The organism is Mesorhizobium hunchu (assembly GCF_040081975.1).
GTDB classification, from domain to species: domain Bacteria; phylum Pseudomonadota; class Alphaproteobacteria; order Rhizobiales; family Rhizobiaceae; genus Mesorhizobium; species Mesorhizobium hunchu.
Map to the genome: position 1 here is coordinate 1 of NZ_JBEBMG010000015.1, position 57,671 is coordinate 57,671.

Annotated in this window: 40 protein-coding genes and 3 pseudogenes (1 of these 43 running past the window's edge); 29 read left to right on the forward strand and 14 right to left on the reverse strand. The window is 65.1% G+C overall.

Going from position 1 to position 57,671, the window contains the following annotated elements; all coding sequences use genetic code 11:
* A pseudogene (locus ABMA46_RS19565) lies at window positions 1-160 on the forward strand (IS110 family transposase); the annotation flags it as partial.
* Window positions 161-331: 171 nt separating this feature from the next.
* Here ABMA46_RS19565 and ABMA46_RS19570 read toward each other — a convergent pair.
* A complete protein-coding gene (locus ABMA46_RS19570) occupies window positions 332-625 on the reverse strand; it encodes a DUF3175 domain-containing protein (RefSeq protein WP_349001686.1) in 294 nt (97 codons plus the stop codon).
* A gap of 146 nt (window positions 626-771) precedes the next feature.
* On the opposite strand from ABMA46_RS19570, the gene ABMA46_RS19575 reads away from it, so the two are divergent.
* On the forward strand, window positions 772-2,001 hold the full coding sequence (locus tag ABMA46_RS19575) for an MFS transporter (protein WP_349001687.1): 1,230 nt from the start codon (window positions 772-774) through the stop codon (window positions 1,999-2,001).
* A gap of 6 nt (window positions 2,002-2,007) precedes the next feature.
* Here the strand turns inward: ABMA46_RS19575 and pbpC are convergent, their stop codons facing one another.
* Together pbpC and ABMA46_RS19585 are read right to left on the reverse strand one after the other, a co-directional pair.
* Window positions 2,008-4,095 (reverse strand): penicillin-binding protein 1C, encoded by a 2,088-nt coding sequence (gene pbpC, locus ABMA46_RS19580; protein ID WP_349001688.1) that lies wholly within the window; start codon window positions 4,093-4,095, stop codon window positions 2,008-2,010.
* A 249-nt stretch (window positions 4,096-4,344) separates the two neighbouring features.
* Window positions 4,345-9,813 carry an alpha-2-macroglobulin family protein gene (locus tag ABMA46_RS19585; RefSeq protein WP_349001689.1) on the reverse strand — a complete coding sequence of 1,823 codons (5,469 nt, stop codon included), beginning with the start codon at window positions 9,811-9,813 and terminating at the stop codon, window positions 4,345-4,347.
* A gap of 324 nt (window positions 9,814-10,137) precedes the next feature.
* On the opposite strand from ABMA46_RS19585, the gene ABMA46_RS19590 reads away from it, so the two are divergent.
* The 6 genes and pseudogenes from ABMA46_RS19590 to ABMA46_RS19615 all read left to right on the forward strand — a co-directional run.
* The gene (locus ABMA46_RS19590; protein ID WP_349001729.1) at window positions 10,138-12,021 is read left to right on the forward strand and encodes an autotransporter assembly complex protein TamA; all 1,884 of its coding nucleotides are present in this window, start codon (window positions 10,138-10,140) and stop codon (window positions 12,019-12,021) included.
* A gap of 1 nt (window position 12,022) precedes the next feature.
* A complete protein-coding gene (locus tag ABMA46_RS19595; RefSeq protein ID WP_349001690.1) occupies window positions 12,023-18,085 on the forward strand; it encodes a translocation/assembly module TamB domain-containing protein in 6,063 nt (2,020 codons plus the stop codon).
* A 254-nt stretch (window positions 18,086-18,339) separates the two neighbouring features.
* Entirely contained in the window at window positions 18,340-20,001 is a 1,662-nt protein-coding gene (locus ABMA46_RS19600; protein WP_349001691.1) for an ABC transporter substrate-binding protein, read from the forward strand.
* A gap of 162 nt (window positions 20,002-20,163) precedes the next feature.
* On the forward strand, window positions 20,164-21,198 hold the full coding sequence (locus ABMA46_RS19605) for an ABC transporter permease (RefSeq protein ID WP_349001692.1): 1,035 nt from the start codon (window positions 20,164-20,166) through the stop codon (window positions 21,196-21,198).
* A gap of 12 nt (window positions 21,199-21,210) precedes the next feature.
* Window positions 21,211-22,368: an ABC transporter permease gene (locus ABMA46_RS19610; protein WP_349001693.1), complete on the forward strand. Its 1,158-nt coding sequence runs from the start codon at window positions 21,211-21,213 to the stop codon at window positions 22,366-22,368.
* Between the two features lie 12 nt (window positions 22,369-22,380).
* A pseudogene (locus ABMA46_RS19615) lies at window positions 22,381-24,573 on the forward strand (dipeptide ABC transporter ATP-binding protein); the annotation flags it as partial.
* 670 nt (window positions 24,574-25,243) lie between these two features.
* Here the strand turns inward: ABMA46_RS19615 and ABMA46_RS19620 are convergent.
* A pseudogene (locus ABMA46_RS19620) lies at window positions 25,244-26,013 on the reverse strand (IS5 family transposase).
* A 382-nt stretch (window positions 26,014-26,395) separates the two neighbouring features.
* Here ABMA46_RS19620 and ABMA46_RS19625 point away from each other — a divergent pair.
* Window positions 26,396-28,024, forward strand: a complete 1,629-nt coding sequence (locus ABMA46_RS19625; protein ID WP_349001694.1) for a phosphoethanolamine transferase — start codon at window positions 26,396-26,398, stop codon at window positions 28,022-28,024.
* Window positions 28,025-28,080: 56 nt separating this feature from the next.
* On the opposite strand, the gene ABMA46_RS19630 is transcribed toward ABMA46_RS19625, so the two are convergent.
* Window positions 28,081-28,668: a transglycosylase SLT domain-containing protein gene (locus ABMA46_RS19630; protein WP_349001695.1), complete on the reverse strand. Its 588-nt coding sequence runs from the start codon at window positions 28,666-28,668 to the stop codon at window positions 28,081-28,083.
* Window positions 28,669-28,870: 202 nt separating this feature from the next.
* Here ABMA46_RS19630 and ABMA46_RS19635 point away from each other — a divergent pair, with 202 nt between their 5' ends.
* From ABMA46_RS19635 to ABMA46_RS19650, 4 genes are all read left to right on the forward strand, one after another.
* The gene (locus ABMA46_RS19635) at window positions 28,871-30,409 is read left to right on the forward strand and encodes a trimethylamine methyltransferase family protein (RefSeq protein WP_349001696.1); all 1,539 of its coding nucleotides are present in this window, start codon (window positions 28,871-28,873) and stop codon (window positions 30,407-30,409) included.
* A 278-nt stretch (window positions 30,410-30,687) separates the two neighbouring features.
* A complete protein-coding gene (locus tag ABMA46_RS19640) occupies window positions 30,688-33,141 on the forward strand; it encodes a GcvT family protein (RefSeq protein ID WP_349001697.1) in 2,454 nt (817 codons plus the stop codon).
* 63 nt (window positions 33,142-33,204) lie between these two features.
* On the forward strand, window positions 33,205-33,459 hold the full coding sequence (locus ABMA46_RS19645) for a type II toxin-antitoxin system VapB family antitoxin (protein ID WP_349001698.1): 255 nt from the start codon (window positions 33,205-33,207) through the stop codon (window positions 33,457-33,459).
* Complete coding sequence (locus ABMA46_RS19650; RefSeq protein WP_349001699.1) at window positions 33,459-33,848, forward strand: type II toxin-antitoxin system VapC family toxin; 390 nt, start codon at window positions 33,459-33,461, stop codon at window positions 33,846-33,848. The genes ABMA46_RS19645 and ABMA46_RS19650 overlap by 1 nt, the downstream gene beginning before the upstream one ends.
* 41 nt (window positions 33,849-33,889) lie before the next feature.
* Here ABMA46_RS19650 and ABMA46_RS19655 read toward each other — a convergent pair whose 3' ends face one another.
* Window positions 33,890-34,666, reverse strand: coding sequence for a VOC family protein (locus ABMA46_RS19655; protein ID WP_349001700.1), 777 nt, complete (start codon window positions 34,664-34,666; stop codon window positions 33,890-33,892).
* Window positions 34,667-34,891: 225 nt separating this feature from the next.
* On the opposite strand from ABMA46_RS19655, the gene ABMA46_RS19660 reads away from it, so the two are divergent.
* From ABMA46_RS19660 to ABMA46_RS19685, 6 genes are all read left to right on the forward strand, one after another.
* A complete protein-coding gene (locus ABMA46_RS19660; RefSeq protein ID WP_349001701.1) occupies window positions 34,892-36,247 on the forward strand; it encodes an NAD(P)-dependent oxidoreductase in 1,356 nt (451 codons plus the stop codon).
* Between the two features lie 7 nt (window positions 36,248-36,254).
* Complete coding sequence (locus ABMA46_RS19665; protein WP_484532549.1) at window positions 36,255-36,674, forward strand: GFA family protein; 420 nt, start codon at window positions 36,255-36,257, stop codon at window positions 36,672-36,674.
* A 112-nt stretch (window positions 36,675-36,786) separates the two neighbouring features.
* The gene (gene preA, locus ABMA46_RS19670; RefSeq protein WP_349001703.1) at window positions 36,787-38,100 is read left to right on the forward strand and encodes an NAD-dependent dihydropyrimidine dehydrogenase subunit PreA; all 1,314 of its coding nucleotides are present in this window, start codon (window positions 36,787-36,789) and stop codon (window positions 38,098-38,100) included.
* Between the two features lie 237 nt (window positions 38,101-38,337).
* Entirely contained in the window at window positions 38,338-38,853 is a 516-nt protein-coding gene (locus ABMA46_RS19675) for an RrF2 family transcriptional regulator (RefSeq protein WP_349001704.1), read from the forward strand.
* A 16-nt stretch (window positions 38,854-38,869) separates the two neighbouring features.
* Window positions 38,870-39,328 (forward strand): carboxymuconolactone decarboxylase family protein, encoded by a 459-nt coding sequence (locus ABMA46_RS19680; RefSeq protein WP_349001705.1) that lies wholly within the window; start codon window positions 38,870-38,872, stop codon window positions 39,326-39,328.
* A 136-nt stretch (window positions 39,329-39,464) separates the two neighbouring features.
* Window positions 39,465-39,839: a DoxX family membrane protein gene (locus ABMA46_RS19685; RefSeq protein ID WP_349001706.1), complete on the forward strand. Its 375-nt coding sequence runs from the start codon at window positions 39,465-39,467 to the stop codon at window positions 39,837-39,839.
* 58 nt (window positions 39,840-39,897) lie between these two features.
* On the opposite strand, the gene ABMA46_RS19690 is transcribed toward ABMA46_RS19685, so the two are convergent.
* The 3 genes from ABMA46_RS19690 to ABMA46_RS19700 all read right to left on the reverse strand — a co-directional run bounded on the left by ABMA46_RS19690 (window position 39,898) and on the right by ABMA46_RS19700 (window position 43,791).
* Window positions 39,898-41,955 (reverse strand): TRAP transporter permease, encoded by a 2,058-nt coding sequence (locus ABMA46_RS19690; protein WP_349001707.1) that lies wholly within the window; start codon window positions 41,953-41,955, stop codon window positions 39,898-39,900.
* An 85-nt stretch (window positions 41,956-42,040) separates the two neighbouring features.
* Window positions 42,041-43,030: a TAXI family TRAP transporter solute-binding subunit gene (locus ABMA46_RS19695; protein WP_349001708.1), complete on the reverse strand. Its 990-nt coding sequence runs from the start codon at window positions 43,028-43,030 to the stop codon at window positions 42,041-42,043.
* A 116-nt stretch (window positions 43,031-43,146) separates the two neighbouring features.
* Entirely contained in the window at window positions 43,147-43,791 is a 645-nt protein-coding gene (locus ABMA46_RS19700; protein ID WP_349001709.1) for a TetR family transcriptional regulator C-terminal domain-containing protein, read from the reverse strand.
* Between the two features lie 229 nt (window positions 43,792-44,020).
* Between ABMA46_RS19700 and aptA the strand changes: the two genes are divergently transcribed.
* From aptA to ABMA46_RS19750, 10 genes are all read left to right on the forward strand, one after another.
* Complete coding sequence (gene aptA, locus ABMA46_RS19705) at window positions 44,021-45,349, forward strand: omega-aminotransferase AptA (RefSeq protein WP_349001710.1); 1,329 nt, start codon at window positions 44,021-44,023, stop codon at window positions 45,347-45,349.
* Window positions 45,350-45,417: 68 nt separating this feature from the next.
* The gene (locus tag ABMA46_RS19710; RefSeq protein WP_349001711.1) at window positions 45,418-46,668 is read left to right on the forward strand and encodes a Zn-dependent hydrolase; all 1,251 of its coding nucleotides are present in this window, start codon (window positions 45,418-45,420) and stop codon (window positions 46,666-46,668) included.
* 91 nt (window positions 46,669-46,759) lie between these two features.
* A complete protein-coding gene (locus ABMA46_RS19715) occupies window positions 46,760-47,092 on the forward strand; it encodes an endonuclease domain-containing protein (RefSeq protein ID WP_349001730.1) in 333 nt (110 codons plus the stop codon).
* Between the two features lie 112 nt (window positions 47,093-47,204).
* A complete protein-coding gene (locus ABMA46_RS19720; protein WP_349001731.1) occupies window positions 47,205-47,633 on the forward strand; it encodes an endonuclease domain-containing protein in 429 nt (142 codons plus the stop codon).
* Window positions 47,634-47,637: 4 nt separating this feature from the next.
* Window positions 47,638-49,089, forward strand: a complete 1,452-nt coding sequence (gene hydA / locus ABMA46_RS19725; RefSeq protein WP_349001712.1) for a dihydropyrimidinase — start codon at window positions 47,638-47,640, stop codon at window positions 49,087-49,089.
* Window positions 49,090-49,135: 46 nt separating this feature from the next.
* Window positions 49,136-49,927, forward strand: a complete 792-nt coding sequence (locus ABMA46_RS19730; protein WP_349001713.1) for an ABC transporter ATP-binding protein — start codon at window positions 49,136-49,138, stop codon at window positions 49,925-49,927.
* 132 nt (window positions 49,928-50,059) lie between these two features.
* Window positions 50,060-50,524 (forward strand): endonuclease domain-containing protein, encoded by a 465-nt coding sequence (locus tag ABMA46_RS19735; RefSeq protein ID WP_349001714.1) that lies wholly within the window; start codon window positions 50,060-50,062, stop codon window positions 50,522-50,524.
* A complete protein-coding gene (locus tag ABMA46_RS19740) occupies window positions 50,525-51,403 on the forward strand; it encodes an ABC transporter permease (RefSeq protein WP_349001715.1) in 879 nt (292 codons plus the stop codon). It abuts the gene before it with no gap.
* A 220-nt stretch (window positions 51,404-51,623) separates the two neighbouring features.
* A complete protein-coding gene (locus ABMA46_RS19745) occupies window positions 51,624-52,778 on the forward strand; it encodes an ABC transporter permease (protein WP_349001716.1) in 1,155 nt (384 codons plus the stop codon).
* Between the two features lie 40 nt (window positions 52,779-52,818).
* A complete protein-coding gene (locus ABMA46_RS19750; RefSeq protein WP_349001717.1) occupies window positions 52,819-53,790 on the forward strand; it encodes an ABC transporter substrate-binding protein in 972 nt (323 codons plus the stop codon).
* A gap of 45 nt (window positions 53,791-53,835) precedes the next feature.
* Here the strand turns inward: ABMA46_RS19750 and ABMA46_RS19755 are convergent, their stop codons facing one another.
* The 5 genes from ABMA46_RS19755 to ABMA46_RS19775 all read right to left on the reverse strand — a co-directional run.
* Entirely contained in the window at window positions 53,836-54,117 is a 282-nt protein-coding gene (locus ABMA46_RS19755; protein WP_349001718.1) for a HigA family addiction module antitoxin, read from the reverse strand.
* Window positions 54,118-54,125: 8 nt separating this feature from the next.
* Complete coding sequence (locus tag ABMA46_RS19760) at window positions 54,126-54,407, reverse strand: type II toxin-antitoxin system RelE/ParE family toxin (protein ID WP_349001719.1); 282 nt, start codon at window positions 54,405-54,407, stop codon at window positions 54,126-54,128.
* A gap of 37 nt (window positions 54,408-54,444) precedes the next feature.
* Window positions 54,445-56,097 (reverse strand): thiamine pyrophosphate-binding protein, encoded by a 1,653-nt coding sequence (locus ABMA46_RS19765; protein WP_349001720.1) that lies wholly within the window; start codon window positions 56,095-56,097, stop codon window positions 54,445-54,447.
* A gap of 145 nt (window positions 56,098-56,242) precedes the next feature.
* Window positions 56,243-57,415, reverse strand: a complete 1,173-nt coding sequence (locus ABMA46_RS19770; RefSeq protein ID WP_349001721.1) for a CaiB/BaiF CoA transferase family protein — start codon at window positions 57,413-57,415, stop codon at window positions 56,243-56,245.
* 83 nt (window positions 57,416-57,498) lie between these two features.
* Window positions 57,499-57,671, reverse strand: the 3' portion of a protein-coding gene (locus tag ABMA46_RS19775) for an alpha/beta hydrolase (protein ID WP_349001722.1). It continues 757 nt past the right edge of the window; 173 of the gene's 930 nt are visible here — the last part of the coding sequence; the start codon falls outside the window, past its right edge — the gene reads right to left on this strand; its stop codon occupies window positions 57,499-57,501.

Genomic DNA, 57,671 nt, shown 5'->3' on the forward strand with positions numbered 1-57,671 from the left:
CCTCGTCGCCGCCAGGCGCAACCCCGTCCTCAAAGCCTTCCGCGACAGGCTGGTCATGGCCGGAAAGCCGAAAATGGTGGCCATCATCGCCGTCGCCCGAAAGCTCCTCACCATCCTCAACGCCATCATCCGGGACCAAAAGCCGTGGCAACCAACTTGATTTCCAAGACAGTCGCTCCCCACAAGGGGGAGGGGGACTGGGGCGCGGCAGCGCTACAGTATGCCAACGTTGGGGATTTCAGATGAAGCGGTTGTGTCGGCATCCCCCTCCCCCTTGTGGGGAGGGGCTAGGGGTGGGGGTGCTGGACAATGGAAATGATGCAGGTCTCCATCAATCCTGCCGCTCCCGCCCGAAAGCCACACGCAACTCGTCCTTCGCGTCTTCCAGGACTTTTTTCTGTTTGTCCGAAAGGTTCCTGCCGGCGCGGTTGATGTAGAAATTGAGCATCGACATGGCCGACTGGAACGGTTCCGCCTTGCGGCGGTGGCTGTGTTCGGCCGAGCGCTTGAGCGAAGCGGCGATCTCCTTCGGATCGCGCTTCTCGAAGACCTTATCCTCCAGGTCCAGCGCGTTGCTGTGCCCGGTCACGCCGGCGGACCATTTTTCCTTGTGTTCGGTAGCCATGAGGCTTTCCTTTCTCCCTCACGTCTCAATGAATGCGCGGCCGGACGGGTTCCTTAAAACGGCTGGAGCGACCGCTTTCCGCCGCTGGCGCTGACGCCAACCGTGCCGCGCACCGATAATGGCCTCTCACCACTGGAGCGGTTTTCATGGCGAAGGCGGACACCCTGGCTGCCGGCGCGTCGCCGATCGACGGCCCCTACGCCTGGCTGCGGCTCGGCATCTCGGTCGTCATGGCGACGATCGGCGGGGCCGGCATGTGGGCCGTGGTGGTCGTCCTGCCGCAGGTGCAGGCCGAATTCGGCGTCGATCGCGCCAACGCATCGCTGCCCTACACCGCGACCATGATCGGCTTCGCGGCTGGCAACGTGCTTGTCGGTCGCGCCATCGACCGGTTCGGCTACTGGCGCCCGGCGCTGATGACCTCGATCGGCCTTTCGGCGGGTTTTGTGCTTGCCTCGCTGACCCAATCGATCGTCCAGTTCGCGCTGGTGCAGGGTGTGCTGATCGGCGTCGGCTGCTCGGCCATCTTCGGGCCTCTGATCGCCGACATCTCCCACTGGTTCGACCGTCATCGCGGACTGGCGGTCACGGGCGCGGCATCCGGCAATTATTTCGCGGGCGCCTTCTGGCCGTCCGTCATGCCGCATTTCATGACCGAGTTCGGCTGGCGCTCCACCTATGCGGCCATCGGCATCGTGTGTCTCGTCACCATGGTTCCGCTCATCCTGCTGTTGCGCCGCCCGGCGCCCCGCATTGTGGAGGGGCAGACACCGTCCGCCAGGCGGGTCAGGCCCATCGCGCTGTCGCCCTCGGCGCTGCAGATGCTGCTGATTGTGGCGGGCGTCGGGTGCTGCGTGGCCATGTCGATGCCGCAGGTGCATATCGTCGCCTACTGCATGGATCTCGGCTTCGGCATGGCGCATGGCGCGGACATGCTGGCGATCATGCTGGCGGCGGGGGTGATCAGCCGTATCGGCTCCGGCTTCCTGGCCGACCGCATCGGCGCGGTGCAGACGCTGTTCATCGGCTCGGCGCTGCAATGCCTGTCGCTGGCGCTCTACATTCCCTTCGACGGACTGGCTTCGCTCTATGTCGTGTCGCTGGTGTTCGGTCTGTCGCAGGGCGGCATCGTGCCCTGCTACGCGATCATCGTGCGCGACTACATGCCGGCCAGCGAGGCCGGCCGGCGCGTCGGGCTGGTGATGATGGCGACGATCTTCGGCATGGCGCTCGGCGGCTGGATGTCGGGCTGGATCTACGACATGACCGGTTCCTACACGGCCGCTTTCCTCAACGGCATCGCATGGAACCTGCTCAATCTGGCCGTGATCGGATCGTTGCTGTGGCGGACGCGCCGCCCGCAGCTCGCCGCCTGAGCCACGCTATTCCACGAAGACCTTGACGCTGGCCGCACGGCCGGCGGCGTCGATGACGGTGAGCGTCGAATAGCCGGCGCCGTCCGGCTGCCAGGTGGCGGTGCGCGTGCGGTCCAACCCGACCAGCGGCTTGCCGTTGGCCAGCCAACGGAACGGCGCGCGGCCGCCTTGCAGTTTCAGCACCAGCGGGCTCTGCTGGTCGGTCGAGGCGGCGAGGTCGACACGCGCGCCGTCCGGCGGGAAGACGATACGCGGAGCGGATTCGGAAACGCCGGCCACCGATGGCCCGCCGACCGGACCGAAGCGGGCGAGCGTCACCGGCAGGTCCTCGGATCGGGGGCGCAGCACGCCGGCTGGCTGCGCCGGCAGCGGCACGGCGGCGAGACCGGAGCGGACGAAACCGTCAAACAATATGGGTGCGGCCGAGACATAGCCCGACAGGCCGGGCACCGCGCTGGCATCGGCGCGACCGACCCAGACTCCCAGCACATAGCGTCCGTCGTAGCCGACCGACCAGGCGTCGCGGTAACCGTAGGAAGTGCCGGTCTTGTAGGCGATGCCGCGCGGCGCGGCGCCCTGCGGCGGGCGCATCCCGCCCAGGATGTCGGCGATCTGCCAGTTGGCCGGGGCGTCGAGGATGGTGGCGGCAGCGTCGGTCACCGGTATCCTTTCCGTGCCGTCGCGCAGCGCGTGGACCTTTCCGCCGTTCGCCAGCCCCGTGTAGAGCTGGACGAGATCGCGCAGGGTGATGCCGACGCCGCCCAGGCCGATGGCCAGCCCCGGCGCTTCGTTGAGCGGAAGGGTCGGATTGACGCCGGCCTGGTGGAAGCGGGCGATCAGCCGTGCCGGGCCGACCGCGTCGAGCACCCGCACCGCCGGCACGTTGAGCGACAACTGCAAGGCCTGGCGGATGGTCACGTCGCCCTGGTAGCCCATGTCGAAGTTCCTCGGCCGGTAGCCGCCGAAGTCGGCCGGGCTGTCCTCGATCATCGTCTCCTGCGCGATCATGCCCTGCTCGAAGGCGAGCCCGTAGATGAAGGGTTTTAGCGTCGAGCCCGGCGAGCGCAGCACCCGCGTCATGTCGATCCAGCCGGAGCGGCGGGAATCGAAATAGTCGGCGGAACCGACCTCGCCCAGAATGTCGCCGGTGCGCGAATCCGCCAGCACCAGGGCGACCGACAGTTTCGGGCCGAGTTTCCGGGCAGCGTCGCGGGCAACGGCCTCCAGCCCCCGCTGGACGCTCTTCCTGATGGTGAGCTGCGGCGCTGTGCCGGGCGTCGCATTCCTCAGCGCCAGATCGGCGGCGTGGGCGGCGAGCGCGGGCAGGGCGCGCCGCGTTTGCGGCACCGGATCGAGCGCGGCGCGGGCGGCTTCGCGCTCCGACAGGTTCCCGGCCGAGACCATGCGTTGCAACACCCGGTCGCGCGCGGCCAGCGCGGTCTTGGGGTTGCGGTCCGGCCGACGCTTTTCCGGCAGTTGCGGCAGCGCCACCAGCATGGCCTCCTCGGAAACCGTCAGCCGTTTCGGCTCCTTGCCGAAATAGGCGAGCGAGGCGGCGCGCACGCCCTCCAGATTGCCGCCATAGGGCGCGAGTGTCAGGTAGCGCTCGAGGATTTCTCGCTTGGAGAGCCGCCGCTCGATCTGGATCGCGCGCAGCACCTGCTTGATCTTCGAGGCGAAGGAGCGGCTGTCGCGTGGCTCGATCAGGCGGGCCAGCTGCATGGAGAGCGTGGAGCCGCCCGACACGATGCGGTGGTTGGCGACGAGTTGCAGCGCGGCGCGGCCGATGGCGAGGACATCGACGCCGTGGTGGTCCCAGAAGCGCTTGTCCTCATAGGCGACCAGCATGTCGACGAAACCTTTGTCGACCTGGTCGAGCCTTGTATCGAGGCGCCAGTAGCCGTCCGGCGTGGCGAAGGCGCGCAGCAGCTGGCCATCGCGGTCGAGCACCTCTGCCGACGTCGCCGCCTGGGCGTCGAGCGGCGGCGGGTAGGCACGGTCGAGCTGCCAGAGGGCGGCGAGGAAGAGGGCGAGCAGGGTGGCGCCGGCCGCGGTGCCGATGGCGAGCTTGCGGAGGATTTTTCGGGAAGGCATGGCGCTGCGCCTCACCCTTGCTTGCTGGTCGTAGGCCTTAGGGCAACGACATATGTCGGCTCACCCCCACCCCTAACCCCTCCCCACAAGGGGGAGGGGGACTCTGCGGTAGTGCCATGAAACATCGACGTTGGCGATCTTGGGGCTCGCGGTAGCGTCAGCGTCTCCCTCCCCCTTGTGGGGAGGGGACAGGGGTGGGGGTGCATAGCCGTTGAACGTCCAGCCATCGGCTTGCCGGTGAGGACGCCGCTACGGCGCCTTCACCTCCATCATGCCGGTGGCGGTGCGGGCCGCGTATTGCGGGCGGTACATGTCCTGCACGCTCGCCGCCGGGTGGGCGTAGACGCCTGGCGTCACCGCCCGCACGACATAGGCCAGCATGATGTCGCGGCTGTCCTCGTTCGGGTTGAAGGCGGCGACGAAGCGGTCGTCGCGGAATTCGAGATGCGCCGCGTCGGTCTGCGCCAGCCACGAGAAATTGGCGAGCTGGGCGCTGGAGACGAGGCTCGGATTGTCGATCTCGAAACCGCCGGGCAGAAGGTCCGTGACCAGCACGCGCTGCGGCCAGTCGTTGTTCTCATGTACCTTGAGCACGACGACGAAGCGCTCGTTCTGGCTGACTTCCGAGACATTGGCCTCGGTGCCGTCGAGCCGGTAGTAGGTGCGCTCGATCGTATAGCCGTCGCCGCCGGCCGGCAGCGGCTGGGCCGGCGCCGCCACCGTGGTGACGACGGCCTGCAGGGCCTGGCTGCCATTGTTGGCGACCGTGACCGGGTTCGCCAGCAGCGCGTCGCCGCTCATCTGCTCCGACCACGCGCCGCTGTGCGGCTGGCCGTCGACAGTGAGCTTGATCGAGTCGTTGCCGTCCTTGAGCGCGCGCGCGGCCAGCAGCATCCACGCCTCGTCCTGCGTGCTCGTCCAGCGTTTGACCGCGCGTTCGTTCTCCACGAGCTTGATGAGGTCCGGCACAACGGAGGGGACGGGCCTGGACTCCGCCGCCAGCGCAAGCATGGCGGCGCCGTCACGCAGATCCGAGCCGTAATCGGAGCGATACCAGTCGTAGTTGGGCGTCTCGTTGGCGAGCTGGAGGGCAGCCTGGAAGGTCTGCTCGGAACGCTGCGCATCGCCGTAGAGCGCAAGCGCGGCACCGAGCTGGGCCACCGCCATCGGGCTGGTGAAGGCTTCGAGCTGCGTGTCGGCATAGTAGCGCAGGTCGCCGACGGAGGCCTTCTTGTTGCGGGCGAGCACGTAGAGCGCATAGGCGATGTCGCTGCCGCGGTCCTGCACGTCCTGGTCGTAGCCGAGCGAGTTCTGCAAGTTGTTCAGTGCTCGGTCGATCGCCTCGCGCGGCACCTCGTATTTCTGCTCGCGCGCCCTGGTCAGGAAGTCGGTGACGTAGGAATCGAGCCACAGGTCACCTGAGCCCGGCCCCCACAGGCCGAAGCTGCCGCCCGACGCCTGGTAGCTCAGCACCCGATAGACCGCTTCCTGGACCCGGTCGTGCAGGTTCGGATCGGAGGCGATGCCGTAGCCCTTCGCCATGTCGTTGACATAGAGAAGCGGCAGCGCGCGGCTGGTCGTCTGCTCGGCACAGCCATAGGGATAGCGGTCGAGCGACATGAGCAGCGACGGCACGTCGAAGGCCGCCGCCTGCGAAACGCCGACGCTGACGGAAGCGCCTTCCAGCAGGCTCGCCGCCAGAAGCTCCCTGTCGACGCGCAACGCGCCGCCATTGCCTTTCAGATCGACCACGAGGCGGGTGGTGATGGGCAGTTGCGACGGGCGGATCGGCAGCGCCAGCGTCTGTTCGATGTCCGGTCCGCCCTCGTGCGAGAGTCTTACGGTAATCGAGGAATCCCCTGCCGAGACGCCGATCAGCGGCACCGAGAAGGTCTGACGCTTGCCGGAGGCCAGCGTCAGTTTTTCGGGCACGCCGTCGCTGCCGACCGAGAGGCCGCCGGTGGCGTCGACCGACACGGCATAGTCGCCGTCCGGCGCGTCGGTGTTGGCGACGTCGACGCGCATGGTCGCCGAATCGCCGGGCGCCAGGAAACGCGGCAGGCCGGCCGTCAGCACGACGGGATCGCGCACGATCACGTCCTTCACCGCATGGCCGACGGCCTGCTTCGTCCAGGCCACGGCCATGACGCGGACGGTGCCGTTGAACTGCGGAATATCGAAATCGACGACAGCCTTGCCGTCGGCGTCGAGTTGCACCGGACCGGAGAAGAAGGCGACCAGCTTTTCGGTCGGCGGGCTGCCCTGGCTCTGCATGGCCGCGCCGTCGCCGCCGGTGCGCAGGCGCCCGGTCGCGCCGAGCGAGCCGTCGATCAGACGGCCGTAGAGGTCGCGCAGCTCGAGCCCCATCATGCGCTGGCCGAAGAACCAGTCCTCCGGGTTGGGCGGCTGGTAGTTGGTGAGGTTGAGGATGCCGACGTCGACGGCGGCGACCATGACATAGGCATTCTCACCCTGCTTCGCGCCGGCGACCGATACCGGGACCGACAGCGTCTGCCGGGGTTCGGTCTTTTCGGGCGGCGTCAGGGTCACGTCGAGCTGCTTCTCGCCGGGATCGACTTTAAGCCACTTCACGCCGATGGCGCGCGCCGGCATGCGCGTTTCCTGTCCATCGCCGGGGCGGAAGAGCGTCGCGGTGACATAGGCGCCGGCGCCCCAGTCGTCGCCGACCGGCACGTCCACCGTGCCGCCGTTCGCCGGAATGTCGGCGGTAAAGGTCTTGAGCAGCCTGTCGGCCCCGACGGTGACCAGAAGCTGGCCGGCATAATGCGGCGAGACCTTCAATCTGGCGACTTCGCCGGGCTGGTAGCTGTCCTTGTCCAGCGCGATCTCCAGTGCGTCGGGCGTCTCGGTCGAGGTGGCCGAGACATACCAGCCGCCGTCGAAGGCGTAGCTGGTGGCCGGGCCTTCCGGATCGGTCGTCTCGACCTGGAGGCGATAGCGACCCCAGTCCACCGGCAGCGAAAGCTCTGCCTCGCCGTTTTCATCGATGTCGACGGTGCCGTTGGCGATCGACTTGGTGAATTCGACCGGCTCGTAGTTCCACGAGCCGCCGCTGCGATACCATTGGTAATTGCGATCGATGCGCACCAGCGTCCACAGCGCGCCCTTCAGCGCCTCGCGCTTGCCGTCCGGATCGACGGCGATGAGCGAGAACTTCGCCGTGCCGCCCTGCGGCACCTCGTCGTCGGCGAAGTCGGGCCTGATGCCGATCATGTGGCCGGTCGGGCGGATGCCGATGTCGAGCGAGCGCTCGACGGCGCGGCCGCCGGTCTCGCGCATGCGCACGGTCACCTTGGCGTTGACCAGCTTGGTGGTGGAGGGGACCTGATCGAAGGCGACCGGAAAGCTCGCCTTGCCGTCGTCGCCGACTACCGGCAGGCCGGTCAGCGGGGTGACGCTGGGCTCGGCCGTCTGCTCGTCGTCGAGGCCGAAGGCGAAGCCCTTGAAGCGGTCCCAGTCGCGGGTCGCGGAAAGCGTCGTCTCGCCCTCCAGCGCGAGGCCAGCGGCAGGCGCGCCGTAGAGGAAGCGGCCATCGACGGTGACGTTGGCGGTCTCGCCCTGCGCGATCTCCTTCTTGTCCGAGGTCAGGTCGAACTCGATGCGATCGGGCACGAAGTCCTCGACCAGGAACATCTGACTGGCGACGGGAGACTGCTTCGGATCGGTGTAGATCGAAACGGTCCAGGTGCCGCGCATGGCGTTCGGCTCGAGCGGCAGGTCGACCGCGCGGCCGCCGGCATCGTTTCCGTCGGAGACCACGCGGCGCGCCTCGACGCCGTCGGGCCGCGTGAAGATGAAGGTAAGCGGCAGGTTCTCCACCGCGTCGGCGGCGCCGTCGCGGGCAAGGGCCGCGACATGCACGTCCTCGCCGGCGCGGTAGATGCCGCGCTCGGTCCAGGCGTAGACGTCGAGCGCGCCGGGCGCAGCGCGGCCCTCGACGCCACGGTCGGAGAGGTCGAAGCCGGCCTTGGTCATGTCGAGGAAGACGAAATCCTGGTCGCCCTTCTTCGCCATCAGGACGGCCGGCACCATGCCGCCCTCGCCGCGCGTCAGGCCGGGCTTGAAGGTGGCGCGGCCGTCGGCGTCGGTGGTGGCGGTGCCGAGGATCTCGTTGTTGCGGGCGAGCAGGGTGAGTTCCGCGCCCTCGATCGGCTTGGCGGTGCCGAGCGAGCGGGCGAAGACGTTGAGCCCGTCCTGGCCGGTATAGGTGGAGAGGCCGATGTCGGAGACGACGAACCACTGGGTGGCGCGGGAATTGTATTCCTCGCTGTGGTCGTCCACCGGCTGGGCGGTCAGCACATAGACGCCCGGCTTGCGCTCGGGCAGCGCCTCGTCGACGGGGAAGGAGGTGGTGACTTCCTTGTTGAGGTCGCCGGCGATGTCCATCTTGCCCTCCCAGACGGGCTCGCCCATCTGGTCGGTGATCGAGGAGATGTCGTAGCCGTCGAGCTGGTGGAGGAACTGGTAGCCGGACAGGAGCTGCGCCAGCGAGCGGTCGCCGATGCGGTAGAGCTTCATGTCGGCGACGTTCATGTTGACGCTGACCAGCGGGATGCCGCGGCGTGCGCCGGCCGGCAGCACGAAGCTGTCGCCGGTGAAGCGCGCGGACGGGGCGCGGTCCTGCACATAGATGGACAGTACCACCGGCGCGGAGATGACCTCGCCGATCGCCGCCGGCAGGCCGGGGCGGAAGGTCACCTGATAGTGCTGGCCGTGCTCCAGGCCCTCGACGCAGATCTGCCGATCCTTGGCCTCGATGCCCTTCGGCGCGCCGCCGTCGACGGTGACGAACTGGCTGTAGTCGACGCCGGTCTTGACCAGGTCCTCGGAGAACTGCGCGCAGATGCGCGGCGCGGAGGTGTCGGCATCGACAGTGTGGTCGACAATGCGGAAGCCTTTCCGCGCCTTGAGGTCTTCATAATCGGCGCGCACGGATGCCGAGTTCACCAGCGCGAGGCTCGCTTCATAGGCCTGGATGGCGGGACGGTAGGTGTCGCGGCGATCGAGGCCGCCGGCCAGCAGCGCCAGCACTTCGGCGCGGTTGGCGGCGGTGCGGGTCAATTTGTATGCGTTGAAGGCGGCGGAGGTGCCGTTGGCCTGCAGGGTCGCGGTTTCCGAGCCGCCGGACGGCTGGACGAGCAGGGTCTCATGGGCGAGCCTGGTCCACAATGCGCCGTCGTCGGGCAGGATCGAAACGGCCTGCTCGTATTTCTGCATGGCGGTGCGGTGGTCGCCGGCCAGCGCCGCCTGCTCGGCCGCGTCGACCAGCCCGTTCATGCCTTCGGTCGGCTTGGTGAAGCCGGGACCGAGGATGAAATTGCGGTATTGCTGGGCCTGGTCCGCCATCCATGAGGGGAAGAAGGCGAGGTCCGGCGGCGCGCCGATGTCGGGATCGCCATTGACCGGCACGACCTTGCCGGCGATGGCGCCGTTGAAGGTCTTCAGCGTGTTGAAATCCGATTTCAGGAAGCACCACTTGGCCTTCTTGTTGTAGGTAAAGGCGCGGCAGGAGGGATCGCCGAGACAGGTGGTGCCGCACTGATCGAGCGTCACGTTCTGCGTCGAGCGCAGGTCGAAGCCGAAATAATCAGAATTGTCGGTCGTGACGATTCGCCGGGCTTCGGCCGCCTGGGCGGCGCCGATGGACGCCAGCAGACAGAAAAGCAAAGAGACAAAACGTGCCGCGCGCATTGCCATGACACCCCTCCAGGACATTGCTCTCCCGGCATGTTCAAGCTCAGGTTGCGCTTGTCAATGCGGGGGCGGGCGGCTATCGCCCATTGTCGAGAGCCTCCGGCCCGTCGCCGGCGGCATTCGGCCTGCATTACGGGCGTTGGATCACACTTTCTTGCCATGGCATAAAAGGTGTGAGTTCCAAGCCCGGCTCAATTCAGACAATTGAATTGAGGCTCCTTTACGAGCGCTTCAGAAGTTGCGTTCAATTTTAGGCTTTGCAACCCTGGGTCCGGCGTGACGGTAAAGTTGGTGAGGAGTGTTGTCGGTCTTGTACCCAGGCGCATCGTGTTGCGCGCGCTGGCATGCGCACTGCTTTGCTCGTCGGTTCTCGTCGTTCAGAACCGCAGCGCGGCCGCTTTCGAGATTTTCGGCCTCAAGCTGTGGGGATCGGACGAGGACGAGGATGCCGATATCGCCAATCCGCTGCGCTATGCGGTGACGATCAACGTCGTGGGCGCCGACGACGATCTCGAGAAGAAGCTTGAAAACGTTTCCGGGTTGAAGGCCGACGAGGATCATCCGGTGTCGGGTTCGCTCGGCCTGCTCGCCAAGGCGCGTTCGGAGCGCGAGCAGCTTGTGGCCGCGCTCTACGGCGAGGCCCGCTACGACGGGGTGGTGACGGTCGAAATCCAGGGCAAGGACATCGACGCCCTGCCGCCGGATGCCGAGTTCACCGGACCACAACCCATTCCGGTCACGGTAACGATCGATCCCGGCCAGCGCTTCACGCTCGGCAATATCCAGTTGAAGGGCGACGCGGCTGGCCTGATGAGCGCCGACTACGGGCTCATCACCGGTGGCGACGCCAGTTCCGGCGCCATCCTGAAAGCAGAGGCGCTGATCGTGCGCGCGCTGAAGGACGAGGGCAGGCCGCTTGCCAAGGTGACGGACCGCGAGGTCGTGGCCGATCATAAGAGCCTGACCGCCGACGTGACGCTGACCGTGGCGGCAGGGCCGATCGCGGGTTATGGCGACACCAGCGTCGACGGCACGGAAGCCGTCGACCGCGATTTCACCCGCTACATGACCGGGTTGAAGCCAGGTGAGCAGTATTCGCCCGACGAGATCGACGAGGCGCGCGACCGGCTGTTGGGCCTCGAGGTCTTCAACAGCGTGACCGTGAAGGAAGCGGACAAGCTCGACCCGCAAGGCAACATTCCCATCAATGTCGAGGTGAGCGAGCGCAAGTTCCGCTATTTCGGGCTCGGCGCGACCGCCTCGAACACCGACGGCCTCGGCTTCGAGGGTTATTGGGGCCACCGCAACCTGTTCGGCCATGCCGAGAAGCTGAAATTCGACGGCTCCATCAGCGGCATCGGCGCCCAGGACATCTCGAAGCTGAACTACAATGCCGGCGTCATGTTCGAGAAACCCGGCGTCGTCGGGCCGGCGTCGAAATTCTACGCCAACCTCAAGACGGTGTTCGAGCACCCAGACGCCTACGACCGTTTTTCGGTCAGAGGCGAAACCGGCCTGTCCTACGAGTTGAGCAAATACCAGACGGTTTCGGCCGGGGTCGCGCTCGAATATTCAAAGATAGAGGACAACCTCGATCCCGATCCGCAGAAATACCTGATCGCCTCGCTGCCGCTGCAATATGTCTGGGACAATCGCGACGACAAGCTGAACCCGACCAAGGGTTTCCGGTTCCTGGGCTATGCGGAGCCAAGCTACGACCTTCTGGGAGGCGCCGTATTCCTCAAGCTGAAGGGCGAGGGGTCGGTCTACCAGACGCTCGACGACGCCGGCCGCTTCGTCGCCGCCGGGCGGCTGGCGATGGGGTCCATCCTCGGCGCCTCACTGCAGGAGGTTCCGGCGGACCGCCGCTTCTATGCCGGCGGTGGCGGATCGGTGCGCGGCTATGCCTATCAGGGCATCGGGCCGAAAGACTCCGACGATGATCCGATCGGCGGCCTGTCCTGGTTCGAGACCTCCGCCGAATTGCGTTACCAGGTGACCGATTCCATCGGCATCGTGCCCTTCGTCGATGCCGGAACGGTCTCGGTAAAACAGTTCCCCGATTTCTCGGACGTGAAGGTGGGCGCGGGCGTCGGCCTGCGCTACATCACGCCGTTCGGGCCGTTGCGCATCGATGCGGCGGTGCCGCTCAATCCGGATCGCGGCGATCCGAGTTTCGGCATCTATGCCGGCATCGGGCAGGCGTTCTGACATGAAGACGTTCAAGCGCTTCCTCCGCTATTTCCTCTATGCGCTGGTCGTCGTGCTGGCGGCGGCCGTCGGCGCGCTTGTCGTGCTGACGACGACCGAGCGCGGCCGCGACAATCTGGCCGGCATGATCTCGACGCTGGCCTCCTCCGACGACAGCAAGGTGACGATCGCCAAGATCGACGGCATCTGGTCGGGCCGGCTCAGGGTCGGCAGCGTGACCCTCGCGGACGGTCAGGGGCCGTGGCTGGCGTTGCGGGACGTGGCGGTGGACTGGTCGCCGCTGGCGCTGCTTTCGAAGACGTTCCGTGCCGACCGGGTCGCGGTGCAGCGCATCGAAATGGCGCGGCTGCCGCAGTCGTCCGGCAAGACCGATGCTGGCGCAAGCAGCGGTGGCGGTAGCGGCCTGCCTGTCTCGGTCGACGTCAAGCAGATCGACCTGCCCGACATCGCGCTCGGCGAGGACCTGGCCGGAACCGGCATCGCCGAGCTTGCGGCGAAGGCGGCGCTGAAGGCGGACGCTTCGCCGATGGCGATCGCCACCGACCTGAACATCCAGCGCCGCGACGGGCAGCAGGGCTCGGTCGTCGGCTCCGTGCATTTCGCACCCGCCGACAACAAGCTCGATGTCGATCTCAAGGCGTCCGAGCCGGCCGGCGGCATCATCGCCAACCTGCTCAGGATTCCGGACGCGCCGCCGGTGGACATCGCGGTGAAAGGCAACGGGCCGCTCGGCGACTGGAACGGCGCCGGGTCCTTCTCGGTCGCGGGGCAGGTGGTTGCGCAGCTTTCCGGCCGCCACCAGCTCACAGACGCCGGCAGCCGCATCGAGGTGAAGGGCGACGGCGCGTTCGAGCGGTTTCTGCCCGACATGCTGAAGCCGCTACTGACGGGGCAGTCGCGCTTCGATATCGCCGGCACCGCGACCAAGGCGGGTGGCGTGGAGATCGAGCGGGCCGCCATCGACAGCGACGCCATCCATGCCGAGGCCAAAGGCGCCTTCGACCCCGAATCGGCGGCGGATATCTCGGCGCAGGTCACGGCCAGGAGCGGCCCGGTGGTGCTGAGCCTGCCGACCGGCGGCGCCCCGGTGACCGTCGCCGTCGACAATCTCACTGCCCGCGCCTTCGGTGACGGCAAGGAACCGATGGTGGATGTCGCCGGCTCGTTCGTCTCGGTGGTGACCGGCGGCACCGAGATCCGCGACCTCGGCGTGCAGATTCATTCGGACGGCTTCAACGTCAACACCCGCAGCGGTCCGGTGAAGGTCGGCCTCGAAGCGGGCACGCTGAAGAGCGACGTCGCCACGCTGGCGCCGCTGGTGGCGGGCAAGGTCGTCGCCAACCTTTCGGGAACGATCGGGCAGGACGAGATCACGCTGGACGAAGGCACTTTGCGCTCCGACGCGCTCAACGCGTCGGTGACGGCCAAGGTCACGCTGGCCGATCTCGCCATGACGCTGGCGATGAACGCGGACGCCGTCTCGACCGCGCTGCCGCAGCAGATCCAGACCGTGCTCGGGCCGCGCGTGCAGTTCTCGGCGACCGCGACGCGCGATCCCAAGGGCGATTTCGCGGCCAACTCGATCGAACTGAAATCGGGCACGCTGTCGGCCAGCGGCACCGCGAGCGCCACCGGCACCGATCTCCAGGCGGACCTGAAGGGCAGCCTCGGCGATGTTTCGGTCCTCTCTTCCCTGGTCGGCACGCCGGTTGCCGGTAATCTCGATTTCGCGCTGACCGCCAAGGGCGCGCGCACCGCGCCGGACTTCACCGTGACGGCCGGCAGCGACAGCCTGACGGCGGCCGGCAAGACGGTGAAGGCCATCAAGCTCAGCGCCAGCGGCAAGGCGGACATCGCAAGTCCTTCCGCCGACGTGTCGCTGACCGGCAGCGTCGACGAGCAGCCGCTCGAACTGAAAGCCGCGCTGACGACGACGGACGGGAAGCGCTCGGTCAACGGCCTGTCGCTCTCGCTCGGCGACAGCAAAATCTCCGGCGACCTCGCCCTCAACGACGCCTTCATGCCGCTCGGCACGCTGACGCTGGCCGTGCCGGACATCGCGCCGCTGGCGGAACTGGCCGGGCAATCGGCGAGCGGCGACATCAACGGCACGTTCGCCTTCTCGGCGGACGGCGATGTGCCGTCTGTCGCGATCAATGCGGCGAGCGGCCAGATCACCCGCGGCGACATGGCGGCACGCAACATCAAGGTGGCGGCCGCCGTCGGCAGCTTCATCAAGGCGCCGGCCATATCGGGCAAGATCACCGCGGATTCGGTGAAGTCCGGCACGACGGAGATCGGCGGCATCGCGGTCGACCTCAAACAGGACGGGCCGTGGACCGGCTTCACCGGCAAGGCCACCGTGGCCGGCATTCCCGCCACCATCGACGGCCGCGCGAAGCTGGCGAACGGCACGACGACGGTCGAGCTGTCCTCCGGTGGGGCGACGGTGAAGGGCATCGATACGGTCATCGACGGGCCGGCGACGATCACGGTGGCGAACGGCCAGACGAGCATCGACAGGCTGGCGGTCGGCCTCGGCGGCGGTTCCGTCGTGCTGTCGGGGACGGCCGGCGAGACGCTCGACCTCAAGGCGGAAATATCGAACCTGCCCGCCGCTCTCGGCAACGCCTTCGTGGACGGGCTCGACGCCGCTGGGCGGCTGGACGGCACCGCGACCGTCACCGGGCCGTCCTCGGCGCCGGTGGTCGGGTTCGACGCCAGGCTGGCCGGGGGCGAGACCAGCCAGACGCGCAAGCTCGGGCTGGGCGCGCTCGATCTCGCGGCCTCCGGCTCCTATGTGCCCGGCGGCGCGGTCGACCTGCGGCAGGCAACGCTTTCGGGCGAGGGCGTGTCCGGCACCGCGCATGGCACGTTCGATCCCAATGGCGCCAGCGACCTGACGCTCGACGTGAAGTCGAGCGGGGACAGCCTGCCGCTGTCGCTGGGGACGCCGGAAAGCCCGATCGACCTCGCCCTGCAGTCCCTGTCGGCAAGAGCTGTCGGACCGAAGAATGCGCTGAAGCTAGACGTCGGCGGCGCTCTCGCCTCGCTGGCGACGAAGGACGTCAAGGCGAACGGCGTCCGGCTTTCGCTGCATTCCAACGGATTCGACGTGGACAAGCGAAGCGGTCCGCTCGCCGGCAAGGCGAGCGCCGAAAGCATCGTCATGGAGAACCCGACCGTCGCGCCGCTGTTGGCAGGGCGCATCACGGCGGATTTCAGCGGCGGCCTCGGCGAGGACGTGCTGACCATCGCGAGCGCGAAGCTGCATGGTGACGCGCTGGACGGGACGGCGGACGGCCGCGTCTCGCTGGCGGACGGTTCCATCGCGCTCAATCTCGGCGTCGATGCGCTGTCGGCCGCGCTGCCGGCCGCGGCGCGCGGCGTGCTGGCCGAGCGCACGAAGCTGTTGGCGGCGATCAACCGGGACGCGAAAGGCAACCTCGCGGTCGATGGGCTGAAACTCGCTTCCGGAGCGCTCGACGCCAGCGGCAAGGCCAGCCTGACGGACGGCACGCTCGCCGCCACCTTGCAGGGCGCGCTGGCCGATCTTTCGCTGCTGTCCAAGGATGCGGCGGGTGTCATCCGGTTCGACGTGCAGGCCAGCGGGCCGACGGCCGCGCCGGACCTGTCGCTGACGGTGGACAGCGACCGCATGACGGTCGCCAACCGCGAGATCACCGGGCTGAAACTGTCGGCGAGCGGCAAGGCCGACATGGCCAATCCCGCCGCCGATCTGACGCTTGCCGGCACCGTCGCCGGCCAGCAGCTCAAGGGCAACGCGGTGCTCAAAACGACCGATGGACGCCGTGAGATCGACGGACTGTCGCTGTCGCTCGGGCCGAACAGCATCCGTGGCGACCTAGTGCTGGATGATGCCTTCCTGCCGGAAGGCGACATCGCGCTCGACCTGCCCGACATCGGTCCGCTGGCCGCGCTCGCGTTGGAAAAGGCCGAAGGCGACGTGCGCGGCACGATCCGCTTCTCCAAGCAGGAGGGCAAGCCGCAGGTGTCGGTCCAGGCCAAGTCGGCGAAGATCACGCGCGGCGACCTCGCGGTGAACGGCGTCGGCATCGACGCGCTGGTCGCCGACTATACCGGGACGCCGACCATTTCGGGCACGGTGCACGCCGACAGCGTGAATTCGGGCGGCACGGCCGTCACCGGCATCAATATCGACCTGAAGCGGGACGGCGAGTGGACCGGCTTTTCGGGCGGCGCCACCGTCAAGGACATTCCCGCCAAGGCGAGCGGACGCGTGCGCGTCGCCGACGGCGCCACCACGGTGGAGCTGAAATCGGGCGAGGCGACGTTCAAGGGCGTGAAGGCGTCGATCGCCCAGCCTTCGACCATCGCCATCAAGGACGGCGTCACGACGCTCGAAAAGATCGTCATCGGCGTCGGCGGCGGCACGGCGACCGTGACCGGCAGCGCCGGCCAGACGCTCGACGTCAATGTCGCGCTTGCGGGCGTACCGGTATCCGTCGCCAACAATTTCGCGTCCGGTCTCGACGCCGACGGCGCGCTGTCGGGCACGGTGAAGGTGACGGGTGAGGCAAGCGCGCCGAAGGTCGCCTACGACATCAAGGGAACCGGCATCGCGCTGGCGCCGACCCGCAGCGCCGGTTTCGGCGGCATCGGCGTCACCTCGTCCGGCACCTTCGCGGCCAACAAGCTCGACTTCACCGCCAACGCCACCGAAGGCTCCGGCATGAACCTGAAAGCCGGCGGCACGGTGACGACCGCCGGCACGCCGAACCTGGCGATCGACGTCTCGGGCGGCGTGCCGTTCAATTTCCTGGCCGCCAAGCTGTCGCAGATGGGCCTGTCGCTCAACGGCGCGGCCAATGTCGACATTTCCGTGCGCGGGCCGGCCTCGAAGCCCGACATCAGCGGATCGGTCCGCACGTCCGGCGCGCGCTTCATCGATTCGTCGTCCGGCCTGTCGATCAACAATATCGCGGCCGACGTCATGCTCGGCGGCGGCGTGGCGCGGATCAACAGCGTAACCGGAACGCTGTCTACGCGCGGCACGCTGAGCGTCAGCGGCACGGTCGGCATCGAGCCGGGAAGCGGGTTTCCCGCCGACATCGCGGTGAAGCTGGACAACGGACGCTATACGGACGGGCGCGTGGTGACGGCCAACCTGTCGGGCGCGCTGGCGATCAAGGGGCCGCTGGCGACCACGCCGGCGATTTCGGGAACGATCGATCTCGGCCGCACCGTCATCACCGTACCGGACCGGCTGCCGAGCTCGCTTTCCACCCTCAACGTCAAGCACAGGAACGCGCCGGCCGCCGTTCGCGCGCAGGACCGGGCGCTCAACCCGCCGAGCGCGACGAACAGCGGCGGCAACGGCGGCCTGACGCTCGACATCACCGTCAACGCGCCCAACCAGATATTCATCCAGGGCAGGGGCGTCGACGCCGAACTCGGCGGCAGGATCAGGCTCACCGGGCCGGCGTCCGCGCCGGAGGCCGTCGGCAAGTTCGAATTGCAGCGCGGACGCCTGTCGGTCCTTGCCAAGCGACTGACCTTCACCGAAGGCAGCGCGACGTTCTCCGGATCGCTGATCCCGTATCTGAACCTGACGGCGGAATCGACGGCGGGCGACGCGACCGTGACGATCACCGTCTCCGGCGAGGCGACCGACCCGAAGTTCACCTTCTCGTCGGTTCCGGCGCTGCCGGAAGACGAGGTGCTGGCGCGGCTGATCTTCGGACGGTCGATGTCGAACCTGTCGCCATTGCAGATCGCGCAGCTTGCCGAAGCGGCGGCGCAGTTGAGCGGCGTCGGCGGGTCGACGTCGCTGCTGGAGAAGCTGCGCGGCCAGCTCGGCGTGGACGATCTCGACGTGACGACCGACGAGCAGGGCGGCACGGCGGTCTCGGCCGGCAAGTACCTGAACGACCGCACCTATCTGTCGATCCAGAAGGGCGAGAAGCCGGGTTCGGGGCGCGCCCGAATCGATTTCAATGTCGGCAAGGGCGTCAAGCTGCGCGGCGAAGCCTCCGACGCCGGCGAGGCCAAGGGCGGCATTTTCTACGAGCACGAATACTGATTTCGCCGGATCGGCGTCTTTTCCACAACCGATCCCGTCGCGGAGAAGGCCAATTGTCACTGCTCAATCCGGGCTGCGATTTCAGCAACAAACCGCCTTGCACTAGCACATTTGCGTCAAGTCTGTCGTAATCGCGCGAACTGACCTGTCGGCAAAGTTGCACATTTATTTCCGAATTCCTCGCTCGTCCGGTTTTTGACATCGCCGGCCGGATGCGGAATGCTAAGGCGGAAAGCCAACAATGGGAGAAAAGAATGGCAACGTACAAAAGTAACGGTGATCGCGTTCCGGCCCATATCGTCGCGATGGCCGAGGATGTGAAGGCCGGAGACGTCAGCCGACGCGAGTTTCTGGCCATGGCCAGCATCTTCGGCGCGTCGACCGCGATGGCGTACGGCATGATCGGTCTCGCCGCGCCGACACCGGCGATGGCGCAGGACGCGACGCCCAAGAAGGGCGGCGTGATCAAGATCTCGATGTTCTGCAAGGCCAACAAGGATCCGCGGCTGGCCGACTGGTCCGAAATCTCCAACGCGATGCGCCAGTCGCTCGAGCCGCTGATCAAGTTCACGCGCGACTTCACCTTCGAGGGCCGCCTGGTCGAGAGCTGGGAGGTGAACGACGACGCGACCGAATATACCTTCCATGTCCGCAAGGGCGTCACCTGGAACAATGGCGACGCGTTCGGGGCCGACGATGTGATCTACAATATCGGCCGCTGGTGCGATTCCACGGTCGAGGGCAACTCGATGGCCCAGCGCGTGGCCACGTTGATCGATCCGAAGACCAAGAAGCTGCGTGAGGGCGCGGTCGAGAAGGTCGACGATCAGACGGTCAAGCTGAAGCTCAACGAGCCCGACGTGACCATCGTCGCCGGCGTCTCCGACTACCCCGCCCTGATCGTTCACCCGACCTTCGACAAGACGGGCGCGGATTGGGTGAAGAACCCGATCGGCACCGGCCCCTTCGATCTCGTTTCCTACGACGTGGGCAACCGCGTCGTCTTCAAGCGGCGCGAGAAGGGCCAGTGGTGGGGTGGGGATTCCTACCTCGACGGCATCGAGTTCATCGACTACGGCACCGACCCGTCGGCCGAGGTCAACGCCTTTGACGCCGGTGAAATCCATTCCAACTACGAGACCACGGCGGATTATGTCGAGATCCTCGACGGAATGGACCTGGTGAAGTCCGAGGTCGGCACCTCGACGACGCTCACCGTGCGCATGAACGTCGACAACAAGCCCTACGACGACCAGAAGGTACGCAAGGCCGTGCAGCTTGCCGTCGACAACAACGTCTGCCTCCAGCTCGGCATCAACGGCCTCGGCAAGAAGGCCGACAACTATCACGTGGCGCCGATCCAACCCGACTGGGCGGAGATTCCCGGCATGGACCGGGACGTCGAGAAGTCGAAGGCGATGATGAAGGAAGCCGGCCAGGACGGCTTCGAGTTCGAAATCATCTCCGTGGACGAGAACTGGCACAAGAACACCTGCGACGCCGTTGCCGCGCAGATGCGCGACGCCGGATACAAGGTGAAGCGCACCGTCCTGCCGGGCTCGACCTTCTGGAACGACTGGACGAAATATCCCTTCTCCGCGACCAACTGGAACATGCGCCCGCTGGGCATCCAGGTCATCACGCTTGCCTATAAGACCGCCGGCAGCTGGAACGAGACGGCCTATTCCAATCCCGATCTCGACAAGCTGATCAACAAGGCGTTGACCATCGGCGACAACGACAAGCGCAAGGAAGTGATGAAGGATATCGAAACCATCATCCAGGATTCGGGCATCCTCATCCAGCCGTACTGGCGCAACCTCTATCGCCACTCGGTCGCTGCGGTGAAGGATTTCGGCATGCACCCCATGTTCGAGATCGACCTGCAGAAGGTCTGGCTCGACGAAGACGCGTAAGCTGAGCATTCGGCCGGGGGAGGGGCGACGGTTCCTCCCCCGCCTCGCATCGGATTCCGGAGTGGACGCCAGGCCGTATCAGGGTCGCGGTTTCCGAGCCGGACCGCGCAACTGAACAGGGTTGACCGCATCTGACCCCAACCCGACCGGCAGGGGGCCACCATGCTGACTTTCATCTTCCGGCGTCTCGGCACCATGGTGCTCACCATGCTTTGCCTGACGCTCGTCGTCTTCTTCCTGATCAATCTCGATCCGAATCTGAAGAAGCTGGCCATCAGCCAGACCGAGATGCACACCTCCGCGGAGCAGCTCGAACAGTGGCTGGTCACCCACGGCTATCGGGAGAACTTCTTCGTGCGCTACGGCCAGTGGCTTGGCGTGATCAAGAAGCAGCCGATCATCAACCCGCAAACGGGCGAGGCGACGCAACGCTTCCCGTTCTGCGACGATCCGACCGAGCCGGTCTATTCGGGCGTTCTTGAAGGTGACTTCGGCTGCTCGACCAAGTTCAGGACGGCGGTCGCCAAAAAGCTTTTCCCGGCGCTCGGCGCCACCGGCATCCTGATGTTCTGGGTGCTCGTGGTCATGATACCGGTCTCGCTGCTGATCGGCATCCTGGCGGGCATGCGCGAGGGGTCGCGCACCGACCGGACGCTCTCGGTCGCATCGATCGCCTCGACGGCGACGCCCGAATATGTGTCGGGCGTCATCTTCACCGTCATCTTCGCGACGTGGCTCGGCTGGTTGAACGGGTCGGCGGCCTCGACCAGGAACGGCATCACGCTTTACAACTTCACCCTGCCGGTGATCACGCTCGCCATCTACGGCATCGGCTACATCGCGCGCATGACGCGGGCCTCGATGGTCGAGGTGATGACGCAGCAATATATCCGCACTGCCCGGCTCAAGGGTCTCTCCTTCCGCTCCGTGGTGATAAAACATGCCCTTAGAAACGCGCTGATCGCGCCGTTCACCGTCATCATGCTGCAGTTCCCGTGGCTGCTGACCGGCGTGGTCGTGGTCGAGATCATGTTCCGCTACCAGGGCTTCGGCTACACGCTCGTGGAGGCGGCGAGCAACAACGACATCGACCTTCTTCTGAGCTGTTCGCTGGTCTCGGTCTTCATCGTGCTGATCACCCAGCTCATCTCCGACGTCGGATACGCCTTCCTCAATCCGCGCATCCGGGTTCAGTAAGGGAGAGGGGCCATGCAACTGGAATTCATCAGCGTCTTCGGCATCATCACCGGCGTGATCGCCCGCTTCTGGCCCGTCTGGATCGCGCTCGCCGTGATCATGGTGCCGAGCTACGTCTACAAGAAGAAGCTCGGGCTCTACGGCCAGCTCTATGACAGCGGGGTCGGCATCGCCGGCCTTCTCATCTGCCTTTTCTGGCTGTTCACGGCGATCTTCGCCTCGACCATCTCCCCCTTCAACCCGCTGCAGCAGCTCGTTGTCATGAAGGACGCGCTGCCCGGCGCCATCGATCCGGACACGCACAAGGTGTTCCTGTTCGGCGGCGACAAGCTGGCCCGCGACGTGTTCTCGCGCATGGTCTATGGCAGCCAGATCGTGCTGATCATCGCGCCGGCGGCCACCGGCTTCGCGCTGATGGTCGGCATCACGCTCGGCCTGCCGGCGGGCTACTACGGCGGCAGGATCGATTCCGTGCTGTCGTTCCTGGCCAATCTGGTGCTGGCCTTCCCGGTGATCCTGCTGTTCTACCTGCTGGTGACGCCCGGCATCATGGACACGCCCATCCCCTATGCGATGGCCGGCCTGTTCTTCCTGTTCCCGATCATCTTCTTCGTGGTGCTGTTCTGGACGCGTTTCAAGAACAGGCCGGACCGTCTCTACGTGCTGCTCGCCATCACGCTGATCCTGGGGGGATGGATCTATGCGGGCCTCGTCTTCGACGCCGATCCGCTCGGCATCGTCCACATCGCTCCCAACCAGCTCAACATCTTCGTGGCGGTGGTGTTCGCTTCGTCGCCCGGCGTCTTCCGCATCGTGCGCGGCCTGGTGATGGACATCAAGACGCGCGACTACGTGGCGGCGGCGCAGACCCGCGGCGAGAGCCCCTGGTACATCATGCTTTGGGAGATCCTGCCCAATGCGCGCGGGCCGCTCATCGTCGATACCTGCCTGCGCATCGGCTACACGACGATCCTTCTTGGGACCTTGGGCTATTTCGGCCTCGGCCTTGCGCCTGAAAGCCCGGATTGGGGAACGGCGATCAAGGACGCCAGCCGCCTGCTGCGCGCGGTCATCCATCCGGCCCTGCCGCCGACGATCGCGCTGATGTCCTTCGTGCTTGGCCTGAACCTGCTCGCCGATTCCCTGCGTGAGCAATCGATGAAAGACTGACGGGAGCCTCACATGAACGAAGCCGTCAAAGCTACGAACACAGAGAACGCCCAACCCATCATCGAGATCGAGAACCTGTCGATCTCCTTCTTCACCCGCAAGGGCGAGATACCGGCGGTGATGGATTTTTCCTGCACCGTCATGCCAGGCGAGGCCATGGGCATCGTCGGCGAGTCCGGCTGCGGCAAGTCGACCGTTTCGCTCGGAATCATGCGCGACCTGTCCAACATCGGCAAGATCGTCGGCGGCCGCATCAAGTTCCAGGGCAAGGACATGGGCGACATGAGCGAGGAGGAACTGCGCTCCATCCGCGGCAACAAGATCGCCATGATCTACCAGGAGCCGATGGCCTCGTTGAACCCGGCCATGAAGATCGGCCAGCAACTCATGGAAGTGCCGCTGATCCACGACAAGGTTTCCAAGGAAGAAGCTTATGATCGGGCACTGGAGATGGTGCGCGCGGTCAAGCTGCCGGACCCCGAGCGCATGATGCGCTCCTTCCCGCACCAGCTTTCGGGCGGGCAGCAGCAGCGCATCGTCATCGCCATGGCGCTGCTGTCGAAGCCGGCGCTGCTTCTGCTCGACGAGCCGACGACGGCGCTCGACGTGACCGTCGAGGCGGGCATCGTCGACCTCGTCAAGGGACTGGGCAAGGAGTTCGGCACCTCGATGATCTTCGTGTCGCACAATCTGGGGCTGATCCTGGAGACCTGCGACAAGATCACGGTGATGTATTCGGGCGAGGCGGTCGAGACGGGCAAGATCGAGGATGTGTTCGACCGGATGCGCCATCCCTATACGCAAGGGCTGTTCCGCTCGATCCCGCTGCCCGGCGCCGACAAGAACGAACGGCCGCTGATCGCCATTCCGGGCCAGCTGCCGCTGCCGCAGGACCGGCCCAAAGGGTGCAATTTCGGCCCGCGCTGCCACCATTTCGTTGAGGGCGTCTGCAACGCCGCCGAAATCCCGATGATCTCGGTGGAAGGGCATGACGGGCATTTCTCGCGCTGCGTGCGCTTCAACGAGATCGACTGGGCCGAGATGCCTCCCGGCGCCAAGAAGGCCAGCGCGCCGGTGAAGCCCGGCAAGCCGGTGCTGAAGGTCGACCACCTGAAGAAATACTACCATATCGGCGCGGGCGGGGTTTTCGGCGGCGGGCCGGGGCGTACCGTCAAGGCCAACGAAACGATCAGCTTCGAGGCGCGCGAGAGCGAAACCGTCGCGATCGTGGGCGAATCCGGCTGCGGCAAGTCCACGCTCGCCAAGGTGCTGCTGGGACTGGAGACGGCGAGTTCGGGCGAGGTCACGCTCGGCAACGCGCCGATCCAGGACACCTATATCGAAAAGCGCGACGTCGACACCGTGTCGGCGATCCAGATGGTGTTCCAGAATCCGTTCGATACGCTCAATCCCAGCCACACCGTCGGCTCGCAGATCATCCGCACGCTGGAGAAGTTCGGCGTCGGCAAGACGGTCGCCGAGCGCCGCCAGCGGATGCTGGAACTGCTCGACCTGGTCAAGCTGCCGCGCCAGTTCGCCGAACGCAAGCCGCGCCAGCTTTCGGGCGGGCAGAAGCAGCGCATCGGCGTGGCGCGTGCCTTCGCCGGCACGGCCAAGGTGGTGGTGGCGGACGAACCGGTCTCGGCGCTCGACGTTTCCGTGCAGGCCTCGGTGACCGAACTGCTGATGGACATCCAGCGCAAGAACAAGACGACGATGCTGTTCATCAGCCACGATCTTTCAGTGGTGCGCTATATCGCCGATCGCGTGGTGGTCATGTATCTCGGCCATATCGTGGAGCAGGGCACCACCGACCAGATCTTCGCGCCGCCCTACCATCCCTATACCGAGGCGCTGCTGTCGGCCATTCCGATTGCCGATACGTCGGTGGTCAAGAAGCATATCGTGCTCGAGGGCGACATTCCCTCGGCGATGAACCCGCCGAGCGGCTGTCCCTTCCAGACCCGATGCCGGTGGAAGAAATTCGTACCAGGCAACAAGTGCGAGACCGAGCTGCCGCCGCTGCGCGACCTCGGCGACGGCCACAGGAGCCTGTGCTGGCTGGACGACGAGCAGCTTGCCACGATGGAGCCGGTGATCCGCTTCGACAAGGCCCATGCCGCGCATGAGGGCGAGCCGGAGGATTCGCCGCACGGGGTCGGGCCGGGCTTTGCCGGCGCGCCGCCCCGGCGCCCGCACGGCAAGACCGGCGATCCCGGTGCAGGGCAGATCGGCGCCGAGGCCGAGGAGGCCGAAGCGACCGGGCGCGCGCGGCGCGAGGAAATGCGCGACAACGACGGCGGCCAGCAGGCCGACGTCACGCCCGACAATCGCTCGACGCTCGCGCCGTTCACGCCGCGCGAACTCGGCGACGGCCGGCAGGCCGAGGACGAGGACACGCCGGAGGCCCCGATTTCAGGCACCCGCACTTCGAAAAGCGGGGCTGCGCCACGATCGACCGCCAAGCGCGCCGCAAAGCCGGCGGCTTCCGTGCGTCAGGCGGCCGGGAAAACATCCTCGACCGCACGGGCAGCGCCGCCGAAGAAGCCGTCTGCATCGGCATCGGCGACCGGAGCGGCCGGGACGGGGAACCGGCCGCAAGGTATCGCCCGGCCCGCCAGGCCGGACGACCTGAAGCTGATCTCGGGCGTCGGGCCGAAAATCGAGGGTATTCTCAACGCGCTCGGCATCTACCGCTACGAGCAGATCGCCAAGTGGAAGAAGGCGGAGCGGGCGTGGGTGGACGATCACTTGCGGTTCCGTGGCCGCATCGAGCGCGAGGACTGGGTGCGTCAGGCCAAGGCGCTCGCCAAGGGCGGAGAGGCCGAGTACATCAAGGTGTTCGGCAAGAAGCCGCGCTAGGCTGAATCGACATTCATCGCATCCACAGCATAGCTGCGGCGAGTTGGAGAAAGCTGAGGAAGTGTTTGGCGCGCCGATCGAAGCGGGTTGCGATGCGGCGGAAGTGCTTGAGCTTGTTGAAGCAGCGTTCGACGGTGTTTCGGACCTTGTAGGCCTCGAAATCGTAGGGGATTGGCTGCTTGCGGGTCGGGGTGCAGGGGATGACCGCTTCCGCGCCCATGCTGGCGATCAGGCCTCTCAAGGCATTGGAATCATAAGCCTTGTCGGCCAGCACGCGACGCGGCGAGAGGCCTTCGAGCAGGGCCGGGGCGAGCGGTGCATCGCCGCGCTGGCCGGGTGTCAGGATCAGCTTCAGCGGTCGGCCGAGCGCGTCCACGGCCATGTGGATCTTGGTCGTCAATCCTCCTCTGGAGCGCCCCAGAGCCTGGTCCCCCCTTTTTGGCCGCCGCCCTTTCCGGTGGCTGCCTGCTGGTGGGCGCGCACAAGACTCGAGTCGAGACTGACATAGTCATTGTCGGGATCATCGATGAGTTGGGCGAAGATGCGTTCCCAAACGCCGGCCTTCGCCCATCGCGTGAAGCGCTTGTGCGCCGTCTTGTATTTTCCGTAGCGCTCCGGCAGGTCGTGCCAGTGCGCGCCGGAGCGAAGTACCCAGAGCACACCGTTGACGAAATTGAGATTGTCAGCCCCAGAGCGACCAGGATCACCGGACTTGCCGGGCAACAAATCCTTGACCCGGCGCCATTGCTCAAGGCTCAGTTCGTAGCGCTTCGGCTTTGACATCATCGGGCTCCAGATCAGCGAATCTGGAGCCCCATGAATCACACATCACGCCAAAACTGAATCCTGAATGTCGATTGGTCCTAGAGCAATTCCAGCAAAACTACGCAGCGGTTTTGCGTCCGGAATTGCGTAAAAACAAAAGGATAGAGCATTGAAGGCGATTCTGTTTTCGCCGGAAATGCTCTAGGCGCCCGGGCCGATGAAGCGTTCTTCCGGAGGTTCCGCGCGTCACTGCGGGAGCCACCGGAGCGGCGGTATAAATACGTAAGAGAGGCTGGCCGGCGCGTGCCTGCCGGAACGTCACAGGTTTGTTGGGCGGTGATCACAGATCGGCCATTATCTCGGTGCTGCTGTCTGCGAAAATCATAACGGGGCCTCGACCATGCGCAGCAGACTGCCCGCCTTCAACACCATCTGGGTAGCGGCGCTGTCGGCCGCGTTCCTGCTGTTCCTGACCAACGGCGTGTTCTGGAGCAAGGCGACAGCGTTCTTCGCCACGAACCATCCTTTTCTCATCGGGTTCACGGTCTCGCTCTACCTGCTGTTCTTCGCCGTGCTGCTGACGCTGTCGGCTCCCTATATGCTGAGGCCGGTCTATTCGCTGATTTTCCTGATCGCCGCCGGTGCGGGCTATTTCACCGACACGTTCGGCGTGATGATCGACCGCGACATGATCCGCAACGTCGCGCAGACCGATGTCGCCGAATCCTCGCAACTGATGACCTCGGGCTATGTCATCCACATGCTTTTGTACGGCGTGCTGCCGTGCTTGCTGATATGGCTCATCCCGATCAAGCGCCTGCGCCCCTTGCGAGAGGTAGGGCGCAATACGGCGCTGATCCTCGGATCGGTCGTCGTCGCATTCGGATTCATCCTGACTCACCTGGTCGTCTTCATGCCGTTCTGGCAACGCGAGCGCGAAGTGACCATGTCCTACCTCAACCCGGTCATGGCGATTTCCAGCACGGTCGACTACGGGTTGCGGGAATATATCCGCGGCCCTTACGTGGCGGCTCCCTACGGGACCGACGCCAAACTTGGTCCCGCCATCGCGGACGCCGCGCACCCGACCATCCTCGTTCTCGTGGTGGGCGAAACCGCGCGCGCCCAGAATTTCAGCCTGATGGGCTACAAGCGCGATACCAATCCCGAACTGGAAGCAATGGACATCGTCGCCTTCAAACATGCGACGAGCTGCGGCACCTCGACGGCCGTTTCCATGCCCTGCATGTTCTCGCATCTCGGGCATGACGGATATTCGAAGAACAAGGCGTATTCGTCGGAAAACCTCGTCGACGTGCTGAAACACGCCGGCCTGAAGGTGGAATGGTGGGAGAACAATACGGGGCCGAAAGGCATCGCCGACCGGATTCCAACGGATATGATCGCGCATAACGGCCCCGCGGACCTTTGCGAAGGCGGCGAGTGCCTCGACGAAATCCTGGCCCGCAAGCTGGAGCGCGTGCTGCCCGGCATCAAGGATAACACCGTGTTGGTGCTGCACACGATGGGCAGCCACGGGCCATCCTATTTCAAGCGCTATCCGGACCAGTACCGGAAATTCAGGCCGGATTGCCGGACGCCGGAACTCACCACCTGCACGCCGCAGGAACTGGTCAACGCCTATGACAACACCGTTGTCTACACCGACCACATGCTCGCCCGGTTCATCGATATCCTGAAATCGCGGACAGACGCGTCCACGGCGTTGCTTTACATGTCCGATCACGGCGAGTCGCTCGGCGAGGACGGGCTCTATCTGCACGGGGCGCCCTACGACATCGCGCCTGACTACCAAAAGAAGATTCCGGCGATCGCCTGGGTTTCCGACGGCTATGCCGCGCAGTTCAAGCTGGACATGGGCTGCGCGAAGGCCAAGGGCGACGCGCCGGTCTCGCATGACAACATGTTCGACACGGTGCTCGGCCTGATGGACGTCAAGACATCGGTCTACAAGGCACCGCTCGACCTGTTCTCAAACTGCCACGAAAACGGCGTCGCCTCGAACTGAGTGGTTCTGCCGAAGGCGCTGAGCCGGTTGTACGCACGCGGTTGGCCTGCGGCGCGTCAGCCGCCGCACTGCTGCAACTGGGCAGCGTAGCGGCGGGCCATTTCGTCTGTCGACTTGGCGTAGGCCTGCACGCTCGCCGGCCAGTTGCCGCGCTTGAAGCCGTTCCAGCCGAGATAATAGGCGATGTAGAGCCGGTAGGTGTCGTTCTTCGCCACCCCGTAGGTGTCGGCCGTCTTGGAATGATACCAGCCGATGAAATCGATCGCGTCGGCGAAGCTGGACCGCCGCGCGCCCCAGTTGCCGCTCTCCAGCTTGTACTGCGCCCAGGTGCCGTCCAGCGCCTGGGAGTAGCCGTAAGCGCTGGACGGGCGTTTCCAGGGAATGAAGCCGAGCAGCTTGGTGCGCGGCGGGCGGGCGTTGCCCTTGAAGCCGGATTCCTTGCGAACCGTCGCCATCAGCACCGGCACGGGAACGCCGTATCTGCGTTCCGTCTTGCTGGCTGCGGATTGCCAGTTGTTGAACCAGCCGTCGCGCTGGTCGAAGACGGAGCAGACATTGTTGATATGCTGGGGCGCGGTTGCGCAGGCCGCCAGGGCCAGCGGCAGGGCGACAACTAAAACTCGATTAAAACGCGACGCATACATGCCTCAGAGCAATAGGCGCAAAACTTGAAGAGAGTCTTGCCGGGCTTGTTAACCCCTTCCGGAACCCATTTTTACTATAGCGACTTGCTGTGTCGCATATCTTGCATATCGAATGTGATCGACGCCGCTTTGGCTAAAAACCCGCCGGTTTATGACGGATTTTCAACAGCGCGCGCGAGGCTTCGACGTTCTGATGGCCGGCATGACAGATCGTCGATCAAGACGCAGCGCCGAGCGTGGCCATGCCCGGGCCGGTGCCGCCATTCCGCAACTGCCGGCTGGACGGGTGCGCAATCCCTATCCGCCGATGGCGGTTCTTTCGGCTGACCAGGTCGAAGCAATCCACGAGGCGTCGCTGCACATACTGGAGAATTTCGGCATCGAGGTGATGAGCGCGCGCGCGCTCGCATTGTTCGAGGCAGCGGGCGCTTCGGTCGACCATGCGACAATGACGGTGAGGCTGGATCGCGGGCTGGTGGCTGAAGCGCTGAAGACGACGAAGGCAGCCTACAGACTTACGCCGCGCAATCCAGCAAACACGGTTCATCTCGGCGGCGACACGATCAATTTCACGCTCGTCGCCGGTCCGCCCAACGTGCATGACATGGAGCGCGGCCGGCGCGCGGGAAACCTGCAGGATTACAGCGACCTTGTCAGGCTGGCGCAGCATTTCAATTGCATCACCATGCTGGGCAACCAGGTCTGCGCGCCGGTCGAACTGCCGGCCAATTCCCGCCATCTCGACACCTACCTCGCCAACCTGACGCTGACGGACAAGAGCTTCCACGTCTCCGCCATCGGCCGGGGCAGGGCGCTCGACGGTGTCCGCATGATGGCGATTTCGCGCGGGCTGACGCTGGACCAGATCGCTGCCGATCCGGGCGTCACCACCATCATCTCGGTCAACTCGCCACGCCGCTTCGACGACATGATGGCCGAGGGGCTGATGACGATGGCCGAGCATGGCCAGTCGGTCTGCGTCACGCCGTTCACGCTGATGGGCGCGATGAGCCCCGTCACGCTGGCCGGCGCGCTGGCTCAGCAGAATGCCGAGGCGCTGTTCGGCATCACACTGACGCAGCTCGTCCGGCCGGGCGCGCCTGTCATGTACGGCGCCTTCACCTCCAACGTCGACATGAAGTCGGGCGCACCGGCCTTCGGCACGCCGGAAAACACCAAGGCCAACATCGCTTCCGGTCAACTGGCGCGGCGCTACGATCTACCCTACCGCACCACGCCGGGATCGGCGTCGAACGCCGCCGACGCGCAGGGCGCCTACGAGACGATGATGGCGCTGTGGGGCGCGGTGCTCGGCCACGGCAATTTGATCTACCACGCCGCCGGCTGGCAGGAGGGCGGGCTGACGGCGTCGTTCGAGAAGCTCGTCATCGACGTCGAGATGATCCAGCATATGATGGCGTTCCTGAAGCCGATCGAGGTGAACGAGGGGGAGCTTGCGCTGGAGGCATTGGGCCGGGTGCCGACGGGCGGCCATTTCTTCGGCGAGCCGCACACGCTGGAGCGCTATTCGACCGCCTTCTACCAGCCGATGCTGTCGAACTGGCAGAACTACGAGGCTTGGGCTGAGGCCGGTGGGTTTGATGCGACGCAGCGCGCGACGCTTCTGTGGAAGAAGGCGCTGGAGGAATACCGGCAACCCGACATGGACCGTGCCGTGCGCGAGGAACTGGAAGCCTATGTGGCGAAGCGCAGGGAAGAGATCGGGCAGGGGGAGCCGTGAGATCTGGCGGTCCGTTGGCGAGGTTGAGATGGTCAGGCATGGATCCTCGGGTCAAGCCCGAGGATGACGAATACTTTTCGACCAATACCAATCGCCGAGGGTGGTTGATGGCGGAAAGGGCCGGCGACATCGTCATCCTCGGGCTTGACCCGAGGATCCATGCCGGAACGCCGATGCCTGCACCGACCGACAGGAGCCGGTCCCTTCACCTTCTGATTCAACAGCCTGAGAACGAGAGTCGGGCGACACCTTCAACTCACTGAACGAGAACAACAATCATGAAATCGCATGCAAAGGTCGTGGTGATCGGTGGCGGTGTGGTCGGCTGCTCGGTGCTGTTCCATCTGGCGCGCGCGGGTTGGACCGACGTCGTGTTGCTGGAGCGCGACGAACTGACGTCCGGTTCGACCTGGCACGCCGCCGGCGGCATGCACACGATCAACGGCGATCCCAACGTCGCCAAGCTGCAGAAATACACGATCGAGCTCTACAAGGAGATCGAGGAGCTGTCCGGCCAGGCGACCGGCGTGCACGTCACCGGCGGCGTGCTGCTCGCCGCCACCGAGGCGCGCATGGACTGGCTGCGCGGCGTCGTCGCCAAGGGCCGCTATCTCGGCCTCGACCTGGAGGAGATATCAGCCGAAGAAGCGCATCGGCTGATGCCGCTCATCGACCCGAAACAATTCGTCGGCGCGGTGCGCAATTCCGAGGACGGCCATCTCGACCCGTCCGGCGTCACCCAGGCTTATGCCAAGGCGGCACGGAAACTGGGCGCGGAGGTCGAGCGCTTCACCAGGGTTGAGGACATAAAGCGCCGGCCGGACGGCCAATGGGACGTCGTCACCAACAAGGGCACCGTCGTCGCCGAGCACGTCGTCAATGCCGGCGGACTGTGGGCGCGCGAGGTCGGCCGCATGGTCGGGCTGGAGCTGCCGGTGCTCGCCATGGAGCATATGTACCTCATCACCGAGGACATGCCGGAGGTCGCCGAGATCAACGCCTCGACCGGCAAGGAAGTGATCCACGCGGTCGATTTCGACGGTGAGCTTTACCTGCGCCAGGAGCGCGGCGGCATGCTGATGGGCACCTATGAGAAGGCCAACCAGCCGTGGTCGGAACAGGTGACGCCTTGGGATTTCGGCCATGAACTGCTGGAGCCCGACATCGATCGCATCGCGCCGTCGCTGGAGGTCGGGTTTCGTCATTTCCCGGCTTTCCAGAAGACCGGGATCAAACAGATCATCAACGGCCCGTTCACCTTCGCGCCGGACGGCAATCCGCTGGTCGGGCCGGTGCGCGGCCTGCCGGGTTTCTGGTGCGCCTGCGGGGTGATGGCAGGGTTTTCGCAGGGCGGCGGCGTCGGGCTGGCGCTGTCGAACTGGATGATCCACGGCGATCCGGGTTTCGACATCTGGGCTATGGACGTCGCCCGCTACGGCGACTGGGCGTCGATGGCCTATACCAACGCCAAGGTGCGCGAGAACTATTCGCGCCGCTTCTCGATCCGCTTCCCCAACGAGGAACTGCCGGCCGGGCGCCCGCTCAAGACTACGCCGGTCTACGACCTGCTAGCAGCCAGGGGCGCACAGTTCGGCGTCGCCTACGGGCTGGAAGTGCCGCTGTGGTATGCGCCGGCGGGCGTCAAGGACGAGTTCTCGTGGCGGCGTTCCAGTGACTTTTCCCATGTCGCGAAGGAGGTGGCGGCGGTGCGAAACGGCGTCGGCCTGTCGGAGATTTCCTCCTTCGCCAAATATCGCGTGACGGGCGAGGGCGCCGAGGCATGGCTGGACCGGATGCTCGCCTGCAATCTGCCGAAGCCCGGCCGCATGACGCTGGCGCCGATGCTCAAGGAAGACGGCAAGCTGATCGGTGACTTCACGCTGGCACGGTTGCCGGCCGCCGACGCCGGCGGTGCGCCGAACCCTGATGAATGGCTCATCTTCGGCTCCGGCATTGCCGAGCAGTACCATATGCGCTGGTTCGAGCAGCATCTTCCCGTCGACGGCTCGGTGCGCGTCGAGGCGCTGGGTCTCGGCCGCGTCGGCCTGTCGATCGCCGGGCCGGAGGCCCGCAAGGTGCTGGAGAAGGTCACGAAGGCCGACGTCTCCAACGCGGCTTTCCCGTTCATGGCGGTCCGCAAGATGGATATCGGCATGGCGCCCTGCGTCGTCGGCCGCGTCAGCTATACGGGCGATCTCGGCTACGAACTGTGGATGGCACCCGAATACCAACGGGCGGTGTTCCACACGCTGATGGAGGCCGGCGCCGAGTTCGGCATCGGCCTGTTCGGGTCCCGGGCTCTCAATGCGCTGCGGCTGGAGAAGAACTACGGCTCCTGGGCGCGCGAATACCGGCCGATCTACGGCCCGCTCGAAGCCGGGCTCGACCGCTTCGTCGCCTACAACAAGACCGCCGACTTCATCGGCAAGGCGGGCGCGGCGGCCGAGAAGGCGAGCGGCGGCAAGCTGCGGCTGCGCGCCTTCGTCATGGATGCCGACGACGCCGACGTGATCGGCGACGAGGCGATCTGGCACGGCGGCAAGGTGGTGGGCTGGGTTACCTCCGGCGGCTACGCGCACAATGCGGCCAGGTCCGTAGCGATGGGGTATGTGCCGAAGGCGGTCGCCGACAAGGCCGACGGCTTCGAGATCGAACTGCTCGGCAAGCGCCACAGGGCGCGGCTTCAGCCCGGCGCGTTGTTCGACGCCGATTTCAAGCGGATGCGGGGGTGAGCGTTCGACGATTGAAGATGCGCCTTGTACATATTATACTACGACATGTACAAGAGGTGCGTCATGGCGATCCACGTGCAGGATAAAGTGGCCGACCGCATGTTGCGTGATTTCGCGCGACGTCGTGGCGTAGGCATCACCGAGGCGATCAAGCTGGCGGTGACGGACGCCGATAGAGCCGGCCAGAAGGATGTCGAAGACCTTCGACGCAGGATCGAGCCGATCCTGGCGCAGGTACGCGCGGCGCGAAACTGTGCGCCGTTTTCCGCAAAAGATGACAAGGCTTTCATGGACGAGATGTGGGGCGAAGACGACTAATGCTGGTCGAAACCTCCGCGATCGTGGCAATGATGCTCGAAGAGGCGGACGCTGACGAGTTATTCGAAAGCTTGAAGGCGGCGGATCGGCCAGTCACCACAGTGATTAACGCTTTCGAGGCCGCGTTGTCCGTGGGACGCACCATCGAGAACTATCCGCTTTCTGTGCGGCTCGTGCCGCAATTTCTTCAGTCTGCCCGCATCGAGATGATCGGGCTCGATGCGGGTCTCTATCCGGTGCTTGTCGATGCCTATCTCCGCTTCGGAAAAGGCACAGGCCACCCGGCGAAACTTAATTTCGGCGACTGTCTTTCTTACGCATTCGCGAAGCGGGCCGGCGTCCCTCTGCTTTACAAGGGCAACGACTTCGCCGAAACCGATATCGGCTGACGGACGCCGGCAGCAAGCGAGCTTTTGCTCCGCGCAGAACCTTACCGCTTCGCCGCCGTCAGCGCGAAATGCGCGCCCTGCGGGTCCCGGCACTGGGCGACCCAGTCCCCGTTGGGCACTTCCATCGGTCCCATCAGCACCATGCCGCCGCCGTCGGCGACACGCTTGGCCGCCGCGTCGATGGCCTCGACCGTGAAATAGAACTGCCAGACCGGCATCGGGATCTGCGACGGCTTGTTCATCATGCCGCCGGTCTGCTGGCCGTCGACGGAGAAGACCGCATAGGTGCCCATCTCGCCCATGTCGACCGCGCGTTCCTGCTTCCAGCCATATTGGCCGGAATAAAAGGCCATCGCTGCCTTCCAGTCGGTCGTATAAAGTTCGTGCCAGCCGACATGGCCGACCGTGCCGGGGTCGATCGGCGGCTGGTCCGGTCCGTCTGGATGCAGCATCTGGAAATAGGCGCCCTGCGGATCCGCCACCACCGAGAACCGGCCGACATTCGGAATGTCCGTCGGTTCGCAGAAGACCGAGCCGCCGGCCGCCTTGACCGATGCGGTGGCGGCATCGACATCCGCGGCGTAGATGTAGCCGACCCAGGCGGGCGGCGTGCCCATGGCCTTCATCGGCTCCGGCTGGTTCATGATGCCGCCAACGCCGCGGATGGCGGAGTTCATCACAATATAGGGTCTGCCGGACATGTCCGTCCCGTCCCACGCCTCGGGACGCCAGCCGACCACGCCGGCATAAAAGTCCCGGGCCGCCTCGATGTCGGTCGTCATCAGTTCGTACCAGAAGAAGGAAGGGGTTCTCGGCATCTTGCACTCCTCTTGCCTGCGCCCGTCAGCACCGGACATAGGACGCTCGACGACGGCGGAAATCGACAGGGCGTGACAAATATTCTGCCCTGCTAATTCATGATAAAAATAGTCATGTTCTATCCTTGTCTTTTCAATAAGTTACGCCAAAATTTGACCGATTGATAAAAAATCATAACGTGGTAGCCTGCTCGAAAATCATAACATTCAAAGAGCGGGAACCCGATGGCACTCAGTCTCTTCAAGGAAGGCATCGCCGGGGGCAGGCTGGCCGCCGAGCAGTATGCCGAGAATTTTTCCGACCTGCATCCGCCGCTGGACCATCACGAGGCGCTGGTCGAGGCCGACCGCTGCTATTTCTGCTACGACGCGCCGTGCATGAACGCTTGCCCGACGGCGATCGACATTCCGCTGTTCATCCGCGAGATCGCCACGGGCAATCCGCTGGGCTCGGCCAAGACCATCTTCGACCAGAACATCCTCGGCGGCATGTGCGCCCGTGTCTGCCCGACCGAGACGCTGTGCGAGGAGGCCTGCGTGCGCGAGGCGGCGGAAGGCAAGCCGGTGCAGATCGGCCGCCTGCAGCGCTACGCCACCGACGTGGCGATGGAGGAGGGCAAGCAATTCTATCAACGCGCCAAGGCGACCGGCAAAAAGGTTGCGGTCGTGGGGGCAGGGCCGGCGGGCCTTGCGGCGGCGCATCGGCTGGCGCGCCACGGCCACGAGGTGACCATCCTCGAGGCGCGGCCGAAATCCGGCGGACTCAACGAATACGGCATCGCCGCCTACAAGAGCACGGATGCGTTTGCGCAGGCCGAGGTCGACTATGTGACCGCCATCGGCGGCATTTCAATCGAGAACGGCAAGGCGCTCGGCCGCGATTACCAGCTTTCCGAACTGGTGAAGGATTACGACGCGGTGTTCCTCGGCATGGGGCTCGGCGGCGTCAATGCGCTGCGAGCGGACGGCGAGGATGCGGACGGCGTGGCGAACGCGGTGGATTTCATTTCCGAACTTCGGCAGGCGAGCGATCTTGCCGGACTTCCCGTCGGGCGGCGTGTCGTCGTCATCGGCGGCGGCATGACGGCGATCGACGCGGCGGTGCAGTCGAAACTGCTCGGCGCCGAGGAGGTGACGATCTGCTACCGGCGCGGCCAAGAGCACATGAACGCCTCCGAATTCGAACAGGATCTGGCCAGCGCCAACGGCGTCACCATCCGTCACTGGATGCAGCCGAAGCGGGTAATTGCCGACGGCGGCAAGGTCAGCGCCATCGAACTGGAATACACCGCGCTGGACGGTGAAAAGCTCAAGGGCACCGGCGAGACGCTGACGCTTCTCGCCGACCAGGTGTTCAAGGCCATCGGCCAGTCCTTCGTGCCGGCGGCGCTCAACGGCTCGGGCGCCACCATCGAACTGGTAGGCGGGCGCATCAAGGTGGATGCCGAAGGCCGCACCTCCATGGCCAAGGTCTGGGCCGGCGGCGATTGCGTGGTCGACGGCCGTGAGGACCTGACTGTATCGGCCGTTGCAGCCGGGCGCGACGCGGCGGAGAGCATGCATCGGGCGCTGATGGGGTAGACGCGCTATGGGCATTGAATTGGACGGTGGATGCTACTGTGGGGCCTTGCGCTACCGGATCACGGCCGAGCCGATTCGGAAGGGACAGTGCCACTGCCGTCCGTGCCAGCATGTTTCCGGCGGCGGTCCCAATTATTTCATGGTGATCCCGGCCGAGGGCTTTGCCTATACCAAGGGGCAGCCGAAGGCTTTCCGTCGGCCTGACCTCGAAAGCCCGCGTACCCGCGAATTCTGCGGCATTTGCGGAACGCAGATCCTGACACGCCGTCCGGGCATGGCGCAGCCGATCGTCAAGGCCGGGACCCTGGATGATCCGAACGCCTATGTGGGACCGGACTTTGCGATTTTTTGCGAGGAAAAAGCCGTCTTCCACCTGATCCCTGACGGCATTCCCGCCTTCGACAAAATGCCGGAGAAGCGCCCATGACGTGGCGCCGGCTGGCTATCGATCCAATTTGCCCGCTGAAGGCAGCGGGTGCCTGAACCGCAAGCGTTGTGAATAGCCGGCGGCCGGACCGCCAAGCCAAAGGACAAGACCCATGGCAGACATCCGCAACAATTTCGTCGGGATAAAGTCGCCCAACCCGTTCTGGCTGGCCTCGGCGCCGCCGACCGACAAGGCCTACAATGTCGAGCGCGCCTACAAGGCCGGCTGGGGCGGCGTGGTGTGGAAGACACTGGGCGAGGAGGGGCCGCCGGTCGTCAATGTCAACGGCCCGCGCTACGGCGCGATCTGGGGCGCGGACCGGCGCCTGCTCGGCCTCAACAATATCGAGCTCATTACAGACCGCCAGCTCCAGCTCAACCTGCAGGAGATCAAGCAGGTCAAGAAGAACTGGCCGGACCGGGCGCTGGTCGCCTCCATCATGGTGCCGTGCGAGGAAGCGAGCTGGAAAGCGATCCTGCCGGCGGTGGAAGAAACCGAATGCGACGGCATCGAGCTGAACTTCGGCTGTCCGCACGGCATGAGCGAGCGCGGCATGGGCTCGGCCGTCGGCCAGGTGCCGGAATACATCGAGATGGTGGCGCGCTGGTGCAAGCAGTACACGCGCATGCCCGTCATCGTGAAGCTGACGCCCAACATCACCGACATCCGCTATCCGGCGCGCGCGGCCAAGAAGGGCGGCGCGGACGCGGTGTCGCTCATCAACACCATCTCTTCCATCACCTCGGTCGATCTGGACTCGTTCTCGCCGGAACCGTCGATCGACGGCAAGGGGTCGCATGGCGGCTATTGCGGCCCGGCGGTGAAGCCGATCGCGCTCAACATGGTGGCCGAGATCGCGCGCGATCCGCAGACCGCCGGCCTGCCGATCTCGGGCATCGGCGGGGTGACGACCTGGCGCGACGCGGCCGAGTTCCTGGCGCTCGGCGCTGGGAACGTGCAGGTGTGCACGGCCGCCATGACCTACGGCTTCAAGGTGGTGCAGGAGATGATCTCCGGCCTGTCGAACTGGATGGACGAGAAGGGCCATCGCTCGCTGGACGACGTCATCGGCCGTGCCACGCCCAACGTCACCGACTGGCAGTATCTCAACCTCAACTACATCGCCAAGGCGCATATCGATCAGGAGGCCTGCATCAAATGCGGCCGTTGCCACATCGCCTGCGAGGACACCTCGCATCAGGCGATCACACGAATAGTGGACGGCGTGCGCCACTTCGAGGTGATGGAAGACGAGTGCGTCGGCTGCAACCTGTGCGTCAACGTCTGCCCGGTGGAAGGCTGCATCACCATGGTGCCGCTGGAGGTTGGCGCGCTCGACCAGCGCACCGGCAAGACCGTATCGCCCGACTACGCCAACTGGACGACGCACCCCAACAATCCGATGGCAAGGCAAGCCGCGGAATAAGGTTCCTCCCGAAGCAGGCGAAGCCGCCGCGTAGCGTTCTGGCGGCTTCGCCTGTGGGGAGGCGAGTGTTTTGCAGGCCGTCCTGCTCTGGCCTGTTTTAGATTTTGCCTGCGCCTCTGACGGTCGTCAGTCGATTTGTACCCGCGCCTCGACCGTTCGCGCCGCAAACTGTTATGCCCTTATTGACGATAAGGAATATCCACGATATATTAAGTCCATGATTACGAGGTCGGCATCATGAAACTCAGCGAGGGCGTCGAAGCGGCGATCCATTGCGCTGTCACGCTGGCCGGCATCGAGGCGGGGGCGACGATGCCGGGCGCGGCGCTGGCCGAACAGTTCGGCCTCTCCGCCAGCTACCTGCTCAAGCATTTGCAGGCGCTGGCGTCTGCCGACATCCTGGAATCGGTTCCCGGTCCCGCCGGCGGCTATCGGCTGGCGCGGGCGCCGGAACGCATCAGCCTGCTCGACATCGTTCTGGCGGTGGAAGGGCCGCAGCCGGCATTCCGCTGCGGCGAGATCCGGCGCAACGGCCCGGTGAAGCTTCCGGCCAACGCCTATGTGAAGCCGTGCGGCATCAACGCGGCGATGCTGCGCGCGGAGAAAGCCTACCGTGCGGCGCTGGCCACCGAGAAACTCTCCGACATCGTGGCCGACTTCATGACGGACGCCGATCCGCGCTCGGTTGCTGCCGCCTGCGCCTTTGTCGAGCGGCATCAGCGGCCGCAGAAAACCAGTTCTCTCAAGCAGTGAATGAAAGGAAAAATCGATGAAACCGAGGCTCCAGTTCTTCAACGTGGCTCCCGATCTGCTGAAGCAGGTGAGGGCGCTCAACCAGGCGGTCGAGGAGTGCGGGCTGGAAAAAAGCCTGCTGCATCTGGTCAAGCTGCGCGCCTCGCAGATCAACGGTTGTTCCTTCTGCGTCGACATGCATTCCAAGGAAGCGCTGCGCGATGGCGACACCCAGCAGCGCGTCATCCTCGTCTCGGCCTGGAAGGAATCGCCGCTGTTTTCCGAGCGCGAGCGCGCCGCCCTTGCCTATACCGAGGCCGTGACGCTGATCTCGAAAGAGGGTGTTCCGGATGCGCTATACGAAGCGACGCGCGCGCATTTCTCGGAAGAGGAACTGGTCAAGCTCAGCGTGGCCATCGGCATGATCAACGTCTGGAACAGACTGTGCGTGCCTTTCCATGCGATCCACCCGGTCGAGCACGCCAAGGCGGCGTGAGCGGGCAGGAACCATCCCAAAAGGCCGCCGCCTCTGCGGCGACCTTTTTTTATTGGCGCAAGCACATGCCTGTTGTGCTGCTTTGCGCGGCGGCAGCCATCCGATAGCCGCTGGAGTCCTAAAGAGGGGATACGGCATGTCGGCGGATTTGTTGCAGGCGATCGGCAGGGTGGTGTTCGGCGGGTTTTTCCTGATCGCCGCCTTCCGCAATTTCCGGAACTTCGGCGAGCGCGTCGAGCGCTCCGAAACCAATTACGGCTGGCGGCTGCCACCTGCCTTGCTGGCGGTCGGCTTCACGATGCAGGCGCTGGGCGGCGTGTCGCTGCTGTTCAACCTGTGGCCCGTCTACGGCGCGATCCTGCTGATCGTGTTCCTGTGCCTGGCGACGCCGCTTTACCACAATCCCATGATGTTCGAAGGCGAGGCCCGCGGCCCGCATCTTTATTTGACGCTGGTCAATGTCACACTGGCCGGGGGCCTCGCCCTGGTGATCGCGAACGCGCTGACGTAACAGGCGGGCGATTGGAGGCCGGGCGATCGGCCCGGCCCGCAAACCGCTTGTGAAAAGGTCAGGCCGGCAGCGCCTCGTCGGTGTGGCGCGCGGCCCAGTGGCGCAGCACGACGGGGACGATCAGCACCAGCCCCAGCAGCGACGAATAGAGCTCGGGCGCCACGAGAAGGAAGGCGGCCAGCACCAGAAGCACGTTCTCCCAAGGCCGGGTGCGCACCAGAAGGTAGCGCGACAGCGCCGCGCCCAGGCAGGTGATGCCGAGCACGCAGCCGAAGAAGGCGAGGAAGAAGTTCGGCCAGGTAAAATCCTTCGTCACCAGCAGCAGCGACGGCGAGAAGACGAAGACGAACGGCACCAGCGCCTTGCCGAGGCCGAGCCGGAAGGCCGTGTTGCCGGTCTTGAACGGATCGGACCCGGCCATGCCGGCTGCCGCGTAGGCGGCCAGCGCCACCGGCGGGGTGATGTCTGCCAGCAGCCCGTAATAGAAGACGAAGAAGTGGGCGACGATCGGCTCGGTGCCGAGCATGACCAGCGCGGGTGCCGCGATCGTTACCATGATGATGTAGTTGGCCGTCGTCGGAATGCCGCAGCCCATCAGGATGCAGACGACGCCGGTCATGATGAGCGTGAATAGCAAGGTCAATCCCTGCGTCGAGAAGATCGCCTCGGGGATGAAGGTGCCGAACAGCAGCGACAGGTGCCCCGCCGTCGAGGTGACGATGTAGGAGAGCTTGAAGCCGACGCCGGTCAGCGTGACGACGCCGACGACGATGCCGACCGTGGCGGCAGCCGCACCCACGGCCAGCGCATATTTGGCGCCGTCGCGCAGGCACACCACGATGTCGGCGACCGACATGCGCCGGCGCGGGTTGAGCAGGCCGACGGCGATGCACAGCGTGATGCCCCAGAAGGCGGCCATGTAGGGCGTGTAGCCGGAAAGCAGGACGCCGATCAGGACGACGAGCGGAATGATGGTCGGCCAGTCGCGTTTCAGCGCCTCGACCACGTCGGGCATCTCGTCGGGCCTGAGTCCGCGCAGGCCGGTGCGCTTGGCTTCGAAGTGCACCTGCATGAAGACGCCGAAGAAGTGCATGAAGGCCGGCACGATCGCCGCCAGGATGATGGTCGTGTAGGGCAGTTCGAGGAACTCGATCATCAGGAAGGCGGCGGCGCCCATGATCGGCGGCGTCACCTGCCCGCCGGTGGACGAAGCCGCTTCCACAGCCGCCGCGAAATGCTTCTTGTAGCCGAGCTTGATCATCGCCGGGATGGTCAGCGAGCCGACGGTGACGGTGTTGGCGACCGACGAGCCGGAGATCATGCCGAACAGCGCCGAGCCGAAGATCGAGACCTTGGCCGGACCGCCGGCGTAACGGCCGGCGACCCAGGCCGCGCAATCGAGGAAGAGCTGGCCGAGGCCGATGCGGGTGGCGAAGACGCCGAACAGCACGAAGTGGAAGACGTAGGTGGCGACGACGCCGAGCGCGATGCCGTAGATGCCCTGCGTCGTCAGGTAGAGGTGGTCGACGAGCTGGGAGACCGACGCACCCGGATGCACCAGGATGCTCGGCATATATTTCCCGAACAGCGCATAGGCCATGAAGACGACGGCGATGATCGGCAGCGGAATGCCGACGGAGCGGCGCGTCGCCTCCAGCAGGAGCAGGATGAGGGTCACACCCAGCACCACGTCCGTCGTCGTCGGGTTGCCGACGCGGAAGGCGAGATCGTCGAGCGGGATCAGCGGCACATGCAGGACCGCCACCACGGCGGCGAGCGCCAGCAGCCAGTCGAAGATCGGTATGCCGAGCGGCCTGAGCCAGGTGGATTTCGCAGGCTCGTCATAGCCTTTCTTCACCAGGGGGAAGACGAGGAAGATCAGCGCCAGCACCATGGACAGGTGGATGCCCCGGTGGAGCATCTCCTGCAGCAGGCCGAAGCCGGCGGTGTAGTAGTGGAACAGCGACAGCGCTACCAGGAGGAAGCCGACCAGCCAGCCGGCTGCCGGAAGCAGAGGCCGGAAGCGGATCTCGGAATCGAACTTCTCCTCCAGTTCGCGAGCCTTGTCCTCGTCGAACTCCATGGCGGAAAGCTTGATCTTGTCTTCGTCGCTCATAGCCGGTTCCGTGTCCTGAATGTTCAGACAGAAGAGGCGGAAAGCATGCCTTCCGCCTCGCCGTGTCGGTCGGTTCGGGTGGTTCCTATTGCAGCGCGCCGGCTTCCTTGTAGAACTTCTCCGCGCCTGGATGGAACGGGATGCCGGCGCTGGTGGTCGCGTTCTCGAGCGTGATCAGCTTGCCCTTGGCGTGGCCCGCCTGCAGCGCCTTCTGGGTTTCGTCGCTGTAGAGCGACTTGACGATCTTGTAGACGAGGTCGTCAGGCTGCTTGGCGCTGGTCACCCATTGCGCGGCCACCGATATGGTCTTGGTCTCGCCGACATTCTTGTAGGTGCCTTCCGGCACGGTATCGGTGGAGAAGAACTTCTGCTCGGACAGCAGCTTGTCGGCCTCGGGGCCGGTGATCGGCACCAGCGTGATGTCGTTGGTGCTGGCAAGCTCGACGATGGCGCCGGTCGGATAGCCGCCGACGAAGAAATAGGCGTCCATGGCGCCGTCCTGGAGGCGCTCGCCGGCGGGACCGGGCTTGAGGTATTCGGCCTTCACGTCCTTCTCCGTCAGGCCGTAGGCGCCGAGCACGAGGCGGGCGTCGACGATGGTGCCTGAGCCCGGCTCGTCAAGCGAGACGCGCTTGCCCTTCAGGTCCGCGACCGTCTTGATGCCGGCGTTGGCGCGCGCCACCAGATGGATGGTCTCGGGGTAGAGCGTCGCGATGAGGCGCAGGTCGTCGACCTTCGGCTTGCCCTCGTAGAGGCCGGTGCCCGAATGCGCCCAGTAGGCGACGTCGGACTGCGTGAAGCCCGATTCGGAAGCCCCCGAGGAGATGGCGCTGATATTGGCCACCGAACCGTTGGAGGACGTGGCGGTGGCGACAAGCCCTTCGACGCCGGCCGGTCCCGTCGCCGAGATCGCGTTGGCGATCAGCCCGCCCACCGGATAGTAGGTGCCGGAGGTACCGCCGGTGCCGATGCGGAAGAATGCCTGCTGCGCGCGGGCGGGCGAAAGCCCGGCCGCAGCCAAAGCCAGAGTGCCGGCACCGATGGAAAAGGCACGGCGGCTGATCGAGATGGTCATTACTGCGCTCCCTTTGGCAAAAGAGAGCACCATGTTTCAGGCACGCGAAGCTTGTCAACCTGCCGCTGCGGCAAGATTTTGTCCCAAGACATTGAACTTGCGGCTTGCCGGTCGCCTCAGCTCGGTTTCAACCCGTCGAGAAACAGCCGCTCCAGGAAGCGCGCGGCGTCCTCGAAGCGGCCGTCGCCGCCGCGGTCGGGGCCGAGCACGGCGCGCACCTGCACGTCGAAATCGGCATAGTGCTGGGTCGTCGCCCAGATCGAGAAGATCAGGTGATAGGGGTCGGTGCGGACGATTTTTCCGGCGCGCATCCAGCCCTTGACGACGGCGGCCTTCTCGTCGACCAGCGTCTTCAACTCGCCCTCGATCAGCGGCATGATGCGCGGCGCGCCCTGCAATATCTCGTTGGCGAACAACCGGCTTTCGCGCGGAAAGTCGCGCGCCATCTCCAGCTTGCGGCGGATGTAGGCGCTGAGCTCGGTCAGCGGGTCGCCGACGTCGTCAAGCTCGCGCAGCGGCGCCAGCCAGGTGTCGAGCAGCCGCTGCATCAGCGTTTCGTGAATGTCTTCCTTGCGGCGGAAATAATAGAGCAGGTTGGGCTTCGACATGCCGGCCGCCTCGGCGATCTGGTCGATGGTCGAGCCGCGGAAGCCGTTGGCCGAAAACACCTCGAGGGCGGCTTCCAGGATGAGGTCGCGCTTTTCCCGCTGGATGCGGGTGCGCCGCCGTGGGGCAGGGGCTTCCACGAAGCCGTCCGTCATGAGCGGTCCAGTGGCGCGGCGGCCTTATCTGGACCAATTGTCTGGACCAGAAGTTTGCAGGGGCGTGGAGCGCGCTTCGGTTCCGGCATATGCGCTAGGTATCCCCTTGACCGTCACCATGGCGGTGCTAACGTTTGTCCATCTGGTCAAAATTTCGTAGCACGAAAACGCGCCCGAGACCAAGCGTTGGCCATACCGAAACAGGGAACCGGAAAGGGGAAGCTTGGTCATGTCGAACCGGCTCAAGGTCACGCCGAACGATCTCAGCGCATTCTGGATGCCGTTCACGGCGAACAGGCAGTTCAAGCAGGCGCCGCGCATGCTGGTGTCGGCCAAGGACATGCACTATACGGCGAGCGACGGCCGCAAGATACTGGACGGCACGGCGGGCCTGTGGTGCGTCAATGCCGGCCACTGCCGTCCGAAGATCACCGAGGCGATCCGCGAGCAGGCCGGTGAACTGGATTATGCGCCCGCTTTCCAGATGGGGCATCCGATCGTCTTCGAACTGGCCAACCGGCTGGTCGATGTGGCGCCGAAGGGCATGGATCATGTCTTCTTCACCAATTCCGGCTCGGAATCGGTGGAAACGGCGCTCAAGATGGCGATCGCCTACCACCGGGCCAAGGGCGACGGCTCGCGTTTCCGCCTGATCGGACGCGAGCGCGGCTATCACGGCGTCAATTTCGGCGGCATCTCGGTCGGGGGCATCGTTTCCAACAGAAAAATGTTCGGTACGCTGCTGACCGGCGTGGACCACATGCCGCACACGCACCTGCCGGGCAAGAACGCCTTTTCGCGCGGCGTGCCGGAGCATGGCGCGGAACTGGCGGACGAGCTGGAGCGCATCGTGACGCTGCACGATGCCTCGACCATCGCCGCCGTCATCGTCGAGCCGGTCGCGGGCTCGACAGGCGTCATCCTGCCGCCGAAGGGCTATTTGCAGAAGCTGCGCGCGATCTGTGACAAACACGGCATCCTGTTGATCTTCGACGAGGTCATCACCGGGTTCGGCCGTCTCGGCACGCCGTTCGCGGCCGATTATTTCGGCGTCACGCCCGACATCATGACGACCGCGAAGGGCGTTTCCAACGGCGTCGTCCCGATGGGTGCGGTGTTCGTGAAGAAGGAGATCCACGACGCCTTCATGAACGGCCCGGAGCACATGATCGAGTTCTTCCACGGCTATACCTATTCGGGCAATCCGATCGCCTGCGCGGCGGCCCTCGGCACGCTCGACACCTACAAGGAAGAGGGGCTGCTGACACGCGGCGCCGAGCTGGAAGACTACTGGGCCGACGCGCTGCATTCGCTGAAGGGCGAGCCGCATGTCATCGACATCCGTAACATCGGCCTGATCGGCGCGATCGAGCTGGAGCCGATCGCGGGAGCGCCGACCAAGCGCGCCTTCTCGGCCTTCATCAAGGCCTTCGAGCGCGGGCTTCTGATCCGCACCACCGGCGACATCATCGCGCTGTCGCCGCCGCTCATCATCACCAAGGGCCAGATCGACGAATTGTTCGATCATATCCGCGAAGTGCTGAGGATGATCGACTGATCGTTTGACATTGCGCATGGGCGGCGTCGGGAACCGCCGCCCATGCGGTTGAAATGAGAGGACACCGAATGGCCGCGCCGGGCGAGAATCTGCGAATCAATCCAGACCGTTTGTGGGATTCGCTGATGGAGATGGCGAAGATCGGCCCCGGCGTCGCCGGCGGCAACAACCGCCAGACGCTGACCGATACAGACAAAGAAGGCCGGGAGCTTTTCAAGCGCTGGTGCGATGCGTCGGGCCTTTCCATGGGCGTCGACCGGATGGGCACCATGTTCATGACCCGGCCAGGCACCGACCCGGACGCCCTGCCGGTCTATGTCGGCTCGCATCTCGACACCCAGCCGACCGGCGGCAAGTATGACGGCGTGCTCGGCGTGCTTTCCGGCCTTGAAGTCGTGCGCACGCTGGACGATCTCGGCATCACGACGAAACATCCGATCACCATCGTCAACTGGACGAACGAGGAGGGCGCGCGCTTTGCGCCGGCCATGCTGGCGTCGGGCGTGTTCGCCGGCGTCCATACGCTCGACTACGCCTATGGCCGCCAGGACATGGAGGGCAAGACCTTCGGCGACGAGCTGAAGCGCATCGGCTGGGTGGGCGAGGAGGAGGTCGGCGCCCGCAGGATGCACGCCTATTTCGAATATCATATCGAACAGGGGCCGATCCTCGAAGCCGAGAACAGGCAGATCGGTGTCGTCACCCACTGCCAGGGCCTGTGGTGGCTGGAATTCACGCTGACCGGCAAGGAGGCGCATACCGGCTCGACCCCGATGAACATGCGCGTCAATGCCGGGCTCGCCATGGCGCGCATCCTGGAGATGGTGCAGACGGTGGCGATGGCCGAGCAGCCCGGCGCCGTCGGCGGCGTCGGCCAGATGAAGTTCTCACCCAATTCGCGCAACGTGCTGCCGGGGCAGGTGGTCTTCACCGTGGACATCCGCACGCCCGACCAGGCCAAGCTCGACCGCATGCGCGCGGCGATCGAGAAAGAGGCGGCGAAAATCTGCGAGGCGCTGGGCGTCGGCTGCGCGGTGGAGGCGGTCGGCCATTTCGATCCCGTCACCTTCGATCCGACGCTGGTCGGGCGGGTGCGTTCGGCCGCCGAAAAGCTCGGCTACAGTCACATGGACATCATCTCCGGCGCCGGTCACGACGCCTGCTGGGCGGCCAAGGTGGCGCCAGCCACGATGGTCATGTGCCCCTGCGTCGGCGGGCTTTCGCACAACGAGGCGGAGGACATCTCCAGGGAGTGGGCCGCAGCCGGGGCGGATGTGCTGTTCCACGCGGTGGTGGAGACGGCGGAGATCGTGGAGTGACAGCGCAAACCGAAGCCTCCCTCCCCCTTGTGGGGAGGGATTGAGGGTGGGGGTGCCTTCGGTGCCGACGGGAATTGAGCCTGTTACAATAGTGCGCGCCCGTCGCCTGCGCCGGAGCATGACGGAAGGCGAACGAAAACTTTGGTCCGAGCTTCGGGAATTTCGGCGATTGTATGGCCTGCATGTCCGCAAGCAGGCTCCGGTCGGACCGTACATTGCTGATTTTGCCATCCATGAGAAGATGATCGTCATCGAGGTGGACGGCGAACACCATTTCCTGCCGGAGCGGGCGGAAAAGGACATCAGGCGGGACAAATGGCTGGCCGGGCAGGGCTATAAAGTGATCCGTTTCACTACTGGTGATCTCGCGGACTCATTTGATGGCTGCATAGAGGAAATTTTGCGGGAGACAGGCTTGGTATGACTGCTGCCAAAGATACCCCCACACCTAACCCCTCCCCACAAGGGGGAGGGGGACTTGATGCGCGGCAGCTCCCCCTCCCCCTTGCGGGGAGGGGTTAGGGGTGGGGGTATACGTGTGTCCGACCGCGAATTCGACAGAGTCCATACAGCGAGCGCGTCGCCTTCGTAGAGCCATGACCGATGGCGAGCGCAAGCTATGGTCGGAATTGCGAAATTTTCGTCGTTGGTATGGTGTGCACGTACGAAAGCAGGCGCCGATCGATCCTTACATCGTCGATTTTGCCATACACGAACAGAAGTTGGTCATTGAAGTGGACGGCGAGAGTCATTTCTCAGGTGCCGGCGTTATGCGCGACAAAATACGGGATACCTGGCTCGCAGGTCGCGGCTATCGAATTCTCCGATTCACGACCGGCGACCTTTCCGACTCCTTCGACGGTTGCGTTCAGGAAATTCTCGCTGCCCTCGGGCTTATGAACGAGCCCAGGCAACCCCCACCCCTAACCCCTCCCCTCAAGGGGGAGGGGGATTTGGAGGCGTAGATCCATGTCCAAAGTCATCAAGAACGGCACCGTCGTCACTGCCGACCGCTCCTATAAGGCGGATGTGAAGATCGACGGCGGCAGGATCGTCCAGATCGGGCAGAACCTTGCCGGGGACGAGACGTTCGACGCTACCGGCTGCTACGTCATGCCGGGCGGCATCGATCCGCACACGCATCTCGAAATGCCATTCATGGGCACCTACTCGGCCGACGATTTCGAGAGCGGCACACGCGCGGCGCTGGCCGGGGGCACGACGATGGTGGTGGATTTCTGCCTGCCGGCGCCGCAGCAGTCGCTGCTGGAAGCCTTGCAGATGTGGGACAACAAGACCTCCAAGGCTGCCTGCGACTACTCCTTCCACATGGCGATCACCTGGTGGGGCAAGCAGGTGTTCGACGAGATGGCGCAAGTCGTGGACAAGGGCATTCCCTCCTTCAAGCACTTCATGGCCTACAAGGGCGCGCTGATGGTGGACGATGACGAGATGTACGCCTCGTTCCAGCGCTGCGCCGCCCTCGGCGCGCTGCCGCTGGTGCATGCCGAGAACGGCGACGTGGTGGCCGCGCTCAGCCAGAAGCTGCTCGCCGACGGCAACAACGGGCCGGAAGGCCATGCCTATTCGCGCCCGCCCGAGGTGGAGGGCGAAGCGACCAACCGCGCCATCATGATCGCCGACATGGCCGGCGTGCCGCTCTATGTCGTGCATGTCTCGTGCGAGCAGAGCCACGAGGCGATCCGCCGCGCGCGGCAGAAGGGCATGCGCGTCTATGGCGAGCCGCTGATCCAGCACCTGACGCTGGACGAGAGCGAGTATTTCGACAAGGACTGGGACCATGCGGCGCGGCGTGTCATGAGCCCGCCCTTCCGCAACAAATTGCACCAGGATTCGCTGTGGGCCGGCCTGTCGTCGGGCTCGCTGCAGGTGGTGGCGACCGACCATTGCGCCTTCACCACCGAGCAGAAGCGCACCGGCGTCGGCGACTTCACCAAGATACCGAACGGCACCGGCGGGCTGGAAGATCGGCTGCCTGTGCTGTGGACGCGCGGCGTCAACACCGGCCGGCTGACCAAGGAGGAGTTCGTCGCCGTCACCTCCACCAACATCGCCAAGATCCTCAACATGTATCCGAGGAAGGGCGCGGTCGTGGAAGGCGCGGACGCCGACATCGTGGTGTGGGATCCGAAGAAGACAAAGAAAATCTCCGCCAAGGGCCAGCAGTCGGTCATCGATTACAACGTCTTCGAGGGCGTCGAAGTGACGGGCCTGCCGCGCTTCGTCTTCACGCGCGGGGAACTGGCGATCGACGACGGCAAGGTCGAGACGAAGCCGGGGCACGGCGAATTCGTCGGGCGCGAACCCCATCAGGCCGTCAACCGGGCCCTGTCGACCTGGAAGGAGATCACCGCGCCGCGCAAGGTGGAAAGGACTGGCATTCCGGCGACGGGTGTCTGATAGGAGAATCCAGCGGACGCCCGATCCAGCCGCAGCAGGAGCCAGCTTGAAGCCAGCAGCAGAAACCGTCATCGCCGCCGAAGGCCTCGGCCTGACCTTCCAGACCAATGACGGGCCTGTGCAGGCGCTGTCGAACGTCGATCTCGCCATCGGCAAGGGCGAGTTCGTTTCCTTCATCGGCCCGTCCGGCTGCGGCAAGACGACCCTGCTGCGCGTCATCGCCGATCTGGAAAAGGCCACCGCCGGGTCGATCGCGGTTAACGGCATGACGCCCGAGCAGGCGCGCGAACGCCGGGCCTACGGCTACGTGTTCCAGGCGGCGGCGCTGCTTCCCTGGCGCACCATCGAGCGCAACGTGGCGCTGCCGCTGGAAGTGATGGGCCTGCCGAAGGCGGAGCAGGCCGAGCGCGTGCGGCGCACGCTGGACCTGGTCAATCTGTCCGGCTTCGAGAAGAAATATCCCTGGCAGCTTTCAGGCGGCATGCAGCAGCGCGCCTCGATCGCCCGCGCGCTCGCCTTCGACGCCGACCTTCTGCTGATGGACGAGCCGTTCGGGGCGCTGGACGAGATCGTGCGCGACCACCTCAACGCGCAACTGCTCGACCTGTGGCGGCGCACGAACAAGACCATCTGCTTCGTCACGCACTCCATTCCCGAGGCCGTCTATCTCTCCACCCGCATCGTGGTGATGTCGCCGCGTCCGGGCCGTGTCACCGACGTGATCGAATCGACGCTGCCCAGGGAACGGCCGCTCGACATCCGCGAGACGCCCGAATTCCTGGAAATCGCCCATCGCGTGCGCGAGGGCCTGAGGGCAGGGCACAGCTATGAGGATTGATTTCGTCCCAATGAAGCGGGCGTGGTCGCGCACCCCCACCCCTAACCCCTCCCCACAAGGGGGAGGGGGACTTGGCATGCGGCAGCTCCCCCTCCCCCTTGTGGGGAGGGGCTAGGGGTGGGGGCGCACCATATGTCGACATCTATCGACCCGGCCGTCATTCCACGTGCCCGCAAACTGCGGCGAAACATGACCGAAGGCGAGCGCAAGCTGTGGGCTGAACTGCGTGAATTCCGCAGATGGTATGGCGTTCATGTTCGTCGACAAGCGCCGCTAGGTGTCTATGTCGCCGACTTCGTCATTCACGAAAAGAAGCTCGTCATCGAAATAGACGGGGAGCATCATTTCAAGCCCGAGCGGCAGAAGCGCGACCGGGAACGGGATGAATGGCTGTCAGGGCAAGGCTACCAGGTGCTGCGATTCAACACGGGCGAACTGTCGGATACGTTCAATGGCTGCATAGAAGAGATTTTGCAGGCACTCGGCCTGATGGAAGGTAGGTCGCGCACCCCCACCCCTAGCCTTGCCGGGGCGAGCCGCGGGTCTCGCCCGTCCTTCGGACCCCCACAGGGGGGAGGGGGACAGGGAAGCGCCTAGATGGACTCCTTCCGCTCCAAGATCGTTCCGGTCTCCACCATCCTCGCCCTGATCGTGGTGGTGTGGTATGTCGGCGCCGTTGCGATGAATGCGCCGTTCCAGCGCGAGCTCGACCAGCGCGGCAAGGTGAACCCGACGACCACCGAGTTCATCGCGGAGACACTGTCGCAGAAGAAGCCGACGCTGCCGGCGCCGCACCAGGTCGCCGCGAACTTCTTCAAGAACACGTTCCAGGTGAAAGTCACCAGCGCGCGCAGCCTCGTCTACAATTCCTGGGTCACACTCTCCTCGACGATGCTGGGCTTCGCCTTCGGCACGGCGCTGGGCATATTGATCGCGGTCGGCATCGTGCATGTGACGACGCTCGACCGCAGCCTGATGCCCTGGATCATCGCCTCGCAGACCATTCCGATCCTCGCCATCGCGCCGATGGTCATCGTGGTGCTGGCGTCGATCGGCATCACCGGCCTGATTCCCAAGGCGCTGATCTCGACCTACCTGTCGTTCTTCCCCGTAACGGTCGGCATGGTGAAGGGGCTGCGCTCGCCCGAGACCATGCACCTCGACCTGATGCACACCTACAACGCCAGCCGCTGGCAGACCTTCTGGAAGCTCAGGGTGCCGGCGTCCGTGCCCTACCTGTTCGCGTCCATGAAGGTCGCGGTGGCCGCCAGCCTGGTCGGCGCCATCGTTGGCGAACTGCCCACCGGTGCTGTCGCGGGCATCGGCGCCAAGCTGCTTGCGGGTGCCTATTACAGCCAGACCATCGACATCTGGTCGGCGCTGGTCGCCGGCTCGGTCGTGGCGGCGCTTCTGGTGGCGCTGGTCGGCATCGCCGGCCGCATCGTCGAGCGCGCCATGGGCGGGAGACCGGCGTGATGTGCTGGCGTGTTGAGATATGTGTGTCTTCCCGTCATACGGTGTCGTACCCCCACCCCTATCCCCTCCCCACAAGGGGGAGGGGGACTTTGCTCTGTCGCTACGACGCATCGGCATCGGGTAATTTGTCGCAAGCGATCATGACAGCGTCTCCCTCCCCCTTGTGGGGAGGGGACAGGGGTGGGGGTTCGGCGCGACAAGCTATTGACCGGAGGCCGGCATGAACCGCTTCCGGCCTTCCTGGCAGGCTCTGGTCGTCGTCGTGCTGATGATCGCGGCGGTGCTGCTCGGCGCGATGACGCAGCCGGAGGCCGACGCGCTCGCCAATCCGGCGGCGACGGCCGCCTATCCTTATCTCGGCGTCAAGTGGATGATGTATTGCCTGCTCGGCGGGGCGGCGCTGGTGTCGATGCTGCGCCTGCCGGCCGTCGCGGAGGCTCTCCTTCTGTTCGTCGCGGCGCATCTCGTTGCCTGGCTGCTCATCCACGGCATAACGGGCTTCGAGGGCACGGCGCGCGGACCCTACTACCTCGTGCTGGCGTCGGCATGGCTGCTCGGCTGGCGCTGCGTGGCGGTGCTGTCGGGCATGCGGCCTGCGCTGCCGTGGCCGTCGCGGGCGTTGCGGCTCGTCATTCCGGCGATCTTCGGCGCGTGGCTCCTGATCCTGTGGGAGGCGATCACACGCGGCGCCGGCATCCCCTTCATCCTGCTGCCGCCGCCCAGCGCCATCGGCGCGCGCATCGCCAATTCGCTGCCGACGCTGTGGGCCGACGTCAACCAGACTATCTTCAAGTCGGTGCTGGTGGGCTACGTCGTCGGCTGCGGGCTGGGCTTCGTGGTTGCCATCCTGGCGGATCGCTTCGTCTTCCTGCGACGCGGGCTGATCCCGATCGGCAACATGGTCTCGGCGCTGCCGATCATCGGCGTGGCGCCGATCATGGTGATGTGGTTCGGCTTCGACTGGCATTCCAAGGCGGCCGTCGTCATCATCATGACCTTCTTTCCCATGCTGGTGAACACGGTGGCGGGGCTGGCGGCGTCCGGCCATATGGAGCGCGACCTGATGCGCACCTATGCGTCCGGATACTGGCAGACGCTGGCCAAACTCAGGCTGCCGGCGGCCGCACCTTTCATCTTCAACGCGCTCAAGATCAATTCGACGCTGGCGCTGATCGGCGCCATCGTGGCCGAGTTCTTCGGCACGCCGGTGGTCGGCATGGGCTTCCGCATCTCCACCGAGGTGGGGCGCATGAACATCGACATGGTGTGGGCCGAAATCGCTGTTGCGGCCCTTGCGGGTTCGGTCTTTTATGGCGTGGTCGCGCTGCTGGAGAGAGCCGCCACGTTTTGGCATCCGTCCATGCGGGGACGGTGAAAGTCGTAAAGGCAAAGAATCAACACCAGAGGGTAAAGACATGAAAAAAATGATTGTTCCGATGCTCGCGGGGGCGATGTCGCTGGCCGCCTTCCAGGCGATGGCGGCCGACAAGGTGACGCTGCAGCTCAAATGGGTCACCCAGGCGCAGTTCGCCGGCTATTATGTCGCCAAGGACAAGGGCTTCTACGAGGAGGAGGGCCTCGACGTCGACATCAAGCCGGGCGGTCCGGACATCGCGCCCGAGCAGGTGATCGCCGGCGGCGGCGCCGACGTCATCGTCGACTGGATGGGCGGCGCGCTGGCGGCGCGCGACAAGGGCGTCATGCTCGTCAACATCGCCCAGCCCTACAAGAAGGCCGGCATGGAACTGGTCTGTCCGAAGGACGGTCCGATCAAGACCGAGAAGGATTTTCCGGGCCATACGCTCGGCGTCTGGTTCTTCGGCAACGAATATCCGTTCTACGCCTGGATGAACAAGCTCGGCTACTCGACCGACGGCGGGCCGGACGGCGTGACGGTGCTCAAGCAGAGCTTCGACGTGCAACCGCTGATCCAGCACCAGGCCGATTGCATCTCGGTCATGACCTACAACGAATACGGCCAGGTGCTCGACGCCGGCTACAAGCCCGAGGACCTGATCGTTTTCAACTACACGGAGATGGGCAACGACCTGCTCGAGGACGGCCTTTACGCGCTGGAAGACAAGCTCAAGGATCCGGCCTTCGAGGACAAGATGGTGCGCTTCGTGCGCGCGTCGATGAAGGGCTGGAAATACGCCACCGAGCATACGGACGAGGCGGCCGAGATCGTCGTGGACAATGGCGGACAGGACGAAGCCCACCAGAAATTCATGATGGAAGGCGTGGCCAAGCTGATCGACAATGCCGACGGCAAGCTCATCCCTGCTGCTTACGAGCGCACGGCCAAGGCACTGCTCGACCAGAAGATCATCACCAAGGAGCCGTCCGGCGCCTACACCACCGCGATCACCGACAAGGCGATCAAGTAGGGTTACAACGTCTTCCGTGGAAAGGGGCGGGCGACCGCCCCTTTTTCATGCCGCGCGCGGTTGGATCGATCCTATATCCTCGTCCGCGACGGAGGCGAGGTCGAAATTGGCTTGCAGGTTCATCCAGAACTGCGGCGTCGTGCCGAAATAGCGCGCCAGCCGCAGTGCGGTGTCGGCGGAAACCGCACGTTTCCCGCGCACGATCTTTTCGATCCTGTCGCGCGGCACATGCAGGGCCGAGGCAAGGGAACTGGGGGTTAGATCGTATTCGGGCAGGAAATCCTCACGCAGGATTTCTCCAGGGTGAATCGGGCGGGGCGTGCTCATGGCTGACCTCAATGATAATCCACGATCTCGACGTCGAAAGCGTCGCCGTCTTTCCATACGAAACACAACCGCCACTGTTGATTGATCCGGATGGAATGCTGGCCGTTGCGGTCGCCTTTCAAGGCTTCGAGTTGATTGGACGGCGGTACTTTCAAATCCGAAAGATCAGCGGCGGCGTCGAGTTGTGCAAGGCGGCGTTGCGCACGGTTCATCAGGTCGGCCGGAAATCCTTTCGTTCCTTCACCGGAGCGGACGCTTGCGATGCGTTTGTCCCTGACCGTTCGGATCATCGATTGAATTGTATCTTATCGAGATACGTCTTGCAAGCTATCGTCCCTCGCGGATCTGCGTCAGCGTCCGCGTCGGCGTGATGGCTTCGGGGTCGAGCTTGACCTCGATGATCGCCGGCTTGCCGCTCGCCCGCGCGCGCTCGAAGGCCGCTGCAAAATCCTCGGTCTTTTCCACCGTTTCGCCGTGGCCGCCGAAGGCGCGGGCATAGGCGGCGAAGTCGGGATTCTTCAGCATGGTGCCGGAGACGCGGCCGGGATACTCGCGCTCCTGGTGCATGCGGATGGTGCCGTAGATGCCGTTGTTCAGGATCACCACGACGATCGGCAGGTCGTATTGCACCGCTGTCGAAAATTCCTGGCCATGCATGAGGAAATCGCCGTCGCCGGCCCACACGATGACTTCGCGGTCCGGGAAGACGCTTTTGGCGCCGACGCCGGCCGGCAGGCCGTAGCCCATCGAGCCGGAAGTCGGGGCGGCCTGCGTGCCGTAGCGACGGTAGCGGTGAAAGCGGTGCATCCAGGTGGCGAAGTTGCCGGCGCCGTTGCAGATGACGGCATCGTGCGGCAGCGTGCCTTCGAGATACTCCACGATCGGTCCCATATGGACCGCGCCGGGACCGCTCTTCGGCGGCGTCGACCAGGCGAGGTAGTCGGCATGCGCCTGTTTCGTCTCGCCGGCCCAGCCGGGCGCGGCCGGCCCTTTCCGCTTCGCGAACGCCTCGACGAAGGCGGCGGGCGAGGCGTTGATCGCCAGCGTCGGGCGGTAGACGCGGCCGAGTTCGTTGGCGTCGGCGTGGACGTGGACCAGTTTCTGGTCGGGGTAGGGGCTCTTCATCAGCGTGTAGTCGGAGGAAGGCATTTCGCCGAAGCGGCCGCCGACCAGCAGGATATGGTCGGCCTCCTTCACGCGCGCCGCCAGCTTCGGGTTCAAACCGATACCGACATCGCCGGCGTAGTTTTCGTGGCAATGGTCGAACAGCATCTGGCGCCGGAAGGAGCATCCGACCGGCAGCGCCCAGCTTTCGGCTATGTGTTCCATCTGCTGAACCGCCTGCGGGGACCAGCGCGTACCGCCGAGGATGGCGAACGGCTTCTTCGCCGCATTGAGCAGCGCTTCGAGCTGATCCAGCTCCGCCTCGCCCGGCCGTGTCTTGACCGGGGTGAAGGGCAGTGCGGAAGGTGCCTCGACTGCGTCGGTCAGCATGTCTTCCGGCAGCGAGACGACCACCGGGCCGGGACGTCCGGAGGTGGCCACCGCAAAGGCGCGGGTGACGAGCTCGGGAATGCGGGCGGCGTCCTCGATTTCGACAACCCATTTGGCGATGTCGCCGAAGAAGGCCTTGTAGTCGACTTCCTGGAACGCTTCGCGATACTTCGCATGCGCGGCGATCTGGCCGATGAACAGGATCATCGGAACGGAATCCTGCATGGCGATGTGGATGCCGGCCGAGGCATTGGTGGCGCCGGGGCCGCGGGTGACGAAGCAGATGCCGGGGCGGCCGGTGAGCCTGCCCTCGCAGTCGGCCATCATCACAGCACCCCCCTCCTGGCGGCAGACGATGGTCTTGATGGTGGAATCGTGCAGCGCGTCGAGCACCGCGAGATAGCTCTCGCCCGGCACGCAGAAGATGCGCTCGACCTTGTTGGCCTCGAGTGCTTCGACGATGAGTTGGCCGCCGGTTCGCTTCATGGCCCAGTCCTCCCGCTGTATTGCTTGGCAGTACCCCCACCCCTAACCCCTCCCCACAAGGGGGAGGGGGACTTGGCGAGCGGCAGCTTCCCCTCCCCCTTGTGGGGAGGGGTTAGGGGTGGGGGTAACTTGTGCCGACCACTGATCATTTTGCCCGATGCAACTCCGCCAGCACCTCGTCCGTGTGCTCGCCGAGCCGCGGCGAGGGGCGATCATAGGCGAGCGGCGTTTCGTTCATCAGCATGGGCGAACGCACTGACGGCAGCCGATTGCCGTGGCCGTCGTCCAGGTCGAGCCGCATGCCGCGCGCGACCGTCTGTTGGTCGGCGAATGCCTGGCCGATGGTGTTGATGGGACTTGCCGGGACGCCGGCTGTTTCCAGCTTCGCCAACAACTCGTCGCGCGCGAAGGCACCGAGCGCCGTCACCATGTGCTCGCGCAACGCTTCGCGGTTGGCGACGCGGGCGGCGTTGGTGGCGAAGTCCGGATCGGCGGCGAGCCCCGCCAGTCCCACCACGGCGCAGAACTTCGCAAACTGGCCGTCATTGCCGACGGCGAGGATGAAATGCCCGTCCTTTACCGGCAATACCTCGTAGGGCGCGATGTTGGGATGCGCATTGCCCATCTGCACGGGCGAGACGCCGGAGACCAGATAGTTCAGGTTCTGGTTGGCGAGCACGGAAACCTGCGCATCGAGCAGCGCCATGTCGATCAACTGGCCTTGCCCGGTCGCCTCGGCGTGGCGAAGCGCCGCCTGGATGGCGATGACGGAATAGAGGCCGGTAAAAATGTCGGTGACGGCGACGCCGACCTTCTGCGGCTCGCCGCCGGCAGGGCCGGTGATCGACATCAGGCCCGACATGCCCTGGACGATGAAGTCGTAGCCGGCGCGGGCGGCGTAAGGTCCGGTCTGACCGAAGCCGGTGATGGAGCAGTAGACGAGGCGGGGGTTGACTACCTTGAGGCTCTCATAGTCGAGACCGTATTTCTTCAGGCCGCCCAGCTTGAAGTTCTCGATCAGCACGTCGGCGGTCGCGACCAATTTGCGCACGGTCTGCGCGCCCTCCGGCGTCGAGAAATCGAGCGCGACGGAGCGCTTGCCGCGGTTGCAGGCGTGGTAATAGGCGGCCGACAGGTTTTCCCCGTCGTGCCCTTCCACGAAGGGAGGCCCCCATTTGCGGGTATCGTCGCCGCCCTGCGGGTTCTCCACCTTGATGACGTCGGCGCCGAGGTCGGCCAGCATCTGCCCGGCCCAGGGGCCGGCAAGGATGCGGGCAAGCTCGATGACGCGGATGCCCTTGAGCGGTGGTTCGGCCATGATGTGCTCGGCGGTTCGTCGGTTGCGTGGCTCTATCAAGCCCGGACGAGCCTGTCACCGGCCTTGCGCTGTGCCAGGCCTTGCTATCGCAGCGTGCTTTCGGCCCAGGCGATGAAATCGTCCGTGATGAGGTCCCGATTCAACTCGTTCAGGCTTTCGTGCCGGGTCTCGGGGTAAATCGTTGAAACCAGATTCGAAAAGCCCATCCGCCGCATGCGCCCGGCGAGATGGGTGACGGACTTTCCGTAGTCCGTCG

What these genes read in the sequence shown, in the direction of transcription:
- ABMA46_RS19570 (WP_349001686.1), bottom strand. Translation starts at nt 625, where the DNA reads ATGGCTACCGAACACAAGGAAAAATGGTCCGCCGGCGTGACCGGGCAC.
- ABMA46_RS19575 (WP_349001687.1), top strand. Translation starts at nt 772, where the DNA reads ATGGCGAAGGCGGACACCCTGGCTGCCGGCGCGTCGCCGATCGACGGC.
- pbpC (WP_349001688.1), bottom strand. Translation starts at nt 4,095, where the DNA reads ATGCCTTCCCGAAAAATCCTCCGCAAGCTCGCCATCGGCACCGCGGCC.
- ABMA46_RS19585 (WP_349001689.1), bottom strand. Translation starts at nt 9,813, where the DNA reads ATGGCAATGCGCGCGGCACGTTTTGTCTCTTTGCTTTTCTGTCTGCTG.
- ABMA46_RS19595 (WP_349001690.1), top strand. Translation starts at nt 12,023, where the DNA reads ATGAAGACGTTCAAGCGCTTCCTCCGCTATTTCCTCTATGCGCTGGTC.
- ABMA46_RS19600 (WP_349001691.1), top strand. Translation starts at nt 18,340, where the DNA reads ATGGCAACGTACAAAAGTAACGGTGATCGCGTTCCGGCCCATATCGTC.
- ABMA46_RS19605 (WP_349001692.1), top strand. Translation starts at nt 20,164, where the DNA reads ATGCTGACTTTCATCTTCCGGCGTCTCGGCACCATGGTGCTCACCATG.
- ABMA46_RS19610 (WP_349001693.1), top strand. Translation starts at nt 21,211, where the DNA reads ATGCAACTGGAATTCATCAGCGTCTTCGGCATCATCACCGGCGTGATC.
- ABMA46_RS19625 (WP_349001694.1), top strand. Translation starts at nt 26,396, where the DNA reads ATGCGCAGCAGACTGCCCGCCTTCAACACCATCTGGGTAGCGGCGCTG.
- ABMA46_RS19630 (WP_349001695.1), bottom strand. Translation starts at nt 28,668, where the DNA reads ATGTATGCGTCGCGTTTTAATCGAGTTTTAGTTGTCGCCCTGCCGCTG.
- ABMA46_RS19635 (WP_349001696.1), top strand. Translation starts at nt 28,871, where the DNA reads ATGACAGATCGTCGATCAAGACGCAGCGCCGAGCGTGGCCATGCCCGG.
- ABMA46_RS19640 (WP_349001697.1), top strand. Translation starts at nt 30,688, where the DNA reads ATGAAATCGCATGCAAAGGTCGTGGTGATCGGTGGCGGTGTGGTCGGC.
- ABMA46_RS19645 (WP_349001698.1), top strand. Translation starts at nt 33,205, where the DNA reads ATGGCGATCCACGTGCAGGATAAAGTGGCCGACCGCATGTTGCGTGAT.
- ABMA46_RS19650 (WP_349001699.1), top strand. Translation starts at nt 33,459, where the DNA reads ATGCTGGTCGAAACCTCCGCGATCGTGGCAATGATGCTCGAAGAGGCG.
- ABMA46_RS19655 (WP_349001700.1), bottom strand. Translation starts at nt 34,666, where the DNA reads ATGCCGAGAACCCCTTCCTTCTTCTGGTACGAACTGATGACGACCGAC.
- ABMA46_RS19660 (WP_349001701.1), top strand. Translation starts at nt 34,892, where the DNA reads ATGGCACTCAGTCTCTTCAAGGAAGGCATCGCCGGGGGCAGGCTGGCC.
- ABMA46_RS19665 (WP_484532549.1), top strand. Translation starts at nt 36,255, where the DNA reads ATGGGCATTGAATTGGACGGTGGATGCTACTGTGGGGCCTTGCGCTAC.
- preA (WP_349001703.1), top strand. Translation starts at nt 36,787, where the DNA reads ATGGCAGACATCCGCAACAATTTCGTCGGGATAAAGTCGCCCAACCCG.
- ABMA46_RS19675 (WP_349001704.1), top strand. Translation starts at nt 38,338, where the DNA reads ATGAAACTCAGCGAGGGCGTCGAAGCGGCGATCCATTGCGCTGTCACG.
- ABMA46_RS19680 (WP_349001705.1), top strand. Translation starts at nt 38,870, where the DNA reads ATGAAACCGAGGCTCCAGTTCTTCAACGTGGCTCCCGATCTGCTGAAG.
- ABMA46_RS19685 (WP_349001706.1), top strand. Translation starts at nt 39,465, where the DNA reads ATGTCGGCGGATTTGTTGCAGGCGATCGGCAGGGTGGTGTTCGGCGGG.
- ABMA46_RS19690 (WP_349001707.1), bottom strand. Translation starts at nt 41,955, where the DNA reads ATGAGCGACGAAGACAAGATCAAGCTTTCCGCCATGGAGTTCGACGAG.
- ABMA46_RS19695 (WP_349001708.1), bottom strand. Translation starts at nt 43,030, where the DNA reads ATGACCATCTCGATCAGCCGCCGTGCCTTTTCCATCGGTGCCGGCACT.
- ABMA46_RS19700 (WP_349001709.1), bottom strand. Translation starts at nt 43,791, where the DNA reads ATGACGGACGGCTTCGTGGAAGCCCCTGCCCCACGGCGGCGCACCCGC.
- aptA (WP_349001710.1), top strand. Translation starts at nt 44,021, where the DNA reads ATGTCGAACCGGCTCAAGGTCACGCCGAACGATCTCAGCGCATTCTGG.
- ABMA46_RS19710 (WP_349001711.1), top strand. Translation starts at nt 45,418, where the DNA reads ATGGCCGCGCCGGGCGAGAATCTGCGAATCAATCCAGACCGTTTGTGG.
- hydA (WP_349001712.1), top strand. Translation starts at nt 47,638, where the DNA reads ATGTCCAAAGTCATCAAGAACGGCACCGTCGTCACTGCCGACCGCTCC.
- ABMA46_RS19735 (WP_349001714.1), top strand. Translation starts at nt 50,060, where the DNA reads ATGTCGACATCTATCGACCCGGCCGTCATTCCACGTGCCCGCAAACTG.
- ABMA46_RS19740 (WP_349001715.1), top strand. Translation starts at nt 50,525, where the DNA reads ATGGACTCCTTCCGCTCCAAGATCGTTCCGGTCTCCACCATCCTCGCC.
- ABMA46_RS19745 (WP_349001716.1), top strand. Translation starts at nt 51,624, where the DNA reads ATGAACCGCTTCCGGCCTTCCTGGCAGGCTCTGGTCGTCGTCGTGCTG.
- ABMA46_RS19750 (WP_349001717.1), top strand. Translation starts at nt 52,819, where the DNA reads ATGAAAAAAATGATTGTTCCGATGCTCGCGGGGGCGATGTCGCTGGCC.
- ABMA46_RS19755 (WP_349001718.1), bottom strand. Translation starts at nt 54,117, where the DNA reads ATGAGCACGCCCCGCCCGATTCACCCTGGAGAAATCCTGCGTGAGGAT.
- ABMA46_RS19760 (WP_349001719.1), bottom strand. Translation starts at nt 54,407, where the DNA reads ATGATCCGAACGGTCAGGGACAAACGCATCGCAAGCGTCCGCTCCGGT.
- ABMA46_RS19765 (WP_349001720.1), bottom strand. Translation starts at nt 56,097, where the DNA reads ATGAAGCGAACCGGCGGCCAACTCATCGTCGAAGCACTCGAGGCCAAC.
- ABMA46_RS19770 (WP_349001721.1), bottom strand. Translation starts at nt 57,415, where the DNA reads ATGGCCGAACCACCGCTCAAGGGCATCCGCGTCATCGAGCTTGCCCGC.